The sequence below is a fragment of the Hyphomicrobium sp. GJ21 genome (assembly GCF_001006785.1).
Lineage (GTDB): Bacteria > Pseudomonadota > Alphaproteobacteria > Rhizobiales > Hyphomicrobiaceae > Hyphomicrobium_B.
On sequence record NZ_CDHO01000003.1, the window covers coordinates 1,862,935 to 1,919,190 of the forward strand.

General features: G+C 61.7%; 52 protein-coding genes and 1 riboswitch (2 of these 53 cut by a window edge). Of the genes, 20 read left to right on the forward strand and 32 right to left on the reverse strand.

Annotated features, from left to right (window positions below):
- Positions 1–466, forward strand: the 3' end of a protein-coding gene (locus HYPGJ_RS17240; protein WP_046848186.1) for a patatin-like phospholipase family protein. 629 nt of this gene lie to the left of the window's left edge; 466 of the gene's 1,095 nt are visible here — the last part of the coding sequence; its start codon lies off the left edge, out of view; it ends in the stop codon at positions 464–466.
- Positions 467–506: 40 nt separating this feature from the next.
- Here the strand turns inward: HYPGJ_RS17240 and HYPGJ_RS17245 are convergent, their stop codons facing one another.
- Complete coding sequence (locus HYPGJ_RS17245; protein WP_046848187.1) at positions 507–1,295, reverse strand: helix-turn-helix transcriptional regulator; 789 nt, start codon at positions 1,293–1,295, stop codon at positions 507–509.
- Positions 1,296–1,498: 203 nt separating this feature from the next.
- On the opposite strand from HYPGJ_RS17245, the gene HYPGJ_RS17250 reads away from it, so the two are divergent.
- Positions 1,499–1,891 carry a hypothetical protein gene (locus HYPGJ_RS17250; RefSeq protein ID WP_244466227.1) on the forward strand — a complete coding sequence of 131 codons (393 nt, stop codon included), beginning with the start codon at positions 1,499–1,501 and terminating at the stop codon, positions 1,889–1,891.
- 23 nt (positions 1,892–1,914) lie between these two features.
- Here HYPGJ_RS17250 and HYPGJ_RS17255 read toward each other — a convergent pair whose 3' ends face one another.
- The 3 genes from HYPGJ_RS17255 to HYPGJ_RS17265 form a co-directional block, all read right to left on the reverse strand.
- Positions 1,915–2,505 (reverse strand): septal ring lytic transglycosylase RlpA family protein, encoded by a 591-nt coding sequence (locus HYPGJ_RS17255; protein ID WP_244466260.1) that lies wholly within the window; start codon positions 2,503–2,505, stop codon positions 1,915–1,917.
- Between the two features lie 112 nt (positions 2,506–2,617).
- A complete protein-coding gene (locus HYPGJ_RS17260) occupies positions 2,618–3,205 on the reverse strand; it encodes a septal ring lytic transglycosylase RlpA family protein (protein WP_046848188.1) in 588 nt (195 codons plus the stop codon).
- 538 nt (positions 3,206–3,743) lie between these two features.
- Entirely contained in the window at positions 3,744–4,715 is a 972-nt protein-coding gene (locus HYPGJ_RS17265) for a magnesium transporter CorA family protein (protein WP_046848189.1), read from the reverse strand.
- Positions 4,716–4,899: 184 nt separating this feature from the next.
- Between HYPGJ_RS17265 and HYPGJ_RS17270 the strand changes: the two genes are divergently transcribed.
- The gene (locus HYPGJ_RS17270; protein WP_046848190.1) at positions 4,900–5,211 is read left to right on the forward strand and encodes a hypothetical protein; all 312 of its coding nucleotides are present in this window, start codon (positions 4,900–4,902) and stop codon (positions 5,209–5,211) included.
- A 98-nt stretch (positions 5,212–5,309) separates the two neighbouring features.
- Here HYPGJ_RS17270 and HYPGJ_RS17275 read toward each other — a convergent pair whose 3' ends face one another.
- A complete protein-coding gene (locus tag HYPGJ_RS17275) occupies positions 5,310–5,798 on the reverse strand; it encodes a polymer-forming cytoskeletal protein (protein WP_046848191.1) in 489 nt (162 codons plus the stop codon).
- Positions 5,799–5,968: 170 nt separating this feature from the next.
- Complete coding sequence (locus HYPGJ_RS17280; RefSeq protein ID WP_046848192.1) at positions 5,969–6,301, reverse strand: hypothetical protein; 333 nt, start codon at positions 6,299–6,301, stop codon at positions 5,969–5,971.
- Between the two features lie 226 nt (positions 6,302–6,527).
- On the opposite strand from HYPGJ_RS17280, the gene HYPGJ_RS17285 reads away from it, so the two are divergent.
- Positions 6,528–7,841, forward strand: a complete 1,314-nt coding sequence (locus HYPGJ_RS17285) for a polysaccharide deacetylase family protein (protein ID WP_046848193.1) — start codon at positions 6,528–6,530, stop codon at positions 7,839–7,841.
- A gap of 597 nt (positions 7,842–8,438) precedes the next feature.
- Here the strand turns inward: HYPGJ_RS17285 and HYPGJ_RS17290 are convergent.
- The 11 genes from HYPGJ_RS17290 to HYPGJ_RS17340 all read right to left on the reverse strand — a co-directional run bounded on the left by HYPGJ_RS17290 (position 8,439) and on the right by HYPGJ_RS17340 (position 22,364).
- On the reverse strand, positions 8,439–9,059 hold the full coding sequence (locus tag HYPGJ_RS17290) for a hypothetical protein (protein WP_244466229.1): 621 nt from the start codon (positions 9,057–9,059) through the stop codon (positions 8,439–8,441).
- 86 nt (positions 9,060–9,145) lie between these two features.
- Entirely contained in the window at positions 9,146–9,601 is a 456-nt protein-coding gene (locus HYPGJ_RS17295; RefSeq protein ID WP_046848194.1) for a DUF6790 family protein, read from the reverse strand.
- An 85-nt stretch (positions 9,602–9,686) separates the two neighbouring features.
- Positions 9,687–10,097, reverse strand: a complete 411-nt coding sequence (locus tag HYPGJ_RS17300; RefSeq protein WP_046848195.1) for a hypothetical protein — start codon at positions 10,095–10,097, stop codon at positions 9,687–9,689.
- A 25-nt stretch (positions 10,098–10,122) separates the two neighbouring features.
- Positions 10,123–10,407: a hypothetical protein gene (locus tag HYPGJ_RS17305; RefSeq protein WP_046848196.1), complete on the reverse strand. Its 285-nt coding sequence runs from the start codon at positions 10,405–10,407 to the stop codon at positions 10,123–10,125.
- 51 nt (positions 10,408–10,458) lie between these two features.
- The gene (thiC, locus tag HYPGJ_RS17310) at positions 10,459–12,366 is read right to left on the reverse strand and encodes a phosphomethylpyrimidine synthase ThiC (RefSeq protein WP_046848197.1); all 1,908 of its coding nucleotides are present in this window, start codon (positions 12,364–12,366) and stop codon (positions 10,459–10,461) included.
- A gap of 109 nt (positions 12,367–12,475) precedes the next feature.
- Positions 12,476–12,584: riboswitch (TPP riboswitch) on the reverse strand.
- A 159-nt stretch (positions 12,585–12,743) separates the two neighbouring features.
- The gene (locus HYPGJ_RS17315) at positions 12,744–14,360 is read right to left on the reverse strand and encodes a DUF4332 domain-containing protein (RefSeq protein WP_046848198.1); all 1,617 of its coding nucleotides are present in this window, start codon (positions 14,358–14,360) and stop codon (positions 12,744–12,746) included.
- 91 nt (positions 14,361–14,451) lie between these two features.
- Positions 14,452–15,249, reverse strand: coding sequence for an NAD(P)-binding domain-containing protein (locus HYPGJ_RS17320; protein ID WP_046848521.1), 798 nt, complete (start codon positions 15,247–15,249; stop codon positions 14,452–14,454).
- 23 nt (positions 15,250–15,272) lie between these two features.
- On the reverse strand, positions 15,273–17,408 hold the full coding sequence (locus HYPGJ_RS17325; RefSeq protein WP_046848199.1) for a membrane protein: 2,136 nt from the start codon (positions 17,406–17,408) through the stop codon (positions 15,273–15,275).
- Between the two features lie 10 nt (positions 17,409–17,418).
- A complete protein-coding gene (locus tag HYPGJ_RS17330) occupies positions 17,419–20,391 on the reverse strand; it encodes a DUF4159 domain-containing protein (protein WP_046848522.1) in 2,973 nt (990 codons plus the stop codon).
- Complete coding sequence (locus tag HYPGJ_RS17335) at positions 20,388–21,359, reverse strand: DUF58 domain-containing protein (RefSeq protein ID WP_052750946.1); 972 nt, start codon at positions 21,357–21,359, stop codon at positions 20,388–20,390. The genes HYPGJ_RS17330 and HYPGJ_RS17335 overlap by 4 nt, the downstream gene beginning before the upstream one ends.
- Before the next feature lie 6 nt (positions 21,360–21,365).
- On the reverse strand, positions 21,366–22,364 hold the full coding sequence (locus tag HYPGJ_RS17340) for a MoxR family ATPase (RefSeq protein ID WP_046848524.1): 999 nt from the start codon (positions 22,362–22,364) through the stop codon (positions 21,366–21,368).
- Between the two features lie 209 nt (positions 22,365–22,573).
- On the opposite strand from HYPGJ_RS17340, the gene HYPGJ_RS17345 reads away from it, so the two are divergent.
- On the forward strand, positions 22,574–23,155 hold the full coding sequence (locus tag HYPGJ_RS17345) for a DUF1285 domain-containing protein (RefSeq protein WP_046848200.1): 582 nt from the start codon (positions 22,574–22,576) through the stop codon (positions 23,153–23,155).
- A gap of 87 nt (positions 23,156–23,242) precedes the next feature.
- Here HYPGJ_RS17345 and HYPGJ_RS17350 read toward each other — a convergent pair whose 3' ends face one another.
- Positions 23,243–23,452 carry a cold-shock protein gene (locus HYPGJ_RS17350; RefSeq protein WP_013216331.1) on the reverse strand — a complete coding sequence of 70 codons (210 nt, stop codon included), beginning with the start codon at positions 23,450–23,452 and terminating at the stop codon, positions 23,243–23,245.
- Between the two features lie 276 nt (positions 23,453–23,728).
- Positions 23,729–24,235, reverse strand: a complete 507-nt coding sequence (locus HYPGJ_RS17355) for a hypothetical protein (protein WP_143440550.1) — start codon at positions 24,233–24,235, stop codon at positions 23,729–23,731.
- A gap of 256 nt (positions 24,236–24,491) precedes the next feature.
- On the opposite strand from HYPGJ_RS17355, the gene HYPGJ_RS17360 reads away from it, so the two are divergent.
- A complete protein-coding gene (locus tag HYPGJ_RS17360) occupies positions 24,492–25,448 on the forward strand; it encodes a DUF4118 domain-containing protein (protein WP_244466231.1) in 957 nt (318 codons plus the stop codon).
- A 22-nt stretch (positions 25,449–25,470) separates the two neighbouring features.
- Here the strand turns inward: HYPGJ_RS17360 and HYPGJ_RS17365 are convergent, their stop codons facing one another.
- From HYPGJ_RS17365 to HYPGJ_RS17380, 4 genes are all read right to left on the reverse strand, one after another.
- The gene (locus HYPGJ_RS17365; protein WP_046848203.1) at positions 25,471–25,800 is read right to left on the reverse strand and encodes a cupredoxin domain-containing protein; all 330 of its coding nucleotides are present in this window, start codon (positions 25,798–25,800) and stop codon (positions 25,471–25,473) included.
- Positions 25,801–25,810: 10 nt separating this feature from the next.
- Entirely contained in the window at positions 25,811–26,335 is a 525-nt protein-coding gene (locus HYPGJ_RS17370) for a DUF4142 domain-containing protein (RefSeq protein WP_046848204.1), read from the reverse strand.
- 84 nt (positions 26,336–26,419) lie between these two features.
- Complete coding sequence (locus HYPGJ_RS17375; RefSeq protein WP_046848205.1) at positions 26,420–27,106, reverse strand: RNA polymerase sigma factor; 687 nt, start codon at positions 27,104–27,106, stop codon at positions 26,420–26,422.
- Between the two features lie 124 nt (positions 27,107–27,230).
- Positions 27,231–27,518, reverse strand: coding sequence for an usg protein (locus tag HYPGJ_RS17380; protein WP_046848206.1), 288 nt, complete (start codon positions 27,516–27,518; stop codon positions 27,231–27,233).
- A 155-nt stretch (positions 27,519–27,673) separates the two neighbouring features.
- Here HYPGJ_RS17380 and HYPGJ_RS17385 point away from each other — a divergent pair, with 155 nt between their 5' ends.
- The 3 genes from HYPGJ_RS17385 (at position 27,674) to HYPGJ_RS17395 (ending at position 29,453) form a co-directional block, all read left to right on the forward strand.
- Positions 27,674–28,309: a MarC family protein gene (locus HYPGJ_RS17385; protein ID WP_244466232.1), complete on the forward strand. Its 636-nt coding sequence runs from the start codon at positions 27,674–27,676 to the stop codon at positions 28,307–28,309.
- Positions 28,310–28,452: 143 nt separating this feature from the next.
- On the forward strand, positions 28,453–28,866 hold the full coding sequence (locus HYPGJ_RS17390; RefSeq protein ID WP_046848207.1) for a hypothetical protein: 414 nt from the start codon (positions 28,453–28,455) through the stop codon (positions 28,864–28,866).
- A gap of 50 nt (positions 28,867–28,916) precedes the next feature.
- Positions 28,917–29,453, forward strand: a complete 537-nt coding sequence (locus HYPGJ_RS17395) for a GNAT family N-acetyltransferase (RefSeq protein WP_046848208.1) — start codon at positions 28,917–28,919, stop codon at positions 29,451–29,453.
- Positions 29,454–29,526: 73 nt separating this feature from the next.
- Here HYPGJ_RS17395 and HYPGJ_RS17400 read toward each other — a convergent pair whose 3' ends face one another.
- Positions 29,527–30,045 (reverse strand): polymer-forming cytoskeletal protein, encoded by a 519-nt coding sequence (locus tag HYPGJ_RS17400; RefSeq protein ID WP_046848209.1) that lies wholly within the window; start codon positions 30,043–30,045, stop codon positions 29,527–29,529.
- 206 nt (positions 30,046–30,251) lie between these two features.
- Positions 30,252–30,719 (reverse strand): peroxiredoxin, encoded by a 468-nt coding sequence (locus tag HYPGJ_RS17405; protein ID WP_046848210.1) that lies wholly within the window; start codon positions 30,717–30,719, stop codon positions 30,252–30,254.
- Between the two features lie 312 nt (positions 30,720–31,031).
- On the opposite strand from HYPGJ_RS17405, the gene HYPGJ_RS17410 reads away from it, so the two are divergent.
- Positions 31,032–34,703 carry an AsmA-like C-terminal region-containing protein gene (locus HYPGJ_RS17410; protein ID WP_083984169.1) on the forward strand — a complete coding sequence of 1,224 codons (3,672 nt, stop codon included), beginning with the start codon at positions 31,032–31,034 and terminating at the stop codon, positions 34,701–34,703.
- 21 nt (positions 34,704–34,724) lie between these two features.
- Here the strand turns inward: HYPGJ_RS17410 and tyrS are convergent, their stop codons facing one another.
- Positions 34,725–35,981 carry a tyrosine--tRNA ligase gene (tyrS, locus tag HYPGJ_RS17415; RefSeq protein ID WP_046848212.1) on the reverse strand — a complete coding sequence of 419 codons (1,257 nt, stop codon included), beginning with the start codon at positions 35,979–35,981 and terminating at the stop codon, positions 34,725–34,727.
- 57 nt (positions 35,982–36,038) lie between these two features.
- On the opposite strand from tyrS, the gene HYPGJ_RS17420 reads away from it, so the two are divergent.
- The gene (locus HYPGJ_RS17420) at positions 36,039–37,178 is read left to right on the forward strand and encodes an anhydro-N-acetylmuramic acid kinase (RefSeq protein ID WP_046848213.1); all 1,140 of its coding nucleotides are present in this window, start codon (positions 36,039–36,041) and stop codon (positions 37,176–37,178) included.
- 27 nt (positions 37,179–37,205) lie between these two features.
- Here HYPGJ_RS17420 and HYPGJ_RS17425 read toward each other — a convergent pair whose 3' ends face one another.
- Positions 37,206–37,991, reverse strand: a complete 786-nt coding sequence (locus HYPGJ_RS17425) for an alpha/beta hydrolase (protein WP_046848214.1) — start codon at positions 37,989–37,991, stop codon at positions 37,206–37,208.
- A gap of 260 nt (positions 37,992–38,251) precedes the next feature.
- On the opposite strand from HYPGJ_RS17425, the gene HYPGJ_RS17430 reads away from it, so the two are divergent.
- The 7 genes from HYPGJ_RS17430 (at position 38,252) to HYPGJ_RS17460 (ending at position 45,827) form a co-directional block, all read left to right on the forward strand.
- Positions 38,252–39,829, forward strand: coding sequence for an aminotransferase class V-fold PLP-dependent enzyme (locus HYPGJ_RS17430; RefSeq protein ID WP_244466234.1), 1,578 nt, complete (start codon positions 38,252–38,254; stop codon positions 39,827–39,829).
- A 56-nt stretch (positions 39,830–39,885) separates the two neighbouring features.
- Positions 39,886–41,355: a Fe-S cluster assembly protein SufB gene (gene sufB / locus HYPGJ_RS17435; RefSeq protein WP_046848215.1), complete on the forward strand. Its 1,470-nt coding sequence runs from the start codon at positions 39,886–39,888 to the stop codon at positions 41,353–41,355.
- 164 nt (positions 41,356–41,519) lie between these two features.
- The gene (gene sufC / locus HYPGJ_RS17440; RefSeq protein ID WP_046848216.1) at positions 41,520–42,275 is read left to right on the forward strand and encodes a Fe-S cluster assembly ATPase SufC; all 756 of its coding nucleotides are present in this window, start codon (positions 41,520–41,522) and stop codon (positions 42,273–42,275) included.
- Position 42,276: 1 nt separating this feature from the next.
- A complete protein-coding gene (gene sufD / locus HYPGJ_RS17445) occupies positions 42,277–43,611 on the forward strand; it encodes a Fe-S cluster assembly protein SufD (RefSeq protein WP_046848217.1) in 1,335 nt (444 codons plus the stop codon).
- Positions 43,612–43,619: 8 nt separating this feature from the next.
- The gene (locus HYPGJ_RS17450; RefSeq protein ID WP_083984170.1) at positions 43,620–44,903 is read left to right on the forward strand and encodes a cysteine desulfurase; all 1,284 of its coding nucleotides are present in this window, start codon (positions 43,620–43,622) and stop codon (positions 44,901–44,903) included.
- Between the two features lie 27 nt (positions 44,904–44,930).
- Positions 44,931–45,377 carry an SUF system Fe-S cluster assembly protein gene (locus HYPGJ_RS17455; protein WP_200185778.1) on the forward strand — a complete coding sequence of 149 codons (447 nt, stop codon included), beginning with the start codon at positions 44,931–44,933 and terminating at the stop codon, positions 45,375–45,377.
- Between the two features lie 93 nt (positions 45,378–45,470).
- Complete coding sequence (locus HYPGJ_RS17460) at positions 45,471–45,827, forward strand: iron-sulfur cluster assembly accessory protein (RefSeq protein WP_046848218.1); 357 nt, start codon at positions 45,471–45,473, stop codon at positions 45,825–45,827.
- A gap of 95 nt (positions 45,828–45,922) precedes the next feature.
- On the opposite strand, the gene HYPGJ_RS17465 is transcribed toward HYPGJ_RS17460, so the two are convergent.
- From HYPGJ_RS17465 to HYPGJ_RS17475, 3 genes are all read right to left on the reverse strand, one after another.
- Positions 45,923–46,195 (reverse strand): hypothetical protein, encoded by a 273-nt coding sequence (locus HYPGJ_RS17465; RefSeq protein WP_046848219.1) that lies wholly within the window; start codon positions 46,193–46,195, stop codon positions 45,923–45,925.
- A 206-nt stretch (positions 46,196–46,401) separates the two neighbouring features.
- Positions 46,402–48,024, reverse strand: a complete 1,623-nt coding sequence (locus HYPGJ_RS17470) for a DEAD/DEAH box helicase (protein ID WP_046848220.1) — start codon at positions 48,022–48,024, stop codon at positions 46,402–46,404.
- Positions 48,025–48,359: 335 nt separating this feature from the next.
- Positions 48,360–49,031 (reverse strand): aquaporin, encoded by a 672-nt coding sequence (locus HYPGJ_RS17475; RefSeq protein ID WP_046848221.1) that lies wholly within the window; start codon positions 49,029–49,031, stop codon positions 48,360–48,362.
- A gap of 308 nt (positions 49,032–49,339) precedes the next feature.
- Here HYPGJ_RS17475 and HYPGJ_RS17480 point away from each other — a divergent pair, with 308 nt between their 5' ends.
- Positions 49,340–50,737: a fatty acid desaturase gene (locus HYPGJ_RS17480; protein WP_046848222.1), complete on the forward strand. Its 1,398-nt coding sequence runs from the start codon at positions 49,340–49,342 to the stop codon at positions 50,735–50,737.
- Between the two features lie 90 nt (positions 50,738–50,827).
- Here HYPGJ_RS17480 and parE read toward each other — a convergent pair whose 3' ends face one another.
- Complete coding sequence (gene parE, locus HYPGJ_RS17485; protein WP_046848223.1) at positions 50,828–52,837, reverse strand: DNA topoisomerase IV subunit B; 2,010 nt, start codon at positions 52,835–52,837, stop codon at positions 50,828–50,830.
- Positions 52,838–53,008: 171 nt separating this feature from the next.
- Positions 53,009–53,869: a pantoate--beta-alanine ligase gene (gene panC, locus HYPGJ_RS17490; RefSeq protein ID WP_046848529.1), complete on the reverse strand. Its 861-nt coding sequence runs from the start codon at positions 53,867–53,869 to the stop codon at positions 53,009–53,011.
- A 180-nt stretch (positions 53,870–54,049) separates the two neighbouring features.
- Between panC and putA the strand changes: the two genes are divergently transcribed.
- Positions 54,050–56,256 carry the 5' portion of a bifunctional proline dehydrogenase/L-glutamate gamma-semialdehyde dehydrogenase PutA gene (gene putA, locus HYPGJ_RS17495; protein ID WP_046848224.1) on the forward strand. Its footprint extends 982 nt past the window's final position, so the window shows 2,207 of its 3,189 coding nt (coding positions 1–2,207); its start codon is at positions 54,050–54,052; the stop codon falls past the right edge of the window.

Sequence of the window (56,256 nt, forward strand, 5' to 3'; positions counted from 1 at the left end):
GCTGGTGATGGTGGCCCCGCGCGTCAACACCAAGCTGCCGACCACTGCACGCGATATCTCGAACCACGCCAACCGGCTGACGTTCAACGCGCCGCTTCTGCGTGACATCGAAGTCATCACGTCGGTCCGCGAGGCTTGCTCCGGAGCGTTGCTGACGAAAAATCGTCTGTCGCCGATTAGCCGCCACCGCTTCCATCTGATCGATGGCGGCCCGATCACCGGCACGCTCAACCCCGAAACGTCGCTGAAGCCCGATTGGGACATGATCACCTACCTGCACGGCGCAGGCCGCGACCACGCCGACAAATGGCTCGCCGTCGCGCGTTCGGCAGTCGGGCGTCTCGAGACGGTCGACCTCGCGAAGTACTTTTTCCCAGCCGTCGACGAGGGCGTGTTGTTCCGCCCGGCGACCATTTTGAAGCGCCCGTCGGCGAAGCGCGGCGCCGCCGCCAGGCGCGCGAAATAGCTTTTGACCGACTGTCTTCTGTGAACTCGGTCAGTGAGTATCAGCCGACGAGGCGCGCGTAGCCCTCGGCGACGGTCTCATCGAGAAGCCGCTTGTATTCGTCATAAACCCGGTTTTTCGGTGTGATCTCACCGAACGCATCGGCGTCGAAATTCTCGCGGCGCGCGTAGAGGATAGCCGTTGCGACAGGCGTCATTGTTGCGCGTTGCTTGTTGATCGTCGTGATGATGCCGCGCATCTCGCCTGCGCGATCGAGTTGCGACACGACGATCATCCGCATTGCGCCTTTCGTCAGCGACACGAGATGGATGAAGCTCGACGACGCTGGAATATATAGCCGCCCACGATGGGCATAGGGCTCATCCGGCCGGTTGCGCTCCTGAAAAAGAAGGCTCGGCCATTCTGCATCCCAGGTGATGTCGGTGCGATATGAAACGATCGTATCGGGCAGTGAGAACGAGCGGCGCAGCGTCAGATAGCTGCCGACATAATGATCGACGGCGATTTGCGCATAGGCGCCCATGTAGACCGGCGCGACGCCGCCGCTTTGCGCCTTCGCATTCATGCCGCCGTTATCGACCGCAACCGACTCGCCATGCCACGCGTCTCGGAGGCCGTGGAAATCGAGGCCAAGCACCATGCAGACGTCGAACAGAGTCTGATCGCGCACGGAGCGTCCGCCCAAAAGATTTTGGATGGTCTTCTCGTGACAGTCGGAGGCGTCCGCCAGCTCTGCCTGCGTGAGTTTCTTCTCGACCATCGCCGTCTTTATCCGGTCGAGAGCTTCCGAGCGGGTCGTCACCGGACCGGCGGCAGGCTGCTTTTTCATGAAATCACACGGGTGACTGAGGGCGGCGAGTTGCGGGAAAATACCGATTTTTATCCCTCGAAGGCAATCGGAATCCGGCATCAAGTTTCGCCTTCCGCGTGCTGCCGCCGCTTCGGTCCTAACGGGCTGATGTTTCTACGCGGCGAACGGCATCTTCACGTCATCGCCGCCGCCGCTGGGGCGGACGTCGAACGATCAAGGAGATGGGCACCGTGACAGACACATTCACATTGCGATTTGCGGCAGCGATTTCGGCGACAGCTCTCGCGGCGCTTGCGGTTCTTGCCGCTCAGGCCGGGCGCGCCAATGCCCAGGAGTTCGACTGCCGCCGGGCAGGGATGGCGTCCGAGCGCACGATCTGCCGGAGCGACGTTTTGGGCGCGCTGGACGAAAAGATGAGCGGCCTCTACGCCGAGTTGAAGCAATCCTATGGCCGGCGCAGCGAGCGCGACCAGCTGAAGCGCTATCAGCGCCAGTTCCTCGCCGCGCGCAACGACTGCGGCCGCGATACCGAATGCATCAAAGGCGCTTATCTGGATCAGATCGGCGTGCTGCAGGCCCAGATCGAGCGAAACAACCGTCTGAGCGAACGGTGACGGTTGCGGCTCGCTCGGCAGCGCTAGTTCATGACCTCGAGACGGACGTTGGTCAGGCCGACGTCCGTCATCTTGAGGGTTTTGGCGGCGCCTTCCGAAAGGTCGATCACCCGTCCCGGCTTGAACGGGCCCCGGTCGTTGATGCGCACGACGACGCTTTCACCCGTGTCGACACGCGTGACCTTCACCCGCGTTCCGAAGGGCAGCGTGCGATGCGCAGCCGTCATTCCTGAGGGATCGAACCGCTCGCCGGTCGCCGTCTTCACGCCGGCGCTGATGCCGTAGAAGGATGCGAGCCCGGCCGTCGCGTGGTTGGTTTTTTCAAGGGTTGGGCCGCGCAGACCATAGGGATGAGTGACAGCCGAAGGATCGAGCGTCGCCGTAGCCTTCACCTTCGGAACGGCGACCGTCACCGAGACGGTCGGGCTCCATGACGCGATGGCCGGCTTATGGACCGTAATCTTGGCCGCCCACGGGCCCATTTGCAGGGCCTTGCCTGCCGGCTTTGAGAGACCGTCGCTCAGCGACTCTGCCCAAAGCGGGGCCGCCGTCGCGGCAGCCGCCAGATTGATGGCTAGGACAAAGCCAACTCGCCCCAATCGATGCACGCACATTCCCCCCGGAACCACGCCGAATCCCATCGACTATGCTGATTCGCAGGGCGAAAAAACGTCGAAGGCGCCCGGTTCCCCAGACGCCTTCATTAGTCCGGATCTGTCAAAAGGCTCAGCTGCGGCCGAGAATTTCGAGCGAAACCGCTGCCACGCCCTGGCCGGTCATGCTGATCGCCTGAGCGGCTGCGCGCGACAGGTCGATGATGCGGCCGCCGATGAACGGTCCACGATCATTGATCGTGACGACGACCGAGCGGCCATTCGAGCGGTTCGTGACGCGAACGCGCGTGCCGAACGGAAGCGAGCGATGGGCAGCCGTCAGCGCGCTGGGGTTAAAGCGGGCGCCAGAAGCCGTCATCTGGCCCTGCCAGTAGTACGACGCCATTCCGCTGGAAGCGCTGCGACCGGCCGGAGCCGCATGGGCGACGCGATGCTTGCGCACGGGAGCCGACGAATAGTGGCGGCGAGAAACCCGATTGCGCGAGGCATAGCGAGAATGCTTCACGCCGCGGCGCGGAGCATAGGCATGACGCGAATACGAGGATTTATGTGAAACGCGCGATTTGCCGGCGTTATGCGAAACCGACTTGCCGCAAACGTGAGCCGAACCGCGGCAATTCCAGGCGGCAGCATCGGCCGGAGCAGCGCTTGCTGCCATTCCAACAATACCAAAAGCGGCAACAGCGATTAACGAACGCATTAGTGCACTCCTTGTTAAAAGGAGCAGCAGCGTTTCCGGGTCGAATGAGCGATTTCCCCCGTCTGCGGCGCACAAGAGCTGCAGAACAACCGCCACCGTGGCGGCACCGTCGTTGATGTTGGGAGAAGTGACTCTTAAAATGAATTCCCTGCAAGACCCGTAACGCGAACCCCAGAACCCGGTTCGAACTGCTACCCGTGATGACTGGGGAAACCCCCGTCCTGGCGCGCCCAACGAGCATCGGAAGCAGGGTCGGTCAACCCGCTGCTTCTACCACATTTTAACCATAGTATTTAAGGTTTTGAAAAACATGAGTGTTTTGTCATGCAGCTTTGGGTTGCGTGACGTCTGGCCGCAGCGAAATGCCTGCTTACGTGGTTAATGGCGGCCTCGCAAACATTCCCTTTCCCCTCAATCGACTACCGCAATGCAGCGTCGATCATTCGTCAGGGTACGTCGTATTTGACGAAAAATAGCGACACCGGAGTTAAGCTGCGAGCGCCCGATCGGACGAGCATTGCCTCTGCATCTCGAGCGCTTAGAGCCAGCCCTTCTTTCGGAAATAGACAAACGGCACGAGACCCGACACGAACATCAGCGCGAGCGCCAGAGGATAGCCCCAAGTCTCCGCGAGTTCGGGCATGTACTTGAAGTTCATTCCGTAGATCGACGCGACCAGCGTCGGTGGCATCAGCATCACGGCCATCACCGAGAACAGCTTGATGATCTGGTTCTGCTCGGTGGAAATCATGCCGAGCGTCGCATCGAGCAGGAAGCTGGTACGCGATGAGAGAAAGCGCAGACTTTCCATCAACGACGTGATGTCGTGGTTGGCGGACTCGATACGCCCCATGATGCGCTTGTCGTCTTTGCGCTCGCGCACGGCGTTCGCGAAGTAGAGCAGAAGCCGGTGGATCGACATCGCGCTTTCCTGGGCTCTCGCCGTGACGTCGCCTTCCTTGCCGACCGTCTTCAGAAGCACGTCGAGCCGCCGGTCGCGGGAATTGTGGGAGCCGTTCTGTCCGAACACGATCGGCGCCATCCGCTCGACCTGGTCCTGGACGCGCTCGATCAGATCCGCTTCCCGTTCGATGAGCATTTCGATGAGGCCGATCATGATGCCCGGACCGCTCACGCAGGCGGGATCGCCTTTGGCCGCGCGGGCGACATAGAGCGGAAAGGCGCGGGGCTCGGCGTAGCGCACGGTCACAAGACGCGAGCCGGCCAGTATGAACGTAATGACCGCCGTCAGCGGAACGTCCTGCGTGCTGTTGTGCACGATGATGGACGTCATGTAGTAGGCGCCGCTTTCGGTATAGAACCGGTTCGACGCCTCGATCTCGCGCATTTCCGATCGCGTCGGGACTTCGATGCCGAGCGCCTGCTCGATGATCTTGTCCTCATCCTCCGCCGGATTGAGAAGATCGATCCAGACGCCGCCCGTCGACAGGTTCCCGATTTCCGGGCGCGTCACCAGCTTGCCGCCAACTGCGTCGTACACAGTTATCATCGGGATACCTCTGTAAAATCGATCGTTTGCGGCTATCTGAAAGGGATATGGCCGAGCGTTCTGCGCCGCGTCTGACCGGCGAGACCAATTTCATGACGGCTGCGGCAAGGCAAGCCTGCTAAACTGAAATTCGATTGATTTGAGAGCGCGGCACGCCCGCGCGGCAACGGACTGAGGATTGACGATGGCAAAAGAACACGCCGCGTTGCTGGCTCTGCTGACGGCCGGCATCGCTGTCACAATAGTGAAACCTGCGGAAGCCAAAATCACGTGCAGTGAGGGATTCCAGCTCGTCGATGGCGCGATGCTTTCGACGCCCTATTGCCGTGACAATTACGTGGCCGCCGTCGCGCGCAAATACGGGTTCGATGCGCCCGACGCCAAGGTCCGCAACAATCCGAATTTCAAGCGCGAGATCTGCCGCTGGATCGGACACGACATCCGCGTAAAGGATGCGTGCGAAGAGATCGAGCCAAGCGGCCGCGGCCGCTTCTGAAACACGACCTCGAAGCCGAGCCAGAAACACGAAAGGCGTTTGCGGTTCAAGCAAACGCCATTCTGCAAACCCGTCTGGAGCGGAGTAGCGCTCGAAGATTACCCGAGGTCGGGCGTGACTTCGCTACTGTCCTTGGCGCGCCGCACGCTACCGTCGAACTGCGCGCCTTCGTCGATCGAGAGCGTCTGTTTGATGATGTCGCCCTCGACGCGGGACGTGGCATTGAGATTGACCGACGAGCCCTTCAGAGCACCGTTGACCTCGCCCTGGATGATGATCGTGCGCGCGGTGATCGTGCCGACCACGCTGCCCGTGTCGCCGACCGTCACCGACTCGCCGTGCACGTCGCCCTGAATGTGGCCTGCTATCAGCAGCGAACCCTTCGTCTTGATGACCAGCTGCTGCCCAGCGATGGTGATGTCCTGCCCGAGCACGGACGTCGGAGCGTCGATGGCAGGCGTCGAGTGATGCTGCGTCGTTCCGAAGAGCGGCGGCGTCGACGTTTTGATCGGTGAAATCGGCTGCGGCGTGATGGATTTGATCGGTTCGACGTTACGCGGATCAGGCGTCGATACGCGGTTGAACATTACTTACCCCCTAAGATGACATCGGTTATCGCCAGCCCCGCGAGGACCGTTACACCACCGCACTTTGAGCACATTATGACCAAGCGCAAAAGTTCTCCAGGCAAATACAGGCGCCTGATGAGAACTTATGCGCTGTTGGATGGCTACCGGAGCAAGCCCGATCTTGGCCGTTAACGAGGGTTCCAGAGATCGACGAAGGGCGCAACGACCCGCGTGCCACGACGGCCCTTGTAGACGTGAACGAACGGCGCATCGACGACGGTCCGCCGGCCACTTTCGACGTGCGCGAACGGCGCGTCGACAACCCGTCCGCGATAGTAGCGGCGATGATAGCGGCGCGATCGATATCCGACGTCATGCACGGAATTCGCTGTAGGCGAGACCGTTCTCATGGCAGCCGCGCCAGCGCCGGGTGCAGCCTGCGCATCGCCGAGTCCAGCGAAGCCCATCAGAGCGAATGCTGCTGCCGCGACCATCGCCGCCGGACTGAAAAAAGCCGTCATGAGAAGCTATCTCCGTTGCATATTGTAGGGCATTGAAAATAGGCAGGGATTTTGATGCGAGCAACCGCAGCTGCGCGGAATGCCGACTCGTGCGACACTTGTGCTGAGTGTCGAGCTAACCGATGACCCATTTCGAGCGGATTCGGGGACCTGCGGCAGGCAAATCAGGCTGATCTGCGCGCCTGCTTTGCCCGAACGGAATTGCGGACGAACGGGGAGAATGTGGATGGCATTGCGCTGGTTGGTGCGGGGTTGTGTGTTCGCATTGCTGAGCGGGGTCTCGGCCAGCGCTTGGGCTCAGGACGCATGTCCGAAAGCCGGAACGCTCGGCGTCTCGCGCACCGTTGAAATCGACACCACTGGCGGGCCGGGCTTCGGCATGGAGCACTACAAGGCCTACGACTTCCTTCAAGACAAGGAAGTCGTCCTGACGTTCGACGACGGTCCGCAGAAGTACGCTACCGAAGCCGTGTTGAAAGCCCTCGCCGACGAATGCGTGAAGGCGACGTTCTTCTCGATCGGCAAGATGGCGCTGGGATATCCGGAAATCATCCGCGAGGTTTCCAAGGCCGGGCACACCGTCGGAACGCACACCTGGAGCCATAAGGCCATCGCCAAGGCGAAGACGTTCGAGGAAGGCAGGGCCGAGATCGAGCGCGGTATCAGCGGCGTGCATCGCGCTATCGGCGGACCGATCGCGCCGTTTTTCCGCTTCCCGACGCTCGTCGATACCCCGGAAGCCGTCGCCTATCTCGGCAAGCGCAACATCGCGATGTTCTCGACCGACATCGATAGCAACGACTACCGGCCGCAGACCGTCGATCATCTTGCCAAGTCGGTTGTCGCGAAGCTCGAAAAGCGCGGCAAGGGCATCATCCTGATGCACGACATCCACAAGCGGACTGCGCAAGCGCTGCCGATCATCCTTGCACAGATCAAAGCCAAGGGCTTCAAGATCGTCCACCTGACGGCGAAGGCGCCGGTCGTCACGCTCGCCGAGTTCGACGAGACAATCGAAAAAGAAGCCAAGGGACTGCCGCAGGTCGGTGCCGAACGGCCGATGTCGAGCGTCGTCAAAACCGTCGGCGGCTCTGCGCCAAGCGATGCCGCTGCGAATGACGCCAGCGAGCCTGAGGGACTGCCCGCGCCTGCCGAGGAAAGCGCACACGCGCCCGCGACGCCGTTGCCTGCTTTCCCTTCGGCATCCACGCCAGCGGAAAAATCCGCTTCTCCGGAATCTTCGCCGCCAGCCGCATCGCCCGCAGCTCCCGGTAAGCAATCGTCCAACGAGCCGTCAGGCGCAGCATCGACCAGCGCGCAGCCCGCGCATGCGGCTCAACCGGTTGCTTCGTCGGACAGCACGTCGGCTCCGCCGCCGTCGATGACCACCGCCTCCGTCGTGCGGACCGTTTCGGGTAACGGCGAAGCAGAGCCTTCTGGGACGCCCGCCAAACCGGCGGCAAAGAGCGAACCGGCGGCACCGCACAAGTCGCTGGTGGAGCGCGCCAAGGAAACGTGGAAGCTCTGGTTCGGAGAATAGGAGCTGGCGAGCTATCGCAAGGCTCTATGACGCGACGAAAAAGAAATGGGTGGCAGAATATGCCACCCATTTCTTTTTGGCCGCCCTTAGGTCCCCCCGGACCTGCCGCAAGCCAAGCTCTTATTGGGCGTATGCGATGCAGCGAGAGATGAACTCGCGCATCGTGTTACGGCATGTGTGGGTGCTTCGCTCCCCCCAGTCGGTCCCCCGATCGACTGTCCCCACGGCCGGAAAGCTATGTCAGCAATCGCAGTTCTTCCACAGAAAAACGAATCACTCTCTGTGATTCGATATTGCTGTGGTGTTTTGGTTACAACAAAACGCCGCGCAAAATCGCGTTGTCATGTCGGCGTCGCAAATGAAAAGGGCCGCTTGTGACAGCGGCCCCGTGAGATCATTCGTCATGAAAGCGGAGTGCAATGTCCGCGCTCGTCGTATCAGGCGCACTCCGGGAGATTTCCGGATGCAAGTCTGAGCGACCACGACATCGACCGCCTCAAGATCCCACTCGACATCGGATCACCTCCTCTCGGTTGTTGCTGATAGAGAAAGACTCGCACTGTTCGCGCGTTTTGCAAAGAGGGACGAAGCGCTCAACTATTTCCCGCAGCTTGGATACGGCGCTTTTTCGCCAGGAACGACAGGACAGATGCGGAAGGGCACCATCTGTTTCAGCCGGGCTTTCCATTTGCTTTCATCGATCGTCAGATTCTCCGCATTCGCCGGAGCGCGCTCCGCCCACTGGATCGTGTAGACGGCTTCACGGGCCTTGATCGCGACCGTCAGCGCCGTTTCGCTATGCTTGTCCGGTTCGATCTTTCCGCAACTCGTCACCGCTACGAACGCGTCCTGCCCGTCGATCGTCGTCGGTCCGAACGGCTTGACTGAAAAGGTGTCGGGGCAAAGCTTCTGAATGCTGCTCGAGATGTTCGCGGCAATGAACTGCGCATTCTTGGTCGGATCTTTGTCGGTATCCTTGACGCCGGTGATGCTGATCATCTGCGTCCAGTTATCGGAATTCTCGCCCTTTAAAAGCGCGGGTCGAAAATACCGCGCGGCGTCGGCATCTTCTTTTTGGATCACAAACCCGTCCGGAAGCGTGAACCCGACCAGCTGTCCGAGCACGGGCGCGATGATCGTCGATGACGGAGTGTCGGCAATCGCCGCCGATCCGGCCAATCCGGAAAAGGCAGCGAGCAGGGCAGAGGCAAATCGCATTCGCATATTGCAAACCTTCGTTGTCGAGCGTCCGATAGAAGCGTGATGCGTCAAAAACATGGTCGATCGCAATGGCGACGGAATTCTCATCCGAGGCGGGTGACGACGAACACGGCGAGCAGCGCAAAGATCGCGAGGTCGGACCATAGCGCAAATCGCTCTTTGAAATTGCCTTGACGGATAATATGCCCGAGCCCCGCAAGCCCGTAATACAATCCGCCCACGATGGCGGCGGGAACGACCCACGACTCCTCGAAGAGGCTCGCAAGCCCAAGCGTTCCCATTGCCAGATTTCCGAATCCGACTTCGCGCACGATCGCGTGCGCCGCAGGAGCATCGATCTCGAAGATGGATTTTGCTGTGAATTCCGGCTTAAGCGTCTGCATCAGCCCCGCAGCGAGCAGGCGAACGCCGCAAGCCCAGAACACGAACCATTTTCCGACAAGCCACATGATGTCGGCACCGGTGGAATAGAACGCCTCAATGATGATGGACGCCGCCGGGAGCACAAGCAGGAGAAGAACGACGGAGACATAATACATATCTGCACCGCATCGATGGGTCGGGCGCTTCTCGCAGGATCGGCAATGAAGCCGGCTTTCAGTCATTCCTGGCCGAGACGTTAGCTTAGTCGCGAGTTCTTCGCATTTCCATGGCGCGCCCGAAGCCTGCGAGCAGCGTTCCGAGCGCGAACAGCGCAAGCACGATCCATTGCAGAATATCTTCGACGCCTTCCTTCTCGATCATGTAGTCGGCGATATCGGCATCGGAATTCTTATAATGCGCGATGCTCTGATCGCGAAGCGTTTCGGCTTCCTTGATCTTCTCCTCCGGCGCATTCGCCACTTGCAGGAGCGTGATCCTGTTGTCGTAGATCGCTTTGATCTGAACCTGCGCCGACTGCTGAGTGCTGAAGGCGGCGAGCCGCCATTCGATCTCGCGCTTCAGCGGATCGAGATAGAACATCTGCGTCGCGGTCGCGCCGAGCAGCAGGAGAATGCCGAACAATTCACCGAGCTGGTAAATCCTGAACCCCATCGCATTCCCCCCTGCGCCCGGCCCCTCAATTCCATCTCGGCTGAGCAATCAATATCGAAAGAAAGAATAGCCCGCCGAGAATTGCCGGTATTGCGACGACCGCAAGCACTGCCGCGCCCGCGGACGTTCGCCCTTGTGTCTTGAGAGCGTACCCGCCCCCGACGACAGCCGTCAGGCCGCCGAGCACCGCAAGCCAAAGCGCGATGTTGAACGACGACACCGACCCATCGCTGATGCCGGCGAAAAAGAAATAGAGAGCGATGAAAAGTGCGACGATGTCGACGGATAGGAATAGGCGGTACGCTGTCATGGCGGCGGACTTTATCTTCTCCGCCGCCGAAAGCAATTGCCGCCGGAAACCCTATTCGGTCGACCGGTCGGCCTCGACATAGAGCGCACTGCCCATTTGGCGGAACTTCTCGCTCATATCGGCCATGCCGACTTCCTTGTCGTTGAGCGTCGCCGCGTAGTCGCGCACGTCCTGCGTGATCTTCATCGAGCAGAACTTCGGCCCGCACATCGAGCAGAAATGCGCGACCTTGTGGGCGTCCTTCGGCAGCGTCTCGTCGTGGAACGCCGTCGCCGTATCGGGATCGAGCGACAGGTTGAACTGATCCTGCCAGCGGAAATCGAACCGCGCACGCGAGAGCGCGTCGTCGCGAAGCTGCGCCGCCGGATGCCCCTTCGCGAGATCGGCCGCATGCGCCGCGATCTTGTACGTGATGACGCCCGTCTTGACGTCGTCGCGGTTCGGCAGTCCGAGGTGCTCTTTCGGCGTCACGTAGCAGAGCATCGCCGTGCCGTACCAGCCGATCATCGCCGCGCCGATGCCGGACGTGATGTGATCGTATCCCGGTGCGATGTCCGTCGTCAGCGGTCCGAGCGTATAGAACGGCGCTTCTCCGCAGGCTTTGAGCTGCTTCTCCATGTTGACCTTGATCTTGTGCATCGGCACGTGGCCGGGCCCTTCGATCATCACCTGGCAACCTTTCGCCCAGGCGATCTTGGTCAGCTCTCCGAGTGTTTCGAGTTCCGCGAATTGCGCGCGGTCGTTGGCGTCCGCGATCGAGCCTGGACGCAATCCGTCGCCGAGCGAGAACGAAACGTCGTACTTGCGCATCAGATCGCAAATCTCGTCGAAGCGTTCGTAGAGGAAGCTTTCCTTGTGATGCGCGAGGCACCACTTCGCCATGATCGAGCCGCCGCGCGAAACGATGCCCGTCACGCGATTGGCCGTCAGCGGCACGAACGGCAGCCGCACGCCGGCATGGATCGTGAAGTAGTCGACGCCTTGCTCGCACTGCTCGATCAGCGTGTCGCGATAAAGCTCCCACGTCAGCTTGACCGGATCGCCGTCGCATTTTTCGAGCGCCTGATAGATCGGCACGGTCCCGATCGGCACGGGCGAATTGCGAATGATCCATTCGCGCGTCGTGTGAATGTTGCGGCCCGTCGAAAGATCCATGACGGTATCGGCGCCCCAGCGGATCGCCCACACCATCTTCTCGACTTCCTCCTCGACCGACGACGTGACGGCGGAGTTGCCGATGTTGGCGTTGATCTTCACGAGAAAGTTGCGGCCGATGATCATCGGCTCGAGTTCGCCGTGATTGATGTTCGCCGGAATGATGGCGCGGCCGCGTGCGATCTCATCGCGCACGAACTCCGGCGTGATGTGTGCGGGGATATCCGCGCCGAAACTTTCCCCGTCGCCGATCGCATCCTTCGCCCGCGCCAGAGCTTCGGCGCGCCCCAGGTTCTCGCGATGCGCGACGTAAATCATCTCCTTCGTGACGATCCCCGCCCGCGCATACTCAAATTGCGTGAGAGGATTGCCGCGCCCACTAAATTCCCCTCCCCCTTGCGGGGAGGGGTGAGGGGTGGGGGTGGGAGTCATTGCGCGCAGCGGCTGGAACACAGTCGGAAACACGCGCGCGGCGTGCGAGCCCGAAACGTTGCCGTTGTCCTCCGGCTTCACCGCGCGCCCGTCATATGCTTCGACGCCGCCGCGCTCTTGCACCCAAGCGTCGCGCACGCGCGGCAGGCCTGTCTCGACATCGATCGTCGCCGCTGCATCCGTATATGGCCCCGAGGCATCGTACACGCGGAACGGCGCTTCGCCGCTTGCCTCGCTGAGCACGATCTCGCGAAACGGAACGCGCAGATCCGGCGCATCGTCGGGCGACACATAGACTTTGCGCGAGCCCTGAACCGGCCCGGTCGTCACCTTCGGCGTTACGATCTCGGAAGCACGGGTGACTTTATTCATGACAATTGCTCCTCTCGACGCTTCCACCGGGGAAGCACGCGAACGATGACGTCACGCGGCGGCGCGCGCGATATGCGTCATCCGGAAAGGTGCGGAAGGGTGGCGTCGCGCCACCTGGTTTGCCCGTCCCTTCGCCGGCATGACCCGGATCAGGTTCTAAGGGTGCTCGCGCTCCTTACGCGATCTCAGCCGGACAACCGGCGCCCCTCGGAAACAGTTCGATTGTGGCTCGATTGAATTGCGATGGCAAGTCAGGCGAACGGCTTAGTCAACGCGAGCCAAAGAAATTCGGGAGAGGCCAAAATCCGTCGTCATGGCCGCGAAGGCGGCCATCTACGCTGGTTTCCGCTCGCACAAAGCCAGCGAGCCGCTCTCCGTCAAGCCGCCATCGCGTGCTTCGCGGCGCCGACCCAGCTTTTGATTTTCTCGATGTCCGGCGGACGGCCCTCGCGCAGCACGCGCCGCCCTGCCGACGTCGCGGCGAACTTCAGCACATGCGCCGAAAGCACGACCGGATCGGCCTCCGCGACCGCCTCCGCCGTGCGATATCCCGCGCCGACGAGAAGCTGCGCATGCGTGCCCCTGAGTCCCGGAATATCGATCACCATGCGCGCCTGATCCTGCCAGTCGGTCAACGTCTCGCTGTCGAAGCGCGAGTCGTCGAGGTCATCCGCTAGCTGCATCGCATCGCGTTCGAGAAAATCGCCGACGGTATGCACGCCGACCGCCGCAAAACGCTCCGCCATTTTCGGTCCGATGGATGGCGCTGCCTCGAGATCGTCGCTTTCGAACAGATAGGCGCGGCCTACCTCGGTTCGCTCTTCCGGCACACGAACAGGGATCGGACGCGGATGCGGCGTGCGCGCGACGGCTGCAAGACTATCGGACTGCACCGGCAAGGCGGGAGGACGCTCGGTAACCTCGGACGCGATGTGCGAGGACTTCGCGACCGCGAGTTCGAGCGCGGTCGTATCGTGCGCGGGCGCCGCTTCCTCCTGCGGCGCGATCGTAGGCGGCGTCTGCATCAGGGGGACGGCTGCGCCCGAAACGCGCGCAGCGCGCACTTCGTTTCGTTGCGCAAGCTGCGGCTCCAGAACTTCCTTGCGATGCAGATCGCGGATCGTCCGGTCGTCTTCCGACAAAGAATTCTCGACGCGGCCCGTCGTTTTCAATTCGTCGTAGATTGCCGCGACGAGCTTGCGGTCTTCCTCGTTCGAGAGGCGCTTCTCGATGAACTTGCGTGGGATCTGCGTCATCGCCAGGAACGTCTCGGCGGTGAGCGTGACCTCGGGCGCGGCGACGCCCGCTTCCGAGATCGCCGCATCGAGAACACGGCCATAGCCTTTCGCCGCGTACATCAACAGTTCGGCGACGATCGTGCGCGCGACATCGTCAAGCCCATCCTCGGGACGGACCGTGCCTTTGTGAATGTCGTAATGCGCGATCAGCTTCTCATAGTAACGATGCGAATATTCAGCGCCGTCGCACACAAACTCTTTCAGCCAGTTGGGACCTGTGGGCAGGAACGCGTCGACATCGGCAAACCGCTTTTCGCCGATCGCGCGCAGCGCATTGTAGGAACGATTGATGCTCCACTCGGTGGCGCGATGAATAGCGTTCTCGGCTTCCGTCTGTCCGGTGTGAAACGGCATGACGGGATCGGTGTAATAGTGGCTGAGCACGCCCGCCGCGTAAGCCGCATCCGGCCAATTGCCGGCTTGCAGTTCGCTGACCGTCCGCCGGTACCACTCGGCGGCCTTCTCCGGCGCGCCGCCCCAATAATTTTCGGAGACGTGCAAGACGTGATTCTTGAAATCCTTGAACGTGACGTCCGGAGCTTTCGAGCCTTCGAGAAAGCGCTCGACATGCTTCAGCATGACCCGTGACCACGCCTCTTTGTCCTTGCGCGGCATCGCGTCGAGACCGTCGAGCGCCAGTTTATGATGCGTGCCGTTGGCATGCGTGGCATAGACAATTCGAAAAAGCGCGGACATCTCTCGCCTCGGGGCTGGTCACGGTATCAGCCCGATGTCTACGCGAGTCGCGCGCCGTCCTCGATTGCAGCAGCGACACCAGAGCGGGTCATCAACGATTTTCGCTGCGCTGCCGCGCCTGTTTCTCGGCCGCAAGATCGATGATATCGGCGCTGAGCCCGCGATCCCGAGCGATCCGCCGCGCCAGATCCGCGTTCCGCCCGATACGTGTCACGTTCGTCGCGCGCGCCAGAGAGGCCTCCGAAAGCATGCGCGCCAGAACTTCCGGTGTCAGCCCGCAGGCACGACCGAGCGCCAAAGCTTCATCCCGCGCCACCGCATGCGCGGCTTCGACATAACCCATCAGCGCTGCGACCGCATGCGCGCTGCCGAGCGGTCCGGTGCGCTCAACGTGACCGAGAAGCGAAAGCACCTTGTCTGCGATTTCGACCGAGTCGGGATATCCGCCGAGCATGATCTTCGCCCGGCCTTCCGCCGCCGCGTCCGAACCGCCGATCAGGGCGGCATCGACGAGGGCCACGCCGCGTGTCCCGAGCAGCCCGAGGAGCGCTTGCAGTTCGCGAGGCGTGCGCGCGCCGATATCGACGATGACCGATCCCGGCTCCATCTCGGCGCCCATTCCCATCCGGTCCGGAGTGCCGACGAGAAGATTGCGCATCGCTTCGGTATCATCGACCGCAACGAGCACGAGAGAACATTCGAATGCAACGTCCGTCGGCGTCGAAGCAGGTTCAAGCCGCTGGCCGCGCGTCACGGCGGGAGAGCCCGGCAATCCGCCATAGAGCACGCGATAGCCGCACGCTGCGAGACGCGCCGCAATTGCCGGACCGTAGTCGTCGTTGCCGATGACTCCGACCGGAGTGTCGCCATAAGGTTGAGAGCTGGCCATCGTTCCTCCGGCTTTGGCGCGAGCTAGCGTCCTTCGCGCCACCATGCAAGCGCGATCAAGGCCAGCAACGCCGCGAGCGCTGCAAACCCGTTGAACATCGGCGTCAGCTTGACGCCGCGCGTCAGGTACGCCTGCCGGTCCTTGAGCCCGAGCCAGCCCGAGCCCGCCATGACCTTTGCCGACGACATCATCGAAATGCGCGGCACATCGATATCCGTTGCCGAACCGTTTGCCGTTCGCGTCCAGAAAACGCCGCCGCCCGTCGCGTCCGCGATCGGCTTCATCTTGCTGTCCGTCGCCGTCACTTCGCTCATCTCGCGCGGATCTTCGACGCCCGCGTTGGCGACGGCCGTCAGCTCGCCCGTCGAAGCCGGTGTCTCGGCTTTGTAAAGGCCGGGCAGTTTGACATCGATTGTCGAGCGCCAGACGCCGGGCTCAGCCTTCGCGCGCGTGAGCGTGACATCCGTCGTGTCGCCGCCCGGTCCGAGAATTTTTACCGGCGAGATCTCGTCATCCATCGATCGCCGTTCGACCGTCAGCTTGAGGCCACGAGCGGATGCGATCAGCCGCTCTTCCTCAAGGTCGGGTTCCTTCATGAGCCAGTGCGAAAGACGGCGCAGAAGATCGGTATGCGGCCCACCGCCATCGTACCCGCGCGCCCAAAGCCATGCCTGATCGGATGTCAGCAGCGCTACCCGGCCTTTGCCTTTGCGATCGAGAACGAGCAGAGGCTTGTCCTCCGCGCCGGTCATCACGATGCGGCCGCGCTCGCCGGTGACTTCGGCTTGGCGGAACCAGTGTCCCCAGGTCGGCTGCGGCGACGCATCCGCAACTTTCGCCGCGTTCCAGCCTGGCAGGCCTTGCGTCACAGGATGCTTCTGGCCTTCGGGCGTGATCTTGGCGCGGAACGGCATCTCCAGCACGCGCCCCGTCGGAGCCGCAGGCAGAACCGACGACAGTGGCGTGTGATAGATGCTGTAGGCGCTTGCGTAATCGTCACCCGCCGCGACCAGCAGCGCGCCGCCATGCTCATCCACGTAGCGCGCGATGTTGTCGTAGTAGAGCAATTGCAGAATGCCGCGATGCTCGTACCTGTCGAAGATGATCAGGTCGAATTCGTTGATCTTTTCTGAGAACAGCTCGCGCGTCGGGAACGCGATCAGCGACAGCTGATTGATCGGCGTTCCGTCCTGCTTTTCCGGTGGCCGCAAAATCGTGAAGTGGACGAGATCGACTGCCGCGTCGGACTTGAGAAGGTTCCGCCACGTCCGTTCGCCCGGATGAGGCTCACCCGACACGAGAAGCACGCGCAGGTTTTCGCGCACGCCTTCGGCCGCGACGACAGCGCGGTTGTTGGCGGTTGTCAGCTCGCCCGGCGTCGGCGCCAGCTCGATCTCGACGATGTTCGTTCCCGTGTGCGGGATCGGCATGTTGACCGTGACCTTGCGGCCGATTTCAGTGCGAACCGTTTCGTCGGGCTGGCCCTCGCGGCGAACTTTGAGCGTCACGGCTCCAGAGCCCGACGTCGGGGCTTTGCCGGTCTCGCGCACGGCGAGTTCGATCGGACGCGATTGCCCGACGAGACCGTAGCGCGGCGCTTCGATGATCTCGATCCGCCGGTCGAATTCATCCGGTTTGCCGGTCAACAGCGTATGCACGGGTGCGTCGAAACCAAGCGCCGCGGCCGATTTCGGCACATCATGCACTTGCCCGTCCGAGACGAAAACGACGCCTGCGATGCGGTCCGGCGCGGTATCGCTCAGCGCCGCGTTGAGATCGGCGAAAAGGTTCGTCCCTGGAGCCGTCTGCTCGCCGGGAACGCCACCGTTGACCCACTTGATCTTGAGGTTCGGGATCTTCGCGAATTTCGCTTCGATATCTCTGCGGATCGCCTCGAGCTGCTTCGTCCGGTCGGAAAGTTTCTGGCTCGGGCTTTCGTCGAGGACGACGATTGCGACGTTGTCGAGGCTCTCGCGCTGCTCTTCCTTCAGGATCGGATTGAGCAACGCGCCGATCAGCGCCGCAAGCGCCGCAAGCCGCAGCAGCGCGCCCCGCGACCGCCGGACGAGAAGCGCGATGACCAGTCCGATCGCCACCGCCGCCAGTGCGATCAGCACCAGATTGGGAACGAGCGGAGCGAATGTAATCGACCAGTTCAAACTCGTGTCCTTATTGGCCCAGCCGTTCGAGCAGCGCCGGCACGTGCACCTGATCGGCTTTGTAGTTGCCGGTCAGCGCGTGCATGACGATGTTGATACCGCCGCGGAACGCCATCTCGCGCTGCATCTCGCCGCCTGGGACGGTCGGGTAGATCGGACGCCCGCGATCGTCGAGCGCCCATGCCGCCGCCAGATCGTTCGACGTGATCATGATCGACGTCACGCCGTCGGAAACGCGCGCTTTGTGCGTATCGCCGTCGTTGTTCGGGATCGCCTCGACCCAAAGCTGCCCGCCATCCCAGCGGCCGGGAAACGATCGCAGCAGATAGAACGACTTCGTCACGACGTGATTTTCGGGAACGGGCTCGAGCGGCGGCACGTCGAGCTTGCTCAACAGCCGCTGCAATGCCGATCCGCCTTTGCCCGCGAGTGGCAACGTGCTGCTTCCGCCTTGCCCATAGTCGCGCGTATCGAAAATAATGAGCCCGCCTTCTTTCATATACGCGTCGATCTTGGCGATGACCGGATCGGGCAGCGCTTCGGCAGTGTCGAGAACGGGCCAATACAGAATGGGATAGAACGCGATCTCGTCCTTCCTGATGTCGACTGGCTTCGGCTCGCCCGGTTCGACGGCCGTGCGCGTTTGCAGAACGCGTCCCAATCCTTCCAGACCCGCGCGGCTCGTTTCGTCCGTCGTCCGGTCGCCGCTCACGACATAGCCGAGCGTGACTTTGCCCGTCGCCTCGATGACGGCTTTGTCGGCGGCCGAAAGGTTGCCCGGCCGCACGACCTGCGTCGTGTCCGTCTGAGGTCGCGGCGCAAACGAGTCGAGCTGCTGAATATCCGGCTGCCGGAAATCTTGCGGCGAAAAATCTTGCGCTCGGACATGGTCCGGCCAAGCTGCGAAGGAGAGGGCTCCCAAGGCGATCATCGCCGCCGTACCGGCGCGCGGACGCGAGCGGCGCGAAAACAGTCCGCCGATGCCGCCGGCCTGCAAAACGAGAACCGCGAGAATATCGGCGAACAGCAATCCGAGCGCGATGCCGAGCAGGGTCGGCTTCAGCGCCGTGCTCGCGCCGTTATCATAGGAGAGTCGCGTTACCGAGGCCGGAAGGCTCGGGAACGGCACCAGCGTGCTTTTCGGCGTCAGCACATTGAGCGCGCGCGGACTCGCAGGCTGTCCATAATAGCCGGGCGGATGCTCGATGCTCGGCACCGTTTTTTCAAGCTCGGAGGCTTTGAGCGGTTCTGCCGTCGGCGGCGGCGTGCGAAGCGCCCCGAGCCCGTCGAGCGTCCGGATCGGTGCGAGCACGTTGCTGTCGTTGGTCTCGGTTGCGCCTGCGTTTGCATTCGTCTCGGTCGCTGTACCGCTCTGCGCCGCGCCGATCGTACCCATGGTCGAGAGCCGTCGCAGCATGTCGACGAACAGTCCCGACATCGGCAGATTCGACCAATCGGAATTCGCCGTGACGTGGAACAGCACGAGACGTCCGTTGCCGCGTTTGGCGGCCGTGACGAGCGGCGTACCATCCTTGAGCCGTGCCCAGATCTCGATCTCCGGCGTCAGTTCGGCGGGATCCGCCAGCACCTGACGGTTGATCGTCACGTCCTTGGGAATGGTGAGCCCTGCGAACGGACTGTTTTCGTCAAATCCAGCGAGCGGCTGTGGCGTCGACCACGAGAGCGCGCCGCCGAGCGACCGCCCGCCGCTGCGAAGCACAACTGGCAACAAGTCATCGCCCGCTTTTTCGAGACGCGGCCCGGCGAAGCGCACGAGCAGACCGCCGCGCTTCACGAAATCGTCGACTTTCTTCGCCGCTTCGCCCGTCAGCGTGCCGATATCCGCGAGCATCAATACGGAAATGTTCTGCTTGAAAACGCTATCGAGGCCGTCGGACAGGTTCGCATTCTTGGCGATCGCGATATCCGCATACGGCTTAAGCGCCTTCTCGATGTAATAGAGCGGCGCCAGCAGCGGCTGCGCCTCCTCGCGGCTTTCACCCGACAAAAGCCCGACGCGATGCCACTGCGTCGCCGCATCGATCAAGCTGACCGATCCCGCCGACCGCTCGCTCGCGATCTCCAGCCGTGCCACCTGATTGCGCAATTCGAGCGGCAGTTCGAACACGACGGTCGTTGAACGCTCGCCCGCCGCGAGCTTGAACGGGGCTTCCCCAAGACGCTCGCTGCGCGCGGAATACGCATACACGCTGCCCGTCCGCGCCGGGCCGCCTGGCGACAGAACGGTCGCTTCGAGCTTTCCCTTCTCGCCGAGATGCGCAGCAAGGCCGAGCGCCTCGCGTCCCTGCGCCTCGTCCAGAACGGCGATCGTTCCATTGCCCGCGAGTTCGGTAAGCGTCTTTACAACTCCGGCGACGTCCGACTTGTGATCGATGCCGTCTTGCAGCCAGACGATGCTTGGATTTTTGACGCTCGCTTCAGCAAGCGCCTTCCTCAGAGCCTCGGCAGCCGCGCCACGATCCGGCGCGAAGGGTTCGGGCACCAGCGCCGCGGCCGTGCTCCGCGCTTCGGCCGGAGATTGAATCTTGAGCACGGGTAACCGCGTCGCCGCCGCCGTTCCCGCGACGATCACCGGACGGCCCTTGCTTTCCGCTTCGCCGATGATCCGATCGATCATCGCGACGCGTTCCGGCCACCGCGACGCCGCCGACCAGCCGTTGTCGACGAACAGCACCACGGGACCTTCGCCCGAGAGCGCCGCGTCGCGCGACGGATTGAGAATGGGCTCCGCCAGCGCCAGGATGACGAGCGTCGCCGCGATCAGCCGGATCAGCGTCAGCCACCACGGCGTTTTTTCTGCGGTCTTCTCATCGTTATCGAGCCCGACGAGAATGCGCGTCGGCGGAAATTGAACTTGTGTCGGGCGCGGCGGCACCGCGCGCAGCAGCCAATAGATGATCGGCAGCGTGATGAGCGCCGCCAACAGCCAGGGATTAAGAAATGCGAGCGGGCCGAAGCTCATGGCGCGCGCTCCATCGCATCCGAGCTTCCCGCCATCCACTTATAGCCGCTCGTCGAACCTTGAAGCCGCATCAGCAACGACAACAGCGGTTCCGACGCGGGGCGGTTGGTGTGATGCGTGAGGAACGACCACCCGAACCGCTTCGCCATCTCGGCAAGCTCGGCGCGATGCGCTTCGAAACGCGCGCGATATTTCGGACGCAGCGCTTCGACGCGATCCGCTACCCATCGCTCGCCCCCGGATGGGCTCAGGAATTCGGTGCGTCCATGATACGGCAGCGTTTCTTCGGCGGGATCGAGCACCTGCACCATATGTCCAGCAACGCCGTTGCCCGCGAAACCTTCGAGCCGTTCGCGGATGACGTCCGGCGGCGACAGGAAATCGCTGAACAGGATCAACCCCGAAAAGCGGCTGAGCGAAGCCTTCGGCGGCAGACCGGATTGCATCGCTTCGGAGCGGCTGTGGCTGGCGATCGTTTCGGCGATGCGCGTCGCAGCGTTGCGGCTTGCGGTTGGCGACATCTGCGCGAGCAGCGCCACGCGTTCCCCGCCGCGCACCAGAAGCTCGGCTGCGGCGAGCGTCAGCACCAGTACGCGGTCGCGCTTCGGGACCGGCGCGAAGTGGCTCTGGAAATTCATCGACGGCGAAATGTCCGGCCAGAGATGCAGCGTATGCGCCGCCTCCCACTCGCGCTCGCGGATATACAAGTGATCCGAACTCGCTGACCGCCGCCAATCGACGAGCGTCGCGTTTTCGCCCGCTTGATATTGCCGGAATTGCCAGAAGGTTTCGCCGGGCCCCGCGCGTCGCCGGCCGTGAATGCCCTGCGCAACGGTCGATGCGATGCGGTCCGCCTCCATCAGCAGTTCCGGCATGCGATCGACGAGATCGACCGCCTCACGCTCGAGCGCCAGAACCTGCCGGCTCTCGTTGCTGATGCCGGAACCATGCCCGCGGGCGTCCGCCATTCGTGATTACTCCACCGACGCTGCGAGGCGCGCGATGATGTGGTTGAGATCTTCGCCCTCGGCGCGCGCAGCAAACGTCAGCGCCATGCGGTGTTTCAGGATCGGTTCCGCGAGCGCGATGACGTCGTCCACGGATGGCGCGAGGCGTCCGTCGATCAAAGCCTTCGCACGAACCGCGAGCATCAAAGCCTGGCTGGCGCGCGGACCAGGACCCCAAGCGACGAAGCGATCGGTCTCCGCGTTCTCGCCGGTGCCGGGACGCGCCGAGCGCACGAGCTTCAGGATCGCTTCGACGACCTTGTCCGGAACCGGAATCTGGCGGACCAGCCGCTGCGTCGCCATCAGATCCTGCGCCGAGATCACAGCTTCGACCTTCGCAGAGTCGGTGCCGGTGGTCGCATACAGCATCCGCCGCTCGGCGTTGAGATCGGGATAGCCGACGTCGATTTGCAGAAGGAAACGGTCGAGCTGTGCTTCAGGCAGGGGATACGTGCCTTCCTGTTCCAGCGGGTTCTGCGTCGCGAGCACGTGGAACGGCGCGGGCGTGTCGTGACGCTGCCCGGCGACGGTGACGTGATGCTCCTGCATCGCCTGCAGCAGCGCCGACTGCGTCTTCGGCGAAGCGCGGTTGATTTCGTCCGCCATCAGCAGCTGAGTGAAGATCGGTCCTTTGATGAAGCGGAACGAGCGCCCGCGTCCCGCTTCGTCTTCGAGCACTTCCGAACCGATGATATCCGACGGCATGAGGTCGGGTGTGAACTGAATGCGCTTCGCTTCGAGCCCGAGCACTTTGCCAAGCGTTTCGACGAGTAGAGTCTTGGCGAGACCGGGCACGCCGATCAGCAGCGCATGCCCGCCCGACAAGATCGTGATCAGCGTCCGCTCGATGACCTGGTCCTGACCGAAGATCACCGCGGCCGCAGCCTTGTGCGCACGCTGCACGCGTTCAGCCGCCGCTTCGAGCCGTGGCACGATATCGGTGTGAGTCTCGACGACATTACTCATGGAATGAATGGCCTCGCTGGGCAGATCTCGTGCGGATTTCGCATACGGAAACAACGGGCCGAGCTTCGGCGTTCCCGGCAGCATCTTGAGCCTAGACGATCCCGCCCGGTCCTCCTAGGGTCAAGTGAATGTTACGTTAGGATAAGGTAGCAATTCGGCAGCCTTGAGCCGCGCGGCAGATATCGGATGAAACTCATGAGTTTGCCGCCATGACGGAGACGTTCGCTTCCCCGTCTCAGGGACTGGATGCATTGCTTCGCGCGGCGAAGGAAGGCGGCGAGGCGGGAGCGCGACCGGTCGACAAATGGAACCCGCCCTACTGCGGCAGCATCGGAATGAGCATTCGCCGTGACGGCGTTTGGCTTTACCAGGGCAGCCCGATCGGCCGCATCGCGCTGGTCAAGCTTTTCGCGAGCATTCTGAGAAAAGACGACGACGGCAAAACCTATCTCGTAACGCCGGCCGAGAAAATCGATGTCGATGTCGAGGACGCGCCGTTTCTTGCCGTCGAGTTGGCGGTGTCAGGTGAAGGACGCGATCGGGCGCTGACCTTCCGCACCAACGTCGACGATGTCGTGACGGTCGATGCCGCTCATCCGCTGCGCTTCCAAGTGAGCGAACCCGATAGCGGATTGAAGCCCTACGTGCTTGTGCGCGGCCGGCTCGAAGCCCTCTGCACGCGCGCCGTCTACATGGAACTCGTCTCGCTCGCCGAGGCGAACGACGATGACGGGGAAGCCGTCGGCGTATGGAGCGGCGGCGTCTGGTGGCCGCTCAGTGCCGGAGCCTGAAGCGCCGTCCTGCGCCGATAAACAAAATCCGCGACTGCCGGAGCAGGCGCGGATTTCGTAAACTCGTATCTCGCGTCGATCTGGCGATCAGACGGGACGAAGATTGTCGGCCGATGATTTGCCGCTACGGCGATCAGCCACGATTTCGAAGGAGATCTTCTGTCCTTCATTGAGACCGTTCAGCCCGGCGCGTTCGACTGCGCTGATGTGAACGAACACATCATTGCCGCCGCCATCCGGCTGGATGAAGCCGAAGCCCTTTTGGCTGTTGAACCATTTCACGGTTCCTGTCTGCATAAATAAAAATCCTTGTTCAACAAACATGCGCTCTGGCCCGGCGGATGCTGGGCAAGACGGTCGAGATTTTTTGGAAGTCCAGTTCAGGCGCGCACTTCGCAGCGAGGGCCAAGTCATCCAGCGAAGCTCGATCGCGCGCAGTATGGAAAAAAACACCTCCGGTTGCAAGCGAAGATACGGGGTATCCCGCAAACGGTCACAATTCCGGCACGCGGAACCGTCCGCCTGCCGGAAAAACAGCCATGTCCCTATAGCCTACGCTGGAAACTGGGAGCCTCAATCGCCCCCGGCGATTGACAATTGTTTTGCGAGCGCCGCTCCCGGAGTGAATTCTGGGCTGGTGCGCTTCAGCCAGTCCGCGACCTCTGCCAGACGGGCATTCGAGATATTTTCGCCAGCTTTAGCAACGCGGGTGACGAAAAACCCGTCGCCATTGCGCACCCCGATCCATTTGGCATCGTCTTCAGCCACATATTTCAGAAACGGCGATGGTCGTGCCGAATCGTCATTTCCAACGGCAAAAGCCGCTTCGGCTGTATTCCACGTCGCCTTCTGGCAATTGCCGTCCCAGCCGAGGAATTCGAGCGAGCCTTGCGCCGCGCCCGTTGCCTTGCCGAACAGCGCAACCTTGAAATCGTCGCCGAGCCAACGAACCGTCACGTGATTGCCGTCGCAAGTCTTGAGGTGAACCTTGTTGTCTTCGAACGCTTGCGGATTTGCCATCGCCGGCGACACGCTGAGCGCCGCCAGAACCATCGGTGCCGCCCACGAAATAACGCGCATATGATTTCTCCATCGCAGTGTTGCAGCCATGTTTGGCGCACCGCGCGCGATGATCAAGACGATCCAAGATAAAATGCTGAAATCTAACGTGAATGTGATTGCGCGTGCGCGCTCAACGGCATCCAGCGCGTTCTATTTTTCGGGAAAGTTTTGCAATGCCTTCCGTGAACCGCGCGGACTTCTTGCGCGTTGTCGCTAAATGCGCGGATGGATCGGCGGTCTTCACTCTGTCACCCTGACAGCCCGAAAAATACCGGTGGCAATTCGCTACCTGCTCACCGTTTGTGTGGTCCTCGCGGTGATGTGGGCGTGGACCCACACCGGTCACGACGCGCAACGCTATCCCTACCTGATCTTCCTCCCGGTAATTTTTGCATGCGGCGCGATATTCGATCGCGGCAACGGCTTTCTCGCCACCATTCTGAGCGCGACGATCGTCGATTATTTTATGCAGCGGCCGGTCGGCTCGTTGGCCGTTGCTGACGGCGACGATCTGATCGCGCTCGCGCTTTTCATCGCCGTCGGATTCTCCATGGCGTTCGTCGTGGAAGCCCTGCATGTCGGCCTGGTCGACCTGTCGATCGAGCATCAGCGCGTGCAGGCGGCAGTCCGCGATCGCGAGGTGTTGCTAGAGGAACTCTCGCATCGGACGCGCAACGATCTCGCAAACGTCATAACGCTTCTGAATATGCAAGCGCGTTCGGCGGACGGTGTTGCGCGCGAGGCAATGATCTCGGCAGCCGACCGGGTCCAGGCAATCGCCCGCGTCCACCGCCGCTTTCAGATCCATAACCATCGCGTCGTCGTCGATACCAAATCCTACATCGGCGAACTGTGTGACGATCTCAAACTATCGCGTTTGGCATCGCGCCCGATCGCCCTGCATTGCGAATCGGAAAGCCATTTGATCAGCATCGAGAAGGCGGTGCCTCTAGGATTGATCGTCAACGAATGCGTGACGAACGCGACCAAGCATGCCTTTCCCGACGAACGCCCCGGCACAATTTCTGTGCGCTTGATCCGCGTCGGCGATACGTACACGCTGACGATCACCGACAACGGCATCGGAACCAAGGCCCATGTCGCCCACGCCGGGACAGGAAGCCGGCTGATCCAGATGCTGGCGGCGCAGCTCGGAAGCACGATTGAGATCGAGCCACGCTCGCCCGGCACCGCTGTCATCGTCACGATTCCGGTTAAGTCGGCCAAATGAGAAACGCGGTCGTCCAACAATTTTACCGGTCGGCGATGACGTGCACAGTCCCTGTCATATCTGGATGGAAACGGCAGAAATATTTCGTTGTCCCGGCATGATCGAACCGCAGCCGCGCCGAGCGGCTTTCGGCAACCACGACATCCCACGAGCCGTCGTCGGCGGTTGCGGTGTGGTCGATGAAGTCGCCGTTCACCCACTCGATCGTATCGCCCTCCCGGATCGTGATCTCGGCGGGCGAGAAGGCGAGGCCGGTGATTTTGACTTTTACGACCTCGCCCGCAATCCCGAAGCGAGCGCTCATGATCTGCAGCGCCACGAGCAGGGCGGCGCACTGAAATGCGGTTCGCATCGGAGAGTTCCTATTTGAGCGTGCTGGCGAGATGCTCAGCATGCGCGAGATGACCCTGGAAAATCTTGAGGCCCGTTTGCAGAAGTCCCTTCAACTCGCTGTTTGACGATGAGGGGATGAGCGTCGTTTCGAGCGCGCCGTCGACGGTCTTGTGGAAGGCAACTTCGTTCTCGACGTAGGCTTTGTCGAACGCGGCGCCGGACAGCTTGCTCAACTCGTCGTGCTTTTGCGCGGCCTGCTCGGAAAGAGCTTTGCTTGTACCGTTGTCTTCGGGCGTGACGTTGAGCTTCTTGACCAAAGCCAGCGCCTTGTCGTTGACCGCCTTGTGATCGCGAACCATGTCGCTCGCGAAGGCGCGAACCGCTTTGTTCTGCGATTTTTCAAGCGCGAGCTGACCGGCCTTCACATCGATATCGCCCGCCGTATAGGCGATGTGCGCGATCTGCGGATCACTCGGCTGATCGGCCGCGAATGCCGGTAACGCCAACGCCGAGAGCGTGACTGCTACGGCGAAACTCGTCGGGAAATGACGCATTGAATTGCCTCCGTGTTGCGAGCCCTGCGGGCTCTCTGTCTCACGAAGGATTGGATGGCGCGGCGCGCGAAACGTTCCCGATGATCAGCGTTGGCTCAAGCGCGATACGACGGCATTCGTCAAACGCTCGCATCGCTTGCCATCGAACGGGAAGACATCGCTGAAGAACGAGCCGATATGTTCTTCGAGTGACGACTTGAGAAGTTTGCGTGCCCTGTGCAGGCGCGTCTTCACCGTCTCCGGCTTGATGCCGTAAAGCTCCGCCGTCTCGTCGATGCTCAGCCCTTCGATGGCACGCGCAATGAGAACGGTACGGAATTCTTCCGGGAGCTCATCGATCGCCCTCTCCAGAAGACGGCAGATTTCATGCTGCGAAGTGGCGCGCTCAGGGTCCACGATCGTTTGTCCAGAGAGAGGAAAGGGAATGATGTCTGCGATCCGTTCCGGCGGCAGATCGAAGTGCGACGCAGGCTGATCAACGCGCCGTCGCGCCCGTTGCAAGGCTTCGTTCAGAACGATGCGCGTCAGCCACGTTGTCAGGCTCGACTCTCCGCGAAAATCGGCAATCGCCGAAAAGGCACGGAAGTAGGCCTCCTGCAGTACGTCTTCGGCTTCGCTGTCATCGCGGACGATACTGCGCGCGACACGATAAAGACGCCGGTTATGCTCTTGAATAATCGCGCGGATCGCCGCCTCATCCCGCTGCGATGCGCGCCGAACGAGATCGGCTTCCGCCGATCGCTGTGTGCTGTTCAGCACCGATTGACCCATGCCCGCATTCCTTTCCGAAGCGCCGAGCCTATTGGATGTACGCTTCCGAAAAAGGTTCCTGAGAGGCGCGAACGCCAATCCTTAATGGATTGCCATAAGCGTTGCGCGCCGGAAATCTGTGGTCTCAGTGAACGCGCAATTCGGTGCCGATCAGCCGGACTTCCGCGGGGCGAATAAGCTCGGAGTGTGCGACGGTCACCTTGAAAAGTTTACCATCGAGCGTCGCGGTCCAGAAATCGAGAAACGATTTGAGCTTCGGGAAGCGCGGGGCAAGATCGTATTCTTGCCAGATATAGCTCTGCAGGAGCGATGGATGATCCGGAAGACGATAGAGAATTTCGGCAGTCGTCAGGCTGAACCCGGCAAGCTGAGCCTTAAGGCCGCCGGCATTAGAAACTTCCTTGTTGGTCACTGGCAATCTCCCTTCGATAAGAGTGATTGGCGCCCTCCCCGGAACAACGATGATCAGTTGAGATTCGTTCAATGTCCAGACGAATGACAAAGCGCTAAGCGTATTAGCAAAGCACGCAGACGAGTGCTCAATCCGCCTGTGATTTGAATGTTTGCATGATGCTCGAGACCGCGCTGAAAAGTTTGACGACGTTCTTCGCCACGATCGGACCGGTCGAGGCTGCGGTCTTGTTCGCGACGCTGACACCGAAGATGCCGCGCGCGGAACGTCAGGCGATCGCCATACGCGCGACACTGATCGCATCCGCGATCCTCGCGTTCTTCACCGTGCTCGGAAGTCCGATCCTCGCGCAGCTCGGCGTTTCCGTTGCCGCGTTGCAGACGGCCGGCGGCATCATCCTGTTGATGATCGCCATCGACATGATCTTCGCGCGGCCGGGCGGCGCGATCAAACTGACGCCGCCAGAAGGTGCCGAAGCGCAGACGCGCGAGGACGTCGCCGTGTTTCCGCTCGCAACACCGTTGCTCGCTGGGCCGGGTGCGATGAGCGCCGGAATTCTGCTCGCTGCAAACGCGAGCGACGAACCGTTCGGCTTGGCGATCGTCGTTGCATCGCTCGCGTGCGTGATGATCGCGACGCTTGCGCTGCTGCTTCTCGCGCAAGAGCTGAACCGCGTGATGGGGATCACCGCGCAACGCGTTCTCATTCGCGTGTTCGGAATTCTGCTTGCCGCCCTCGCCGTGCAGGCGCTGTTCAACGGCATCAAGGATTCCGGCCTAATTGCCGGATAGGGAATTTCGTAGTCAGCATCCTGAAAAACTGCTGCGATCGGCTGCTTTTGAATGCCCGTTAGCGCCTCTTTAACGCATCAATGTTTCAATCCGGGACAATGAATTCGGTTTAGTTGCGTTCTTGTAGCGTTGAAAGCGTGAATATGTATGCGTTTGCTGCGGGCCGGTCGCCGGCTGGAGTCGCTCGTGCGGCGATCGTGCCGCTGCTTATTGCAGCGGCAGCTTTAGGCGAGGCCGGATGCGCCACGGACAATAACGCGTACTATTCGGGCGCGCCGGCCAACGTCACATACGTCCGCCAAGCATCGGCGGCGACCGAAATGGAAGACGACGGCTTGCCCTCGCAGGCGCCGCCGTCGGCCAATATCCGTCAGTTGCCTGACGATCCGTCCGAGCCCTATAGCCGCAACTACGGCGGACCGAACCCGGCGGCGATCGAGAGAAAGCCGCTCGACAAATCGGCAGCCGCACCGTTGCCCGCGCAGGCTGCGATCCCCGCCGACCTGCCTCCCGCGTTCCGCCGTCAGCTTGCGATGGCCGGCTACGCCACCGAGTAAGGCGAGCGGAAGGCATCGCGAACCGATCTTCGCCGTGATATGCGGGCGCTATGTCCACACGCATTGCCATCGTCCGCTATCTTGACGTTGCGAGAACGTCTGAGCTCGACGCTGCGATCGACACGATCTTTTTCGAAGCGAGCAATACGAAATCGTTCGAGAGCGAAGCCACGCGGACGGCTTTCCGCGAGCGCTGGCTCGGGCGCTACCTTCGGGTTGATCCGCAGTTCGCCTATCTGGCGATAACAACGTCAGGCGACGTTGTAGGGTATCTCGTCGGCACCATAGAAGACCCCGCATCCAGCAAAGTTCAGGACACCGCTATCACCGCGTTTCGCGACGTGACGCAGCGCTACCCCGCGCATCTGCACGTGAACATCGCGCCCGACCATCGCGGCTCCGGCATTGGCGGACGGTTGATCGACGCGTTCATCGCTGACGCACAGCGGGCAGGCGCTTCCGGCGTCCACGTCATCACGAGCGCGGCTTCGCCGAATGTTCGCTTCTACAATCGTAATGGTTTTTGCGAAGTTGCGCGCGGCGGACCTGCCGGCGCGCTCGTCTGTTTGGCGCGCGCATTGGGCTAAAAGCGTCCGGCCGTCGAATTCCAAGAGAGACGGCCGGAGAGTTGCACGACGCTAGGGATGGGAATTTGCGCGCTTAGTTGGTCAGTTCCGGAAGCCGAGGCGGCAGCACGAAGCCGATCGGCTCGGACTTTTTCAGCAGCGTCCGCGGATCTTCATTGGTCCGCCGCGATTTGCCCTCGAACATTGCGCCCTGTTCGATGGAAAGCGACTGATGGAAGATGTCGCCTTCGACCTCACTCGTCGTTTGCAGCATCACGCGCTTGCTGTGAACAGAGCCGACGACGTGTCCGCGAACGACCACTTCCTCCGCCGAAATGCTGCCCGTCACGGTTGCGCCTTCGCCCACGACGACATGGCTGCCTTCGATATCGCCTTCGACGATACCATCGACCTGCACTTCACCTTTGCAGATGAGATTGCCGGCGATCGTCAGGTCGCGGCCGATGACCGAAACCGATTTGGCGGGTTCGGCCTGCGGCACCGTCAGAAACGGGCGTGGCTGGAACGAGGGGGCGGGAGGAATTTCAGACGTCGCCGCTACCGTTTGCAGCTTCGGCGTGTCCGTCTCTGAGCGGCGAAAGTTCGGCAACATCGGAAATCATCCCCTCACACAACTTAAGCAACAAGCGCGCCCGGCACGCGAGCACATGTGATTCGGTTAGCACCTTCATCGCTCCGGTTCAGCCGGTAGCCATAACTAATGCACCGACAATCCCCAGGATTATAAGCAGCTCCTACAATCCTGGGCGCACACTGTGGCAGAAGATCAACGAAGGGCCCGAACTGCGCTTTTTCTGCTCATTTGGCTAACGCCTTGACCGCGGCCAGCACATCCTCGGCATGGCCCGGGATTTTCACCTTGCGCCAGCTTCGGACGATCTTGCCTTTGGAATCGATCAAAAAAGTCGAGCGTTCGACGCCCATGTATTTGCGGCCATACATGCTTTTTTCGACCCACACGCCGTAAGCATTGGCGGCATCCTTGTTTTCGTCCGCGAGCAGCCGCAGCGGCAGGTCGTATTTGGTTTTGAATTTCTTGTGGCTCGCCGCACTGTCGGGAGAAATGCCGACGACGTCAGCGCCCGCCTTGGCGAATTGATCCGCGAGGCACGAGAAATCCTTGGCCTCCTGCGTGCAGCCCGAGGTGTCGTCCTTGGGATAGAAATAGACGACCACCGGACGCCCCTTGAGCTTCGACAGACGCACGACCGAACCGGCGTCGTCAGGTAGCGAAAAGTTGGGAGCGTTCTCACCGTCTTGGAGCATCTTGAAAGTGCCTTTCTTTTGTCGCTTTTACATCTGTACGTGCCATCGCGTACGAATGGAAACCAGCATTTTGTAGCTTGTCCGGTACTAGGTCTGTCCGTTCGCCGGAAGGCGCGGATCAGTCGGTCGTTGGTGTTGCCGTCCGCGGGGGTGTGAGGAGCGGCGTTGGCGAAATCCGTAAGTGGCGGGCGCCCCGTTGAGGGACGCGGCGCCGATCAGACTGCGCACTACGCGCGCCGGCCCGGTGCGACGACCTCGCCGGAGCGTAGTGTCGCGATATCGCATGATGAGAATGATCCTGACGAGGCCGTAATGATGCGCGGTCTGCGGAGGTTTTTCCGCGGCTGCCGCATGATGTTCTATGTCGTGATGCCGCTTGTTCTACTGACGGCAATCGGCGTCGGCGTTCTGTACGTAAGGCTCAGGCATGGTCCGATCGGCTTCGATTTCGTCGTCGCCCCGATCGAGCGCGGCATCAATGCGGAACTGGCGGCAAGCTCGGTCAGGATCGACGGCGCGGAGTTGCGCTTGGGCGCCTCCGGGGAACTGGAATTTCGCCTGCGGGATGTGAGCGTCCTCGAAAAAGGCGGCGACGTCGTTCTTTCCTCGCCGCTCGCCGCCGTCAATATCTCGCTCGCGGCGCTGACGCGAGGCCGCATCGTTCCGCGACGCATCGAATTGATCGATCCGATCATCGCGCTCGCCTATTCCGATGAATCCGGCTTCGTCTTTGAACGCGCCGTGCCGCGTCCCGTGCCTGCCCGCGTGCCGAGCCAAAGCGCCCCGTCCGCGCCACTCAAGCAAGACGACACCGTCGCGCCGAATACGACTGTCGCCGTGCGGACGGTGCGCACCGGCCACCAGCTCAATCTCGCGAAGATGTTGAGCGATACCTCCTATCGCGCGCGCCAGCGCCTCGACGCGACCTCGTATCTGACCGAGTTCGGCCTCTCGAACGCGACCGTGGTGATCGATTATGAAGGCCAGCGCAGCTCGTGGCGCATCGATGAGGCCAGCGTCGATTTCAACCACCAGAGACAGCGCAGCCTGATATCGGGCCGCGCGCTCGTCGCATCGAAACAGGGTCCGTGGGCGATCTCGTTCCTGACGGACGAGCGGGAAACGGCCGACAAGCTGCAGGTGAAAGCGACCGTCCGCGATCTCGTGCCGTCCACGCTGGCCGCCGCGGCCCCGCCGCTCGCGCTGCTCGGCATGTTCGAATTTCCCGTGGCCGCCGATGCCACCGTCGTGCTGACGCGCTCGGGCGAAATCGAGAACGGCGACCTGGCGCTCGAATTCGGAAAGGGCCGCGCGCGATTGCCCTATCTCGTGCAGCCGATGGATGTGACCGCCGGCCTCTTCAAGCTCGACTACGACGGCAAGAAGCGACGCTGGGACTTGAAGCCGAGCCCAGTCAAGTGGGCCGACGGAACGATCATGTTCTCCGGCGCGATGATGGACGTGGCAAAGGCGAACGAGCCACCGCAGTGGCGCTTCGGGCTCGACGGCAAGAATGGCGTATTCGAAGCCCCCGAATTCAACGTACCGCCTGTGACGATCGACAGTTGGACGGCGCAAGGCTCCATCATTCCGCGTCGCGGCCAGGTCGATATCGACGAGTTCCGCCTCGCAGGCGGCGGTGGCGTCGCGACAATCAAAGCCACGACGCAGGCGGGTCCCGACGGGCAAAGCATGTCCGCGGAGTTCTCGGCGTCGCCGATGCCGCTGCAAACGCTGAAAGCCTTGTGGCCCCGCGCATTGGCGACCGGCACACGGGAGTGGGTGGGCAAGAACCTGTCCGCCGTCGACTTCCAGGGCGGAACGCTACGGTTCACCAACGGCAACGTCGGCGGCGTCGACGCCGGCACAGTCACCGTGTCGACCGACCTCGAGCGCGTAACGGCGAACTTCGGTGCAAAGAACCTGGTCTTCCGGCCGCTGCCCGGCATGCCCGAGATCACCGTCCCGGAAGCGTCTGTGAAACTCGTGGACAACGTCCTCGATATTGCGATGCCCGCTGCCGAAACGACGCTCGCGGACGGCCAGCGGCTCGCGATCAAGGACGTCAGCGTGCAGACTGACAACGTCATGGCGGCGCGGCCGAATGGCCAGATCAGCCTCACGGCGTCGGGCGATCTCGCACCCTTCCTCGAAACTGTTCAGTCGCTGCCCATCCGCAACCTGCGCGACGCGCCGAAGCTTCCGAAAGCCGGCGAGGGCAAGGTCGATGCGCACTTCGACATCAAGGTGCCCTTCATACCGAACGTCTCGGCCGACGACATTTCCGTCAGCGGGAAGGCACGAATTACCGACGGCCGATTTGGCAAAGTCGCGGGTAGGTTCGATGTCCAGGGCTTCACGCTCAATCTCGATCTCACCGACACGACCCTCGATGCGAAAGGCGACCTGCTCGTCAATGGCGTTCCGGCGAAGATCGCGGGCCAGCGTCTGCTCGGTCCGAATGCGGAGCAGCAACCGCCCATCAAGATCATGGCCAAGCTTGATGACGCCGATCGCACGCAGCTCGGCCTCGACATTAACGACATCGTGCAGGGCGTCGTCCCGATTGAAGTCTTGCTCGAGCCCGCCGCCAATGGCCCGCTGGCCGTCAAGCTTCATGCCGATCTGACCAACGCCGACATGACGCTCGATCATCTGCAATGGCACAAGGCGGCCGGGCGCGCGGCCTCGGTCGATGCCGAAATCGTCAGCAACCCGAACCACGACACCGAGCTGCAGCGCTTCAAAATTTCAAGCGACGACATCGCCGCCGAAGGAAAAATCGTCGTTGGCTCCGACAACAAGATCAAGCAGTTCGAGTTTCCGAACCTGATGCTCAATGTCGTGTCGCGCCTCGACGTCAAGGGATCGCGCGGCAAGGACGACATGTGGTCCATCGATGCGTCGGGCAAGACCTTTGATGGCCGTAACTTCTTCCGCTCGCTGTTTAACGTCGGCAACGGTCCCGATCGCAAAAGCAATGCGCCGGGCGCAGCCAAAGGCGCGCGCGTCAACGTCCAGATCGACAACGTCATCGGGGGTTACGACGTCTCGCTCCGTAACCTGAAAATGCAGATCGAAACGCGCGCCGGAAACCTCGCGGCGCTCGACGCCAAAGGCACGCTTGACGGGGGCGCTCCGCTTGCAGCCGAAGTTGATAAGAGTACCGGAACGCGCCGCCTGCTTGTCAATTCCGCCGACGCCGGTCAGGTGCTGAAGCTCGTCAATTTCTATCCCAACATGCAGGGCGGCCGCCTGCGCCTTGAAGTCAATCTCGACGGATCAGGACCGGCGGAAAAAACCGGAATTCTCGCGGTCGAGGATTTCAAGATTCTCGGCGACGCGATCGTCAGCGAGGTTGTCAGCAGCGCCGACCAAGGACGGCCGGCGATTCAAGGACGCCCCAACGTGACGCGCGAAGTTTTCGAGTTCGATCGGATGCGCGCGCCATTCTCTGTTGGTTACGGTCAGTTCGTCCTTGAGGAAGCCTACCTCAAAGGTCCGCTTCTTGGCGCCAACCTGCGCGGCAAGGTCGATTTCAAAACCAAGCACGTCAATTTCGGCGGCACCTATATTCCGCTGCAAGGATTGAACGGCGCTCTCGGCGGCATTCCGCTGCTCGGCCAGATCATCTCCGGCACGCAAGGCGAAGGCATTTTCGGCATTACGTTCGCGGTCCAGGGGCCGACGGCCAACCCGCAGGTGATCGTCAACCCATTGTCGTTGGTCGCGCCCGGCATCTTCCGCGAAGTGTTTCAGATGACGGCGTCCGATCCGAAGGTGCAGATTCGTGGCGACGACCGCGTGCCTCAGGACTCAACAGCCGCGCGCGTACGTCAAACATCGCCCGATGAACCTTCGACTGGCCAGAAAACCAAACGGGCCAGCGCGAACAGCAAAGTCAAATCGAAGCCGAAAAAGCCCGCCGAAGCTCAGGCGGGCTCGATCGACGGCTGGTCTTCGACAACGCAGCCGTCGCAATAGGCGCTAAGCGTCGCGCCGAGATCAGACCGGCTTCAGAAGCACGTGCTTCTTCTTGCCGAGCGACAGCTTGATAACGCCGTTCGACACTGCATCGGTCGCCTTGATCACGGCCTTGTCCGACGTCACGGCCTCATCGTTGATCTTGAGCCCGCCGCCTTGAATTTGCCGCCGCGCCTCGCTGTTCGACGCAACGAGGCCGGCCTTGACGAACGCCGTCAGCACGCCGAGGCCCGCATCGAACTCTGCCGAAGAAATCTCGATCGTCGGAAGGTCGGTCGCAAGTGCACCCTGTTCGAACGTTTTGCGCGCCGTCTCAGCCGCCGCCTCGGCCTTGTCGCGGCCGTGAACGAGCGCTGTCGCTTCCGTCGCGAGCGTCTTCTTCGCTTCGTTGATCTCCGAGCCGCCGAGGCTTGAGAGCTTCGCGATCTCGTCGAGCGGCAGCATCGTGAACAGCTTCAGGAAGCGCGCGACATCGGCGTCTTCCGTGTTGCGCCAGAACTGCCAGTAATCATAGGGCGAAAGCTGCTCCTCATTGAGCCACACCGCACCTGATGCAGTCTTGCCCATCTTGGCGCCCGACGACGTCGTCAGCAGTGGGCACGTCAGCCCGAGAAGCTGGTCTTTGACGCCCATCCTGCGCCCGAGGTCGATGCCGATGACGATGTTGCCCCATTGGTCCGAGCCGCCCATCTGCAGATTGCAGCCGTAGCGCCGGTTGAGTTCGACGAAGTCGTAGGACTGCAGCAGCATGTAGTTGAATTCGATGAACGACAGCTCCTGCTCACGATCGAGACGCAGCTTCGCGCTGTCCATCGTCAGCATGCGGTTGACCGAGAAATGCCGTCCGACGTCGCGCAGGAATTCGATGTAGTTGAGCGACGCAAGCCATTCCGCGTTGTCGACCATCAGCGCGTCGGATTTTCCTGACCCGAACGTCAGGAAGTTCGAGAAGACGCGCTTGATGCTCTCCTTGTTGGCGTCGATTTCCTCGATCGAGCGGAACTGGCGCGTCTCGTCCTTGCCGGAGGGATCGCCGACACGCGTTGTGCCGCCGCCCATCAGCGCGATCGGCTTGCCGCCCGTCTTTTGCAGCCACGACAGCATCATGATCGAGATCAGGTGTCCGACGTGCAGCGATGGCGCCGTGCAGTCGTAACCCGTGTAGGCGACCGCGCGCCCCTCCGATGCGACTTTGTCGAGACCTTCGATGTCTGAGCACTGGTGGACGAAACCGCGCTCGGTCATAATCTGCAGGAATTCGGACTTCAGTGTCGGCATTGCAACTCGCAGCTTTCGTTCGGATTGCGCCCGTCTCAGGGGCGAGGCGGCGGCAACATGCACGGGAAGGTGGTCATGGGCAAGGTGATGCGCGCCATCGGCCTGATGAGCGGAACGTCGCTGGACGGCATCGACGTCGCCTATCTCGAAACGGACGGCGAAACCATCGCGAAACGCGGCCCGGCGCAGACGTTTCCTTATGACGAGCGGATGCGAAACCTGCTCGCTGCAGCGATCGCCGCAGCCGGTAATCTGACTTCGCGACATGAGCGCCCAGTAGCACTGTCGGAGGCCGAGCACGCGCTCACCGCGCGGCATGTAGACGCCGTCGCCGAATTCTTGAGAGCATCCCGCATCGAGGCGGCGTCCATCGACGTGATCGGCTTTCACGGGCAGACGGTGCTGCATCGCCCCGAGGACGGTCTAACGATCCAGCTTGGTCTCGGCGAGCTTTTGGCGGGCGCGACACGCTGTCCGGTGATTTACGATCTGCGCGCGGCCGATGTCGCGGCCGGCGGGCAGGGAGCGCCGCTCGTCCCCGTCTATCATCGCGCTTTGTCGGCGAAGCTTCCGCAGCGGCCGCTCGCCATCGTCAATATCGGCGGCGTCGCGAACGTCACCTGGATCGGCCGGGATGGCGCGCTGATCGCGTTCGATACAGGCCCCGGAAACGCGTTGCTCGACGACTGGATGCTGCGGCGGACAAAACGCTCGCTCGACGAGGACGGCGCGGCAGCGGCTCGCGGGAAAGCCGACGACGAAATCGTCCGCGATCTGTTGAGCCACACGTTTTTTGCCAAGCCGTCGCCGAAGTCCCTCGACCGAAACACCTTCGCCACGCACGCCATCGAGAAGCTGTCGACCGACGATGGCGCCGCGACGCTCGCAGCGTTCACCGCGCAGAGCATTGCGAAATCGCGTGAGCATATGCCGGAAGAGCCGGAGCTTTGGATCGTCGCGGGCGGCGGACGGCGCAACCGCACGATCATGCGGCTGCTGGCTGAACGCGTGCAGCACGCCGTCGTCCCAGCCGAAGCTGTTGGCATCGACGGGGATAGCCTGGAGGCGGAGGCCTGGGGTTATCTCGCAGTTCGATCGGCCAAAGGGCTGCCGATTACATTTCCGGGCACGACCGGAGTGCCCGCACCAATGACAGGCGGCCTGCGTGCCGATCCATCGCCGGCACGCAAGACCTGATCACGAAATATGCTTGAATGCGGCGCTTTATTCGTCGTCGCTGTCGTCCTCGCCGCCGCCTGAAGTGGCAGCCGGCGCGCTCTGCGCTTCCATCCGCTCGAGCTCGCGCTGGCGCTGACGTTCGCGCTCTCGTTCGCGTTCGCGTTCTTTGTTGCGTTCGCGATCCTGCTCGAATTGGATCATGCGCTCATCGAGATATTTGCCGACGACGTCGCCCAGCTCTTCCGTCTTGTTCTCGAAGAAATGGTTGGCGCCGGGGATGACCTCGTGCGCGATCTTTATGCCGCGCTGGACCTTCGTCTTCACCGACATTTCCGCAACCGACGAGGTCGGCACGACTCGGTCGAGTTCGCCGTTGACGAGCAGGCCCGACGACGGACACGGGGCGAGGAAGTTGAAATCATAAAGGTTCGCGAGCGGCGCGACGCAGATGAAACCGTCGATCTCCGGCCGCCGCATCAGAAGCTGCATCGCGATCCACGTTCCGAACGAAACGCCCGCGATCCAGCAGGTCTTGGCGTCGGGCTTGACGAGCTGCAGCCAATCGAGCGCGGACGCCGCGTCCGCAAGCTCGCCGGGACCGCTGTCCCACACGCCCTGGCTCCGGCCGACGCCGCGGAAATTGAAGCGCAGCACCGAGAAGCCGCGCGCCGCGAACGTGTGGTACAGCGTATAAACAACCTGGTTGTTCATCGTCCCGCCGAGCTGCGGGTGCGGATGAAGGATGAGCGCGATCGGGCTGTCGCTGCTGGCTTCGTGATGATAACGGGCCTCCAGGCGACCGCCGGGACCATTGATAATCAGTTCGGGCATCGGAAAACTTCTCGGTTTGTGGTGATCGGGATCAGGCCGACTGGGCGCCTGGACACGAGGTCGCGTTCAAATCCTCGTGGCTCTGATTCTTGAACCTTGACTTCTGCACTCAGGATTTCCATAAGTTTAGAACGGTTCGAAACACTTCCTAGCTTTGTTAACGTTCAAGCCGCAAGTCAAGGCGGCTGTCTTAGCACAGTCGGGGGTATCGGACGCAAGGCAAGGATTTCGCCGCCACTTGAGGCGGCTCTAGTCCGGAGATGAATGTGGAACTGACGACCAAAGGCCGGTACGCGGTCATGGCGATGGCAGATCTCGCTGCCCACGCCGATCGAGCTGCTGTTCCGCTTTCGTCAGTGGCGGAACGTCAGCATCTTCCGCTGTCCTATCTCGAACAGCTTTTCGTCCCACTTCGTCGCTCCGGTCTGGTTGAAAGCGCGCGCGGACGCGCTGGCGGCTATCGCCTCTCGAAAAAGCCCGAAGAAATTTCCATTGCGGCCGTGATGGCCGCCGTCGAGGAAGTCACGCACTTCACGCGTTGCACCGATAACGATCCGCGCTGCTCGGTTGGGACGCCCTGCCTGACGCACGGTTTGTGGAGCGCGCTGAGCAGGGCAACGTCGGAGTTTCTCGAATCCGTCAGTCTCGCCGACGTTTTGCCCGGCGGAGAATTCGCCGTGAAAGCGGCGGCGACCGTCACGGAGTCGCCTGCGTCCCCGAGGCGCGCTTATCTCGACTACAACGCGACCGCGCCGCTGTGCTCGGAAGCGAAGGTGGCGATGATCGAAGCACTCGACGTCGTTGGAAATCCGTCCTCGGTTCACATGGAAGGCCGTCGCGCGAGAGGCGTTGTGGAATCGGCGCGCGAGAGCGTTGCCCGTCTCGTCGGCGCGAAGCCGTCCGAAGTCGTTTTCACCAGCGGCGCGTCGGAGGCGAATGCGTGGGTCATGGCGCAGCCGTGGCAAACAATTTTGACGAGCGGCATCGAGCACGACTCGGTTCTTGCTCCGGCGCACGCGGCAAAGTGCAACGTCGTTGAACTTGCGACCGGCCGCGACGGCGTCGTGTGCGTCGAACAGATCGCAGAGTACGTATTGAAGCATGGCGTGCCTCGCCCGGCCGTCATCGCGCTGCAAATGGCGAACAACGAAACCGGCGTCATTCAGCCGGTCGGTGAAGTCGCCGAATTCGCGCGCGCGCATGGCATTCTCATGCATTCCGATGCGGTGCAGGCGACAGGCCGTGTGCCGGTGGATTTCGCCGCCCTCGGGCTCGATACGATGGCGATCTCGGCGCACAAGCTCGGCGGCCCGAAAGGCATTGGCGCATTGATCATTCGTGACCATCTTGATCTCGTGCCGATGCTGCGTGGCGGAGGCCAGGAACGCCGCCGTCGCGCTGGGACGGAGAACGTCGCGGCGATCGCTGGCTTTGGCGCCGCGGCCGAAGCCGCGCATGCCGAACTTCGCAGCATGGCGGCGGTTGAATCATTGCGCGACGATCTCGAAGCGCACATTCGCGCAATCAGTCCGCGCGCCGAGATTATCGGAGAAGCATCGCCCCGCATCGGCAACACCATCGCGGTCGCACTGCCGGGCAAGCTGGCGGAGACCTTGGTGATCCGCCTCGATCTGGCGGGCGTCGCAGTCAGCGCGGGCTCGGCCTGTTCGTCTGGCAAAGTCGGCGCCAGCCACGTGCTCGAAGCGATGGGGCTCGGCCCCGAAATCGCGTCCGGAACGATCCGCATCAGTCTTGGGCGCGAAACGACGAAAGACGACATCGCGGCGTTTGTCGCAGCCTGGCAAGCGATTGCCGGCTCGCAGGCGATCGCCGCTTGAAGAACAAATTTGGTTGAAGGGCCGCGCTTGCGGCATTGTTGAAAGAGAGACGAGAAATGGCTGCTGTTCAGGAGACGATTGATCAAGTCAAGAAGATCGACGTCGACCAGTACAAGTACGGTTTTGAAACCAAGATCGAGAGTATCAAAGCTCCGAAGGGTCTTGATGAGACGACCGTGCGCTACATCTCGGCCAAGAAGGGCGAGCCCGAGTGGCTTTTGAACTGGCGTCTCGAGGCGTTCCAGCGCTGGAAAGCGATGACCGAACCGACGTGGGCGCGGGTGCATTACCCCAAGATCGATTTCCAGGAACTCTATTACTATTCCGCGCCGAAATCGACCGAAGGCCCGAAGAGCCTCGACGAGGTCGATCCCGAGTTGCTCGAGACTTATAAAAAGCTCGGCATTCCGCTGAAAGAGCAGGAAATCCTCGCGGGCGTGTCGTCATCGCGCGTCGCGGTCGATGCCGTGTTCGACAGCGTGTCGATCGTCACGACGTTCAAGGAAGAGCTGGCGAAAGCCGGCGTCATCTTCTGTCCGATCTCGGAAGCGGTGCGCGAGCACCCCGAGCTTGTGAAGAAGTACCTGGGCTCGGTCGTGCCGCAGTCGGACAACTTCTATGCGGCTCTGAACTCGGCGGTGTTCTCGGACGGCTCGTTCGTCTACGTGCCGGAAGGCGTGCGCTGCCCGATGGAGCTGTCCACCTACTTCCGCATCAACGAAAAGCAGACGGGCCAGTTCGAGCGTACGCTGATCATCGCGGATAAGGGCTCTTACGTCTCCTATCTCGAAGGCTGCACCGCGCCGACGCGCGATGAAAATCAGCTGCACGCAGCCGTCGTCGAGCTCGTCGCTTTGGACGATGCCGAGATCAAATATTCGACCGTGCAGAACTGGTATCCGGGAGACGCCCAGGGCAAGGGCGGCATCTATAACTTCGTGACCAAGCGCGGCGACTGTCGCGGCCACCACTCGAAGATCTCCTGGACGCAGGTTGAAACCGGCTCCGCGATCACCTGGAAGTATCCGAGCTGCATTCTGCGCGGCGACTATTCGCGCGGCGAGTTCTACTCGATCGCCGTTTCGAACGGCTATCAGCAGGTCGATAGCGGCACCAAGATGATCCACCTCGGCAAGAACTCGTCGAGCCGCATCATCTCGAAGGGCATCGCGGCCGGATATTCGCAGAACACGTATCGTGGTCTTGTCTCGGCGCATCGCAAGGCGACCGGCGTTCGCAACTTCACGAACTGCGACTCGCTTCTGATCGGCGACAAGTGCGGCGCGCACACCGTGCCCTACATCGAAGCCAAGAACTCGAGCGCGCATTTCGAGCACGAGGCGACGACGTCGAAAATTTCCGACGACATGCTGTTCTATTGCCAGCAGCGCGGTCTCTCGCAGGAAGAAGCGGTTGCGCTCGTCGTCAACGGATTCGTTCGCGACGTGCTGCAGCACTTGCCGATGGAGTTCATGGCGGAAACGCAAAAGCTGATCGGCATCTCGCTCGAAGGCAGCGTCGGATAGGAATTCCTTCTCCCCGCCCTTCGCGGGGAGAAGGTCAGGATAAGGGGCAGAGGCTGGCGCCGCGGTATGCGGCTGCGCCTCTCCCCGAGCCTCTTCCCATAACAATGGGAAGAGGGAGAGAAACGAGGCCGACAGGCCAAACAGGTACTTCAGAGGTAAGTAAGATGCTCGAAATTAAAGATCTGCACGTAAAGCTCGAAGACGAAGATCGCGTGATCCTGAAGGGATTGTCGCTCACTGTTCCAAAAGGCGAAGTTCACGCGATCATGGGACCGAACGGTTCCGGCAAATCGACGCTCGCTTACGTGCTCGCAGGCCGCGCCGGCTATGAAGTCACCGGCGGCGACATTCTCTGGAACGGCGAATCCATTCTGGAAATGGAACCCGACGAGCGCGCCGCGAAAGGCGTCTTCCTCGCGTTTCAGTATCCGATGGAAATCCCTGGCGTCGCCGGCCTGACGTTCCTCCGCACGGCGATGAACGCGGTGAGAAAGAAGCGCGGCGAAGCCGAGCTGACGACGCCCGCCTTCATGAAGATCGTCAAGGAAAAGGGCGAAAAGCTCAACATTGACGTCAACATGCTGAAGCGCCCCGTCAACGTCGGCTTCTCGGGCGGCGAGAAGAAGCGTTCCGAGATTCTGCAGATGGCTCTGCTCGAGCCGACGCTCTGCGTGCTGGATGAAACCGATTCCGGCCTCGACATCGACGCACTGCGCGTCGTTGCCGAAGGCGTCAACGCGCTTCGCGACAAGGATCGCGCGTTCCTCGTCATCACGCACTATCAGCGGCTCTTGAACTATATCGTCCCCGACAAGGTTCACGTCTTGGCCGACGGCCGCATTCAGAAAACAGGCGGCAAGGAACTCGCACTCGAACTCGAGAAATCGGGATACGCGGACTTCACCGGCAAGGCAGCGTGACATGAACGTGGCATTGATGAAAACAAAGGCCGAGCAGGCGCTGACGGAGGCTTTCGAAGCGTCCGCCGCCAAGTTGCCGGGAAGCGCTGCGGTCAAGGCGCGGCGAGCTGAAGCCATCGGTGCATTCGGGTCTCTCGGCCTGCCGCACCGGCGCATCGAGGAATGGAAGTACACGGACCTGCGCGGCAATCTGAAGGACGTGCTGCCGCCGGCTATCCACGATGAAACCCCGCTGACGATCGCAGAATTGATCGTCGCGCTCGGGCCGCTTGCCCACGTCGATGCGCATCGCATCGCCTTCGTCAACGGCCATCACCGTGCGGAATTCAATGACTTGAGGGATGCCTCGGGCCTCGATGTGACGACGCTCGGAAAAACGCTTTCATCCGCGCCGACGAACGTCGCCGACGCGCTGACGAAGTCCGACGCCAACGGCGCGATCGCAGCGCTCAATGCGGCCTTCATGACCGACGGCGCCATCGTGCGCGTCGCCGACAAGGCGACGTTGGCGAAGCCGCTGCTCGTCGTGTTCGTGCGGGCCGGAAGTGCCAAACAGACCGTGACCGTTCGCAACTTCGTCTCGATTGGCGACGCTGCCACAGCGACGATCATCGAAGCGCACGTCGTGCTTCCGGGTTCCGCAATTGAATCTCAAGGCAACGCGCTCACCGAAGTCAGCGTCGGAAAAGGCGCGACCCTGCATCATGCCAAGGTCGCGGTCGATGACGGCAAATGCCTGCATCTCGCCGATTGGGACGTGGTTCTAGGAGCCGATGCAACGTATCGCGGCTTCCAGTTTTCGTCCGGCCTCGGGCTGGCGCGCAACGAGATCAACGTCCGCTACGCCGGTGAACACGGCAAGCTCGATTTGTCCGGCGCCTACATGGCCCGCGCGCACGAGCACGTCGATACCACGCTCGTCGTCGATCACGCAGTGCCCAACTGCGAGAGCCGCGAGCTGTTCAAGGGCGTGCTCGACGATCATGGTCGCGGCGTATTCCAGGGCAAGATCATCGTTCGGCCGGATGCCCAGAAAACCGACGGCAAGCAAATGGCTCAGGCTCTGATGCTGTCGGCGGATGCCGAATTCGACTCGAAGCCCGAGCTTGAAATCTTCGCCGACGATGTCGTCTGCGGTCACGGCACGACATCCGCCGAGCTTGATGCCGACCTGCTCTTTTATTGCCGGTCGCGCGGTATTCCGGAAGCTGAGGCGCGCGCGTTGATGATCGAGTCCTTCATCGGCGAAGCGATCGACAAGGTCGAAAATCCGGAGCTTCACACGGCGTTGATGGCGTTTGCGGTCAATTGGCTTTCAAACGCGGCACGCGGATAGGATTTTGAATGGGAAGTGAAACGAAAGTTGCCGCTGTGCGCAGCGCCGCGTCGCAATCGGGCCTCACCGCCGCGCCTTACGACGTGGAGCTTATTCGCGCCGACTTCCCGATCCTGTTTCGCGAGGTCCACGACCGCCCGCTCGTTTATCTCGACAACGGCGCGTCGGCTCAGAAGCCGCGCTCCGTCATAGAAGCGATGGACTATGCCTATCGCTTCGAATACGCGAACGTGCATCGCGGCCTGCACCATCTCTCGAACGTCGCGACCGATCATTACGAGACGGCACGCGAGACGGCGCGCCGCTTTCTCAACGCCGAGCATTCGGACGAGATCATTTTCACTCGCAACGCGACCGGCGCGATCAACCTCGTCGCGCGCTCCTTCGGCGAGCCGCGCATCGGCGAGGGCGACGAGATCGTCATCACGATCATGGAGCATCACGCCAATATCGTGCCGTGGCATTTTCTGCGCGAGCGCAACGGCGCGGTGCTGAAATGGGCGCCGATGACCGATCGCGGCGAGCTGCTCGTAGACAAGTTGGATCAGCTGATCACCAAGCGCACGAAGCTCGTCGCCGTCACGCATATGTCGAACGTGCTCGGCACGATCAATCCGGTGAAGGAGATCGTGCGCATCGCTCACGCCAAGGGCGTGCCGGTTCTGATCGACGGGAGCCAGTCGGCTGTGCACATGACCGTCGACGTGCGCGACCTCGATTGCGATTTCTACGTCTTCACGGGTCACAAGACCTACGGGCCGTCGGGCATCGGCGTGCTCTACGCCAAGCGCGAGCATCTGGAATCGATGCCGCCCTACGAAGGCGGCGGCGATATGATCGAGCACGTCTCCGTCGATCGCATCACCTACGCGAAGGCGCCGCATCGCTTCGAAGCCGGAACGCCCGCGATCGTCGAAGCCGTGGGTTTGAACGCGGCGCTGAACTACATGATGCAGATCGGCCGCGACCGCATCGCGCGTTACGAAGCCGAACTCGGCGCCTACGCCGCCGAACGGTTAAGCGAGCTTCCGTGGTTGAAGCTTTACGGCACGGCGCCCGGCAAAGGCGCGATCTTCTCGTTCACAATTGACGGCCTGCATCCGCACGACGTCTCGACGATCATCGATCGCTCGGGCGTCGCGATCCGCGCTGGACACCATTGCGCGCAGCCGCTGATGGAACGTTTGGGCGTGACGGCAACCTGCCGTGCCTCGTTCGCATTGTACAACACTAAAGCCGAGGCTGACGCGCTCGTGACAGCGCTCACCAAGGCTCATGATCTCTTTACGTAAGGAGCTTCCAAAATGGATGGGAAGCATATGACCGATGAGCGCGAAGCTTTGAAGACGGCCGTCGAGGCGTTGGACACGCCAGTCACCGCGCCATCAGCCGACGGCAACGCGACAGCAAGCGCGGAATCGCCTGCGCCAAGCACATCGTCGGCCTTGTCGGCGGAAGAAATCGATCGTCTGACAAACGATATCGTCGCCGCGCTGAAGACTGTTTACGACCCTGAAATTCCGGCCGACATCTACGAGCTGGGGTTGATCTACAAGGTCGAGATCGACGATGATCGCAACGTCGTCATCGATATGACGCTCACCGCGCCCGGCTGTCCGGTCGCGGGCGAAATGCCGGTCTGGGTTGAAAACGCCGTCAGCGCCGTCCCGGGCGTTGCCCACACGAAGGTCAACATCGTGTTTACCCCGCCCTGGGATCAGAGCCGCATGTCGGACGAAGCCCGTCTTGCGATCGGTATGTTCTGATGTACCTCGTATTTGGCTCGCGAATACCCATATACTTGGCCGGTTCGAACCACGGAGGCGCGCGTGCCCTCGCTTAGAATGATACCAAAAGTCATGACGTTGACGGACGCCGCTGCGGCGCGCGTCGCGGCGTTGATTGCCCAGAAGCCCGGCGTCAAGGCGCTGAAGATCGGCATCAAGAAGGGCGGCTGCGCGGGCATGGAATATACGATGACGTGGGCTGATCAGATCGGGAAGTTCGACGAGGTGATCGAGGACAAGGGCGCGACCGTGCTCATCGATCCCGCCGCGATCATGTATCTGCTCGGCACCGAGATGGACTTCAAAACGGACAAGCTTTCATCGCAGTTCGTATTCAACAATCCGAACCAGAAGAGCGCGTGCGGCTGCGGCGAGAGCGTCAATCTCGAACCGGCCGTGCCGGAAGGCTTCGCGCCAGCCGATCGGTAACAAGCCGTTGGGTCTGATGTTTTCCGAGACGCCGCTGCTCTAGCGACGCCTCGTATGTTTTCATTTCCTCCGAAGCGTCGTTCGTTACGCAGGAGTCAGCGCATTCGCTCGCTGTTATAACCGCGCCACTCTTCACTGGCCGGGACGTAGGCTCGCCCATTGTGGATGATGTAGGCGTGGGAAGGGCCAACGGGCAACGTTGTGGCAGCCGGCGGCGAGGCGCCGTTGTGCTGCTCCTGGTAGAAGCCCCAATTCTCCGGATCGCCGTTTGCGTAGCCCAGATAGAAAGCGCTGGCGGGCAAGCTGAAAACGCAAGCGGATAGTGCCGTCGCAGCGGCCGCGACGAGAGCTTTTGTCGAGAGGGTCATAGCGCCAAAATCCTTTGGCTGCGGGTCTAGCCGTGCCTCTCCGCCGTCCGAAATCCGCATGTGGTGTGGGCAGGCGCGCCGACTATAGGCCGGGTGGATTATCATCCCTTCGGTCGGCGGATTAGGCCGGCAACGGCGGCGCCATTGAAGACGCAGCCGATACCGCAACGATTGGATTCAGGCGTCGCTTTGCAGTTCGAGCGCGATTAGCCTCGGCCTGGCACCTTTGCAGGGCGTGATGGCTTGCGCATGAACGCCGGAATATTCTCCGCGAATCCGACGCGCTCGTCATGGCGGGGAGCAGGTTGCGGCTTGCGAACCGGCTCGGCAGCAGGCGAACGCTCCGGCGCAGGACCGCGACGCTGCGGCGCCTTCGGCTCGTCCGTCCAACTGTCAGCCGCGCGCGGACGCTGAGCAGTCCGCTGAGGTTTATCTCGTGGCGGCTGCTGTTCGTTCGTGCGCGGACGTTCGCGTTTTGCCTGCTGGGGCGCGGGCGAGGCCGCCTGCGGACGTTCAGCCTTGGACTCCTGCTCACCGCCATGTTGCTCGCGCTGTTGCGGTGCGCCGTTGACTTTTCTCGGCTCGGGTTTGCGCGCGTCCCGGTTGCCGTGCGAGCGCCCGGATTTCGCCTGCGAAGCTCCGCGTCCGCCGCGACCCCGGCGTCGTTTGCCAGCACCCGCGATGTCTTCCTCGCTCGGAGGATCGCCAAGCCAGATCGCAGTTTCGCCGGTCACCTTCTCGATGTCCGCGACGAATTTCAGGTCGTCCGGACTGACGAGCGACGCCGAATGACCTTCACGTCCCGCTCGCCCCGTGCGCCCGATGCGATGCACATAATCGTCAGCGGCCCACGGCAGATCGAAATTGAAGACGTGCGAAACATCCGGAATGTCGAGGCCACGCGCCGCGACGTCGGAGGCGGCGAGCAGCATGATCTCGCCGTTGCGGAACTTGTCGAGCGTTTCCATTCGGCTCGTCTGGTCCATGTCGCCGTGGAGCGCGCCGGCGTTGAAACCGTGCTTCGACAGAGATTTGTAAAGCACCGCCACGTCGCGCTTGCGGTTGCAGAAGATGATGGCGTTCTTGACGTTGCCGTCGCGGATCAACTCGCGCAGCATCTCGCGTTTCGCCCAGTCTTCTCCGTTCTGGCAGTAGACGAAGCGCTGCGTGATCGTCTTCGCCGTCGTAGCCGGCTTGGCGACTTCGATGCGCGTCGGATCCTTCAGGAACTGATCGACGAGCCGGGTGATTTCGGGCGGCATTGTCGCCGAGAAGAACAGTGTCTGCCGGCGTGGCGGCAGCAGCTTGCAGATTTTCTCGATGTCCGGAATGAACCCCATGTCGAGCATACGGTCGGCTTCGTCGATGACGAGAATCTCGACGCCCATCAGCATCACGCGTCCGCGTCCGAAATGATCGAGCAGGCGTCCGGGTGTCGCGATCAGAACGTCGACGCCGCGATCGAGCTTCTTCACCTGATCGTCCATCGACACGCCGCCGATCAGCAGCGCGACGGAGAGCTTATGATTGGTGCCGTACTTCTCGAAGCTCTGCGCAACCTGCGCGGCAAGCTCGCGCGTCGGCGCCAGGATCAGCGAGCGAGGCATTCGCGCGCGCGCGCGCCCCGTCTCGAGCCGCGTAATCATCGGAAGAACAAAAGAGGCGGTTTTGCCTGTGCCCGTTTGGGCGATGCCGAGAACGTCACGTCCGGTCAGAGCGACCGGAATGGCTGCGGCTTGAATAGGGGTGGGATTTACATATCCCGCGGCCGTTACGGCCGCTTGAACCTTGGGCGAAAGCCCGAGGTCAGCGAACGTCTTGCTGTCCAACAGTCAAGGTCTCCATCTGCACAACCCAAAAACTCCGGTGCGCGAGCACCAGACGTTCGATTGAGAGCGCAGGGGGATAGGTGCCGAAAAGGTCCAAAGCCGAAATGGGAGTGCGGATCAAAATGCGTTAAAAAATGCGCAAACTCGATCCCCTGCGCTCCGGCACGCCTGCGTGCTCGCATACATCAGACTGAAGTGCAAGGAAAACTCGGTGGTTTTGCGCCGCCAGGCCGCGCGTTTCTGTCACGGGCGGCGGCAGCGAAAGCCCGGTCGGGCCCGACAATGAGCGGAGCGGAGACCTCGATCCCCGCCCCGTTGCATAAGATGTGTCGCGATCAGTCTTCGAGCAGCCACCGGCCGACGACACCGCCGATGACGCCGCCAAGGATCGGCGCAGCCCAGAATACCCAAACCTGCGACAGCGCTTCGCCGCCAGCGTAAACCGCCGAGCCGAGACTGCGGGCCGGGTTCACGGAAGCGTTCGAGATCGGAATCGCCATCAGATGGATCGCGGTGAGCGTCAAACCGATCGCCACAGGCGCCAGAAGAGCAGGACCGTTCGGGCGCGTTACGCCCATGATGACGATAAGGAAGAATGCCGTCAGCACGGTCTCGAGAATGAAGACTTCGCCGAGGCTGGCCTTAAGCATCGACAGTTCACCATAACCGTTCGCAGCGAACGTCGCGCCCGTGTGGCCGACGAGGGAGAACACGCCGCACGCCGCCAGCGCACCGACGACCTGCGCGATAATGTAAGGCACAGCCTTGCTTGCTTCGAAACGGCCACCCGCGACCAGCCCGAGCGTTACGGCCGGATTGAAATGACCGCCTGAGATTTGGCCTACCGCATATGCCATCACCATCACCGTGGTGCCGATTGACAATGCGACACCGAGAATACCGGCTGCGCCGGCGGGCGCTCCGAATGAGTAAAAGGCGGCTCCGAGAACGGACGCCATCAGCATAAAGGTGCCGACCACTTCGGCCGCGATTGCTCTGCTATTCATGCAATATTTTCCCCTAGGGCAATGTCTGCGCGCACCGCGATTCTCTTGATTCGAATCATTGCCGCGCTGAATAAGTCTAACTGAGATCGATGAATGGAGCGAGCCGGCCGACAGGAGACGGGCTACCTCAAATTGAGAAAAAGCGTTGGAATCCCGTCACAAACCGAGAATTGCTTATTTGTCATGTCAGCCGAATTGATTTTCTGATTGGTGCTCCGAGGCGTAACGTGCATTCAGCAACGGCGCGAAGCGCCTAGTGACGACCGCGTCTGTAAAGGCTCTTCTGACTGGCCGAGGGTTTTCGACAGATGACTGCAAACGCCTTTGCGAAGACCGAGCTGATAGCTGAACCCGCAGTTGCGCCAGGCGCGACGCGTCCGAAAGGGCAGCGGCGAGGCGAAGCCATCCGCGAATTGAAGAAGCGCGATAACTCCACGAATTTCTATCATATTGGCTTCGTCTATTTGGTGATCGCTGCCGCCATTGGTGGTGCGATCTGGAGCTACCACGCCGTCGCCGCAGCAGGACTGGAGTGGTGGTGGAATATTCCCGCGACGCTCGTCGCGATCGTGGTGATCGGCGCCTCGCAACATCAATTCGGCGGCGTCATACACGAAGGCACGCATTTCATTCTATTCGAGAATAAAACGCTGAACGAACTGACGTCGGATTGGCTGGCGGCGTTTCCGATCTACACGTCGACCTTCCATTTCCGTTTGCATCATCTCGCGCATCACCAGTTCATCAATGATCCGGTACGCGATCCCGATTGTGCGCAGCTGCACGATAGCGGCCACGATCTCGATTTTCCGATTACGCATTTCGAGATGCTGGCGGCGCTCGGCAAGCAGCTCTGGCTGCCGAATTTGTTTCGCTACACGATCGCGCGCGCCCGCTATAGCGCGCTCGGGACCGTCAACAACCCGTACGTCGATCGCGAAAAGCGCGGCGAGAAGCTTCCGACGCTGGCGGGAATTCTTTACGCCGTCACCGCACCGGCCTTGGTTATTCCGCTGGTTCGATCAGGTCACGGCGCGTTGGCGTTTGCAGTGCTCGCGGCGCTGACCGCGCTCGTCGTGACGTACTTCGCGCGCCTCGACGAGAACAAGCTTCCGCACGCGCATGTCGAAACGGTCATCTCGCATCGAACGACGAACATCAGTCGCGTCGCATACATGGCGATCCTGTACGCGGCGCTGACCGCCATCGAAGTCGGCGGCTACGGACAGGCGTGGCGCTACTTCGCGCTGCTGTGGGTCGTGCCGTTGTTCACGACGTTCCCGCTGTTCATGATCATGCGCCAATGGGTGCAGCACGGAAACGCCGATCGTGGGCGCTATACGAACTCGCGCGTGTTCCTCGTCAATCCGTTCATTCGCTACGCGGTGTTTCCGTTCGGCATGGACTATCACCTGCCGCATCACATCTATGCGTCCGTCCCGCACTACAAGCTGCAAGGCTTGCACGAGCTGTTGCTGCAGGAACCCGAATACCGCGAGAAAGGCGTCATCGTGGAAGGCTACTTCAACTCACCGCATGGTGAGACCGAAGGGCGCAATCCGACTGTCGTAGAGGTGCTCGGAGAGAAGTACGCGCCGAAGAATCAGGAAGACGTCTACGTCGACACCTCGACGCTCGAGTATGCGAAGGTTCGCAATCCCGACGCCATCGCGCGCGAGAACGAAGCCTCCGTCAAAGGCAAGTGAGACCCTCAGTCATTCCTTCGCACGTCGTGAGAAGGTGGCCTAAGACCGGATGATCGGGGCGACGAAAGAAGCTTCGCTTAGGAACGCGGACTAGATATCCAGATCCTTCGCGAACGCCGCCCGCTCCTGAATGAATCGGAATCGCGCTTCGGGCTTCGATCCCATCAGCGAATTCACGACCTCGGATAACATATCGCGTTCGCCTTCGCCGATCGCGACGCGCAGCAGCGTGCGCCGCCGCTTGTCCATCGTCGTTTCCTTGAGATCCTTGAAGTCCATCTCGCCGAGACCTTTGAAGCGTGTGACTTTCGGCTTCTTGTTCTTGAATTGCGTCTCGATGAGCTGATCGCGATGCGCCTCGTTACGCGCATACGCAACATCCGACTTGTCGGAGATTTTGTAGAGCGGCGGCACCGCGAGAAACAGATGTCCGTTCTCGATCAGCTCCGGCATCTCCTGATAGAAGAACGTAATCAGCAACGACGCGATGTGCGCGCCGTCGACGTCGGCGTCAGTCATGATGATCACGCGCTCATAGCGCAGATCTTCGTCGCGGTATTTTGCTGCCGTACCCGCGCCGAGCGCCTGAATGAGATCGGCGAGAAGCTGGTTCTGCGACAGCTTCGCGGAGGAAGCATTCGCGACGTTCAAAATCTTGCCGCGCAAAGGAAGCACGGCCTGCGTTTCGCGATCGCGCGCGCTCTTGGCGCTGCCACCGGCCGAGTCGCCCTCGACGATGAAAATTTCGGTACCCGCAGCTTGCTGGATCGAGCAATCGGCAAGCTTGCCCGGCAGACGCAGCTTGCGCGTCGCCGACTGGCGCCCGACTTCTTTTTCGCGGCGCCGCTTCAGACGTTCTTCCGACTGGTCCACGGTCCACTCGAGCAGCTTCGTCGCCTGCTGCGGCGAATCCGCGAGCCAATGATCGAAAGCATCGCGCACCGCCGTCTCGACAATCTTCGTCGCTTCGACCGTCGCAAGCTTATCTTTGGTCTGCCCCTGGAATTCAGGTTCGCGGATAAAGACGGACAGTGTTGACGCCGCCGTGCTCATCACGTCTTCCGACGTGATCTGCTGCGCTTTCTTGTTGCCGGTCAGCTCGCCATAGGCGCGAAGCCCTTTATAGAGAGCTTGCCTCAAGCCGTTCTCGTGCGTGCCGCCTTCGGCCGTCGGAACCGTGTTGCAATAGGAGAGGGAGAAACCGTCCTCGTCCGAAATCCAGGCGACTGCCCATTCGACCGAGCCGTGACCGCCCTCTTTTTCGATGCGACCCGAAAAAATATCCTTCGTGACGCGCGTGCGGCCATCGATTGACTCAGTCAGATAGTCGGCGAGTCCGCCGGGGAAGTGGAAAACGGCTTCTGACGGCGTATCGTCCTTGATCAGTTCCGGCGCGCACTTCCAGCGGATCTCGACGCCCGCGAAAAGATAAGCCTTGGCGCGCGACATTTTCAAAAGCCGCGACGGCTTGAATGCCGCGCCCTTTCCGAAAATCTTCTCGTCCGGACGGAAACGAACCTTGGTGCCGCGCCGGTTCATGATCGAACCGAGCTTTTCGAGCTTCGTCTGCGGAATACCGCGCGAAAAGACCATCCGGTAAAGCTGCTGGTCGCGCGCTACCTGCACTTCGAGCGTTTCCGAGAGCGCGTTGACGACAGACACGCCGACGCCGTGCAGGCCGCCCGACGTATTGTAGGCCTTCGAGTCGAACTTGCCGCCCGCGTGCAGCACAGTCAGCACGACTTCGAGTGTGCTGAGGCTCTTGTTCTTCGGATACGGGCCGACCGGAATGCCGCGGCCGTTGTCGGTGACGGCGAGGAACCCGTCAGCGGAAAGCTCGACCTCGATCCACGTCGCATGACCGGCGACGGCTTCGTCCATCGAGTTATCGATCACCTCGGCGAAGAGGTGATGCATCGCCTTCTCGTCCGTGCCGCCGATGTACATGCCGGGGCGGCGGCGAACGGGCTCCAGGCCTTCGAGCACTTCGATGTCATGCTCGCTGTAGCCGGTGCTGTCGGCCGGCTTACGGGCGCGCGACGATTTTTCAGTCATTTCGCTGTCGAATTCCGAAAAGAGATCAATCTGCGATCGGCCCATGAGCAATCCTCAATCATGTCACGCCGACAGGCACACGCCGGAACCCGAGAGCCCCTGAAACGGCCTGACGCACGACAGCAGAACCGCTGAGGCGAATCTTGGAGACGTCCTTATAGACCGAGCCGCGCCCGGTGCCACCACACCCAATATGCTTTGTGGCCGAACCGCCACTTAAGGTTGGCTTCCGGCTGCGACATTGTCGATAAGCCGCGTCTTTCCGAGCCACGCAGCGGCCAGAATACGCAGCGGTTTTCCCGGAACGGTGGCGGCGCTGAGCGTCGCGGCGTCGCGGACACCGATATAATCGACTTTCGTGAAACCAGCCTCCACGAGGCGCGCCGTCGCGTCCGTCGTCACGACGCTGAACGGCGTCCCGGCGGCGATTCTTTCGGCCGCCTCCGTGATCGTCGCATAGAGAGCCGGCGCAATCGCGCGCTCCTTCTCCGAGAGGTAGGCATTGCGCGACGACAGAGCCAGACCGTCCGCTTCGCGCACCGTCGGCGCAGCAATGAGCGTCAATGGCATATTGAGGTCGTCGACCAGCTGCCTGAGCACCGCGAGCTGCTGGAAGTCCTTTTCGCCGAAGATCGCGACGTCGGGCGTGACCTGGTTGAAAAGCTTCGCACACACTGTCGCGACGCCGTCGAAATGGTGCGGCCGGAACGCGCCTTCGAGGTCGGCCGATGCGCTGCCCGCTTTGACGCCGGTCGAGAAACCTGCCGGATACATCTCATCCACGCCCGGAGCCCAGACGAGATCGGCTTCGGCCTCCGCGAGCTTGGCGACGTCTCCGGCTTCATCGCGAGGATAGCGCGCCAGATCCTCGTGCGGAGCAAACTGCGTCGGGTTGACGAAGATCGACACGACGACCTTGTCGGCACGGTCCTTGGCCTGCCTCACCAGCGAGACATGCCCCGGATGCAGCGCGCCCATTGTCGGCACCAGCGCGATCGTTTTGCCGGAACGGCGCCAGTCGGCCGTCGCCTGTCTCAGGTCCCGGACGGTGGAAACGATCTTGACGGAATGGCTCACGACGCGCGCCTTATTTTTGCTGAGACTCGAGGCAGTTCCTGCCGTCAGACGAGGCACCCCGTCAAGCGAATTGGGGAGGGAAGGCAGCGTGAGCAGGGCAGCGGACATTTTCGCGATCTGCTATGCTCAGGTCAGCAGGCGAATCGTCGGACAGCGTCTGGATACAGCGGGTTACAAAGAATGGTCGCGGCATTGCGGCATGAAGATTTACAGCGGGCGCTCCCTCCACGGGATGAACTTTCCGCGCAATACCTGGCGGATGAACCGCGTCTCGTCGGCGCCCTGATCGAACGCGCTTTCTTCGCCGAAGACGAGCGCCGCCGTATCGCCGACGTCGCGCGCCGGTTGGTTCACACCGCCCGCGCCAACAAGGCCGATCACTCCGGCGTCGACGCCTTCATGCACGAATACGGCTTGGCGACGGACGAGGGCGTCATTCTGATGTGCCTCGCCGAGGCGCTGCTCCGAATTCCCGACACCGAAACCGCGAACGCGTTCATCGCCGACAAGATTTCCGGCGGCGCCTGGGACAAGCATCTCGGCCAGTCCGACAGCTTGCTCGTCAACGCCTCGACCTGGGGCTTGATGCTGACGGGTCGCATCGTAAAGCTCAAAGAGGCGAAGGGCGCCAATCCGCTGCAAGCGCTGAAACGCCTCGTCGCGCGCTCGGGCGAACCGACGATCCGCCTCGCCGTGCGCCAGGCCGTCCGGCTGCTCGGCGAACAGTTCGTGCTCGGCTCGACGATTGAATCCGCGTTGTCGCGCGCCCGCGACTTTGAGGAAAAAGGCTACCGCTTCTCCTATGACATGCTGGGCGAAGCCGCGCGCTCCGAGCGTGATGCCGAGCGCTATTTCCAGCGCTACATGGCGGCAATCGACGCTGTCGGAAATGCCGCGCCGCCGTTCACGGCGACCAACGTCGACGCGATTTTCGAGCGGCCGTCGATCTCGGTGAAGCTGTCGGCGCTGCATCCGCGTTTCGAGCCCGGCAAGGAACATCGCCTCCACGCCGAACTCGCGCCGCGCCTTCTGACGCTCGCGCGCGCAGCGAGGGCAAAAGGTCTTGGGCTGACCATCGACGCGGAGGAACAGGATCGGCTCGACATCACCGCAGGAATGTTCGGCGAGATGCTCGTCAACCCGCAGCTCGACAACTGGAACGGTCTTGGCCTGGCCGTGCAAGCCTACGGCAAGCGCGCCATCCCGCTCATTCGCTGGCTTCGCAGGCTTTCCGAGCAGACCGGCAAGCGCATTCCGGTGCGGCTCGTCAAAGGCGCGTATTGGGACAGCGAAATCAAATGGGCACAGGAGCGCGGCCTCGAAGATTATCCGGTGTTCTCGCGCAAACTGCACACGGACGTATCGTATCTCGCCGCGATGCGTTTGCTGATTTCGGAGCCAGTCGCCTTCTATCCGCAGTTCGCGACCCACAACGCCCACAGCATCGCTTCGGCGTCCGTCGCGGGCGGCGCGATCGAATTCGAGTACCAGCGCCTGCACGGCATGGGCGAAGCCCTTTACGAGCAGATTGTCGGCGTCGGACAGTTCGGGCGTCCCTGCCGGATTTACGCGCCGGTCGGCGGCCACGAGGATTTGCTCGGCTATCTCGTTCGCCGGTTACTCGAAAACGGCGCCAACACGTCGTTCGTCAATCGCCTTGGTGACGATGAAACGTCGGTGTCCGACATCATCGCCGACCCCGTCGAGATCGCCGACCGCGAATATACTTCCGGCGACCGCCCCGTGCTGCTGACCCGTCCGCGCGACATCTATCTTCCCGAACGCAAGAACAGCGCTGGCCTGCCGCTCGTCGAGGCGAGCGTTCGCAATTCGCTTCTCGCCGATATCGGCAAGGTGCTGAAAACGCCCTTCGCCGCGGGACCGATCGTCAATGGCACGGCGACGACGGCAGGCGACGCGGCGGCATTCGCAGTCTCGCCGCATGATCATCGCGAGCGCATCGGATCGGTGCGGCTCGCAACGCCGCAAAATCTCGAAGATGCGATCACGAGTGCCCGCAACGCGTTCGTGCGCTGGGAACGAACAGACGCGGCCGAGCGCGCTCGCATCCTCGAAACGGCTGCCGATCTTTTCGAGCGCGACCGCGCGACGCTTTTGGCGGCACTGATCCGCGAAGCCGGAAAAACGCTCGACGCCGCGCAGGCCGAACTTCGCGAGGCGGTCGATTATCTCCGCTATTACGCAGTCGAGGCGCGGCGGCTATTTTCGAACGCAATTCGCCTTCGCGGCCCGACCGGCGAAGACAATACGTTGACGCTCAGAGGGCGCGGACCGTTCGCCTGCATCTCACCGTGGAACTTCCCAGTCGCGATCTTTACGGGACAGATCGCGGCGGCGCTCGCAGCCGGAAATTCGGTCATCGCGAA

What these genes read in the sequence shown, in the direction of transcription:
- HYPGJ_RS17245 (WP_046848187.1), bottom strand. Translation starts at nt 1,295, where the DNA reads ATGAAAAAGCAGCCTGCCGCCGGTCCGGTGACGACCCGCTCGGAAGCT.
- HYPGJ_RS17250 (WP_244466227.1), top strand. Translation starts at nt 1,499, where the DNA reads ATGGGCACCGTGACAGACACATTCACATTGCGATTTGCGGCAGCGATT.
- HYPGJ_RS17255 (WP_244466260.1), bottom strand. Translation starts at nt 2,505, where the DNA reads ATGTGCGTGCATCGATTGGGGCGAGTTGGCTTTGTCCTAGCCATCAAT.
- HYPGJ_RS17260 (WP_046848188.1), bottom strand. Translation starts at nt 3,205, where the DNA reads ATGCGTTCGTTAATCGCTGTTGCCGCTTTTGGTATTGTTGGAATGGCA.
- HYPGJ_RS17265 (WP_046848189.1), bottom strand. Translation starts at nt 4,715, where the DNA reads ATGATAACTGTGTACGACGCAGTTGGCGGCAAGCTGGTGACGCGCCCG.
- HYPGJ_RS17270 (WP_046848190.1), top strand. Translation starts at nt 4,900, where the DNA reads ATGGCAAAAGAACACGCCGCGTTGCTGGCTCTGCTGACGGCCGGCATC.
- HYPGJ_RS17275 (WP_046848191.1), bottom strand. Translation starts at nt 5,798, where the DNA reads ATGTTCAACCGCGTATCGACGCCTGATCCGCGTAACGTCGAACCGATC.
- HYPGJ_RS17280 (WP_046848192.1), bottom strand. Translation starts at nt 6,301, where the DNA reads ATGACGGCTTTTTTCAGTCCGGCGGCGATGGTCGCGGCAGCAGCATTC.
- HYPGJ_RS17285 (WP_046848193.1), top strand. Translation starts at nt 6,528, where the DNA reads ATGGCATTGCGCTGGTTGGTGCGGGGTTGTGTGTTCGCATTGCTGAGC.
- HYPGJ_RS17290 (WP_244466229.1), bottom strand. Translation starts at nt 9,059, where the DNA reads ATGCGATTTGCCTCTGCCCTGCTCGCTGCCTTTTCCGGATTGGCCGGA.
- HYPGJ_RS17295 (WP_046848194.1), bottom strand. Translation starts at nt 9,601, where the DNA reads ATGTATTATGTCTCCGTCGTTCTTCTCCTGCTTGTGCTCCCGGCGGCG.
- HYPGJ_RS17300 (WP_046848195.1), bottom strand. Translation starts at nt 10,097, where the DNA reads ATGGGGTTCAGGATTTACCAGCTCGGTGAATTGTTCGGCATTCTCCTG.
- HYPGJ_RS17305 (WP_046848196.1), bottom strand. Translation starts at nt 10,407, where the DNA reads ATGACAGCGTACCGCCTATTCCTATCCGTCGACATCGTCGCACTTTTC.
- thiC (WP_046848197.1), bottom strand. Translation starts at nt 12,366, where the DNA reads ATGAATAAAGTCACCCGTGCTTCCGAGATCGTAACGCCGAAGGTGACG.
- HYPGJ_RS17315 (WP_046848198.1), bottom strand. Translation starts at nt 14,360, where the DNA reads ATGTCCGCGCTTTTTCGAATTGTCTATGCCACGCATGCCAACGGCACG.
- HYPGJ_RS17320 (WP_046848521.1), bottom strand. Translation starts at nt 15,249, where the DNA reads ATGGCCAGCTCTCAACCTTATGGCGACACTCCGGTCGGAGTCATCGGC.
- HYPGJ_RS17330 (WP_046848522.1), bottom strand. Translation starts at nt 20,391, where the DNA reads ATGAGCTTCGGCCCGCTCGCATTTCTTAATCCCTGGCTGTTGGCGGCG.
- HYPGJ_RS17335 (WP_052750946.1), bottom strand. Translation starts at nt 21,359, where the DNA reads ATGGCGGACGCCCGCGGGCATGGTTCCGGCATCAGCAACGAGAGCCGG.
- HYPGJ_RS17340 (WP_046848524.1), bottom strand. Translation starts at nt 22,364, where the DNA reads ATGAGTAATGTCGTCGAGACTCACACCGATATCGTGCCACGGCTCGAA.
- HYPGJ_RS17345 (WP_046848200.1), top strand. Translation starts at nt 22,574, where the DNA reads ATGACGGAGACGTTCGCTTCCCCGTCTCAGGGACTGGATGCATTGCTT.
- HYPGJ_RS17350 (WP_013216331.1), bottom strand. Translation starts at nt 23,452, where the DNA reads ATGCAGACAGGAACCGTGAAATGGTTCAACAGCCAAAAGGGCTTCGGC.
- HYPGJ_RS17355 (WP_143440550.1), bottom strand. Translation starts at nt 24,235, where the DNA reads ATGCGCGTTATTTCGTGGGCGGCACCGATGGTTCTGGCGGCGCTCAGC.
- HYPGJ_RS17365 (WP_046848203.1), bottom strand. Translation starts at nt 25,800, where the DNA reads ATGCGAACCGCATTTCAGTGCGCCGCCCTGCTCGTGGCGCTGCAGATC.
- HYPGJ_RS17370 (WP_046848204.1), bottom strand. Translation starts at nt 26,335, where the DNA reads ATGCGTCATTTCCCGACGAGTTTCGCCGTAGCAGTCACGCTCTCGGCG.
- HYPGJ_RS17375 (WP_046848205.1), bottom strand. Translation starts at nt 27,106, where the DNA reads ATGGGTCAATCGGTGCTGAACAGCACACAGCGATCGGCGGAAGCCGAT.
- HYPGJ_RS17385 (WP_244466232.1), top strand. Translation starts at nt 27,674, where the DNA reads ATGATGCTCGAGACCGCGCTGAAAAGTTTGACGACGTTCTTCGCCACG.
- HYPGJ_RS17390 (WP_046848207.1), top strand. Translation starts at nt 28,453, where the DNA reads ATGTATGCGTTTGCTGCGGGCCGGTCGCCGGCTGGAGTCGCTCGTGCG.
- HYPGJ_RS17395 (WP_046848208.1), top strand. Translation starts at nt 28,917, where the DNA reads ATGTCCACACGCATTGCCATCGTCCGCTATCTTGACGTTGCGAGAACG.
- HYPGJ_RS17400 (WP_046848209.1), bottom strand. Translation starts at nt 30,045, where the DNA reads ATGTTGCCGAACTTTCGCCGCTCAGAGACGGACACGCCGAAGCTGCAA.
- HYPGJ_RS17405 (WP_046848210.1), bottom strand. Translation starts at nt 30,719, where the DNA reads ATGCTCCAAGACGGTGAGAACGCTCCCAACTTTTCGCTACCTGACGAC.
- HYPGJ_RS17410 (WP_083984169.1), top strand. Translation starts at nt 31,032, where the DNA reads ATGATGCGCGGTCTGCGGAGGTTTTTCCGCGGCTGCCGCATGATGTTC.
- tyrS (WP_046848212.1), bottom strand. Translation starts at nt 35,981, where the DNA reads ATGCCGACACTGAAGTCCGAATTCCTGCAGATTATGACCGAGCGCGGT.
- HYPGJ_RS17420 (WP_046848213.1), top strand. Translation starts at nt 36,039, where the DNA reads ATGCACGGGAAGGTGGTCATGGGCAAGGTGATGCGCGCCATCGGCCTG.
- HYPGJ_RS17425 (WP_046848214.1), bottom strand. Translation starts at nt 37,991, where the DNA reads ATGCCCGAACTGATTATCAATGGTCCCGGCGGTCGCCTGGAGGCCCGT.
- HYPGJ_RS17430 (WP_244466234.1), top strand. Translation starts at nt 38,252, where the DNA reads ATGAATGTGGAACTGACGACCAAAGGCCGGTACGCGGTCATGGCGATG.
- sufB (WP_046848215.1), top strand. Translation starts at nt 39,886, where the DNA reads ATGGCTGCTGTTCAGGAGACGATTGATCAAGTCAAGAAGATCGACGTC.
- sufC (WP_046848216.1), top strand. Translation starts at nt 41,520, where the DNA reads ATGCTCGAAATTAAAGATCTGCACGTAAAGCTCGAAGACGAAGATCGC.
- sufD (WP_046848217.1), top strand. Translation starts at nt 42,277, where the DNA reads ATGAACGTGGCATTGATGAAAACAAAGGCCGAGCAGGCGCTGACGGAG.
- HYPGJ_RS17450 (WP_083984170.1), top strand. Translation starts at nt 43,620, where the DNA reads ATGGGAAGTGAAACGAAAGTTGCCGCTGTGCGCAGCGCCGCGTCGCAA.
- HYPGJ_RS17455 (WP_200185778.1), top strand. Translation starts at nt 44,931, where the DNA reads ATGACCGATGAGCGCGAAGCTTTGAAGACGGCCGTCGAGGCGTTGGAC.
- HYPGJ_RS17460 (WP_046848218.1), top strand. Translation starts at nt 45,471, where the DNA reads ATGACGTTGACGGACGCCGCTGCGGCGCGCGTCGCGGCGTTGATTGCC.
- HYPGJ_RS17465 (WP_046848219.1), bottom strand. Translation starts at nt 46,195, where the DNA reads ATGACCCTCTCGACAAAAGCTCTCGTCGCGGCCGCTGCGACGGCACTA.
- HYPGJ_RS17475 (WP_046848221.1), bottom strand. Translation starts at nt 49,031, where the DNA reads ATGAATAGCAGAGCAATCGCGGCCGAAGTGGTCGGCACCTTTATGCTG.
- HYPGJ_RS17480 (WP_046848222.1), top strand. Translation starts at nt 49,340, where the DNA reads ATGACTGCAAACGCCTTTGCGAAGACCGAGCTGATAGCTGAACCCGCA.
- parE (WP_046848223.1), bottom strand. Translation starts at nt 52,837, where the DNA reads ATGGGCCGATCGCAGATTGATCTCTTTTCGGAATTCGACAGCGAAATG.